Source organism: Streptomyces jumonjinensis (assembly GCF_009600885.1).
GTDB lineage: Bacteria > Actinomycetota > Actinomycetes > Streptomycetales > Streptomycetaceae > Streptomyces > Streptomyces jumonjinensis.
Genome location: NZ_VCLA01000004.1, coordinates 1 through 57,671, shown reverse-complemented (window position 1 = coordinate 57,671; position 57,671 = coordinate 1). Strand labels below are relative to the sequence as shown.

Genomic DNA, 57,671 nt, shown 5'->3' with positions numbered 1-57,671 from the left:
CCGTACCCGCATGTCCTCCCCGAGCCGGCTCAGGGAGAGGGTGAACGCGACGCACACGAGCACGCACCCCGCCGCACCGGCCGCCTTCAGCACCGTGCCGGAGCGCTCACCGCGTCGGAGCGCATGCCCCAGCAGCGCGCCCGCGCCGGCGAGCAGCACCGTGTACAGCAGGAGATAGTCGTTCCACGACCGGGTGACGACCACGATCCCCGGGCCGAAGGCGGGGAACGCCACGACCGTGCAGAGATAGCCGGAGACCAGGAAGACGAGCACTCCGGCGCAGACCAGCAGGGAAGCGCGCGGACGCGGGACCGCGGTGCGCACCGGCCCCCGGACGAGCAGGCTCGCGAGGACCCCGGCGGCGACCGCCCCCAGATACGTCCAGGTGGTCAGAAGGGTCCCCAGGATGCGGGCGAAGGCGTGCAGGGATTCGATCAGCTGCTCCGGCGCGAACATGGAGGTGCCCTCCGCGTCGTACCGCATCCTGCGGTTCCGTGAGCCCGGAGAGGTGAGCAGCACCAGGATCCCGATCCCGGTCCCGGCGATGCCCGCCAGACACCAGGCCCGTACATAGGCCCTCCGGTGCTCGGGGAAGAGCTGGCGGCCGAGCAGAACGGCGGACGAGAGCACGACGAGCGCGACGACGGACGACTCCTCCGACAGTGTGCCGAGGACGATTCCCGCGATGACCGCGGTGACCAGGGCCGCGATCCTCCCCCGCCGCGACCGGGCGCGCAGCAGCACGATCGCCGCCGCCAGGGGGAGCGCCGGGGCCACGGTGTGGGAGACGGCCGACGCGGGCCAGTAGAACGTCTTGTAGGTGTTGGGGGACCCGAGGAGGAAGACCGCCGTCACCATGGCGGCCAGCAGCAGCGGGACTCCGCGCGGCGCGCTCAGCCCGGCCGCGCGCAGCGCCGAGGCGGTGACGGCCCAGAGGACGCCCAGCGTGAGCGCACCGCTGACCACGGGGAACCACTGGTGCCCCGGGATGTCGAACTTCGCGTAGAGGCCGGTCAGCGCGGCGTTCGCGATCCGCCCGTTGTCCACGAAGTAGAACTTGGCGATCAGCCCGGAGATCCCTTCGTCCCGTACGAAGGGCAGAAAGCACCAGTCGTCCGCGCCGGGGCGGACGAAGCGGCCGAACCAGGCCGCCGCACCGAGCAGACCGAGCGGCAGCAGCGCGAGGGCCGCCGCCCAGTGCACGGGCCGGGGCCGGCCCCCTTCCTCCCCTCCCTTCTCCCGGAGCGGCCGGGCGCCGCCGTCCGGCTGCTCCCGGGTTGCCGCCTTCGATCCGTCAGCGACCATGTGCCGCACCGCCTTTCGCTGTCGCCCCGGGCCTTTCGCGCCGGGGACGGTTCGGATGCATGCCGGGGCCGGGGCCGGGGGGCTCAGGCGGTGTCGGACTCGTCCGCGGGCTGTCCGAGCCGGGCCCCGCCCGTCCGGCCGTCCGCCGAGGCGGCGCCGGACCCGGCGCCCGAGGTGATGGCCCACCGGGCGAGCAGAAAGGAGATCGGTGTGACGAGGACTCCCGCGGCCAGGGCGGCGGTGGTCTCGTCCATGCCCAGTCGGCCGACGGCGAGATAGAGCAGACCGCCGGCGGCCACGAGACCGACGACGCTCGACAGGGGATAGCGGAGGAAAGCATGCCAGGTCGGCTTCGTTCTACAGGTGATGTACGAGTTGAGGAGAAACGACCCCACGACGCTGACCGAGTAACCCAGCACATGGGCGATCAGATAAGGGGTCCAGTTGTTCAGCGAAGCGTAGACGGCCAGATAGACGCCGGTGTTGACGAACCCGACCGTCACAAAGAAAGAGAATTCACGCAGCGTCCGGGTGCGTCCGGATCCGATTGCGGCGGGCTCCCCGGTAATCGGCGGCGGCGGCCCCCGGGTCGGAAGCACCGTGCGGGATTCGTCCGTCTCGCGGACCACATAATGCGGGCGGTGTTTCGCTTCGTGGTAGATGCGCCCCACGTACTCGCCGATGACGCCGAGGGTGACCAGCTGGATTCCGCCCAGCGCGACGACGGCGGTCAGCAGGGTGGCGTAACCGGGGACGGCGGCGCCGTTCAGCGCGACGTCGGCCAGGGTCCACAGGGCGTAGCCGAGCGCCGAGAGAAAGATCCAGAGGCCGGTGTGGACGGCCAGTCGGAGGGGACGGCTGTTGAAGGAGAGCACTCCGTCGATGCCGTGGTCGAGGAGCCGTCCGCCGCTCCGTTTCGGCGTTCCGGCCGGCCGCTCGCCGCTCCGGTAGGTGAAGGCGGCCGTCTCGAAGCCGATCCAGGAGAAGATCCCCTGGGAGTAGCGGTTGCTCTCGGGCAGCGACAGCACACTCTCCACCGCCCGGCGCGACAGCAGTCTGAAGTCGTCCGAGCCGCCGATGACGTCGACGTCCATGAAATGACGCATCAGCCGGTGGCGGGCGCGGCCGAGCAGGGCGCGCAGGGCGCCGTCGTCCGTACGGTCGCGCTCCGCCACGACCTGGTCGTAGCCCTGCCGGTGCAGCGCGAGCATACGGGGGACGAGCTCGGGCGGATGCCGCAGCCCGGCGTCCATGACGACCACCGCGAGTCCCCGGGACATACGCAGCCCGGCGAGCAGGGCCGCCTCCTTGCCGAAGGCGCGGCTGAACGCGGTGTAGCGGACGCGCGGATCGGCTCGGGCGAGTCCGCTCAGCAGCGCCCTGGTCCGGTCGCCGCTGCCGTCGTCCACATAACAGACCTCGAATGTCTGGCGAGTGGACTCCAAGGCGGAGAGCAATGCGGAGTGAAAGGCTTCGATCGCCTCGGAATCATTGAAGCACGGCACGACAACCGAGATCTGAAGGGCAGTCATCTCGCTCTCGATTAACAGTAGATCGTCGCTCAGTCCTGCACTTCTCTATCACGGGGCGCAGGCAGGGGAACGTTATTGACCTGGCTGCCCGGGGAGCCTGATCCGGATGTCAAACCCGGTTTCATGCGAATGGCGGAGGATCCGGCTGTGAGGGCGCATCGCGAAAACGCATACCGGAGGCGGGCGCGCGGGCGGACGGCGGGTGCCGGAGGGCGCGGGGTCCGGGCGCCGGTCGCTCTCCACTAGTGCGTACGTCGAGTGTGTACTAGTGGTGCACCCTGCTGGTACGCTTCAGCGGTGACGATCATCATCAAGACCGTGGGCACCCTGTTGGTCACCGCCCTCCTCACCCAGCCGCTCTGGGTGCCCGGCTGGGGCGCGGGCGTCCTCGGCGAAACGGCCGCGTTCGGGATGCCCGGAGCCGTCGTCGCCGTCGCCGGATTCTTCGGGCTCGTCGCGGTCTACTGCCGGGCCCTTCAGCGGACGCTGACGCTCATACGGGACGGTGCCCGCGCCGCCGCGCCCGCCTCCGTATGGTGGATGTTCGCCATCCCGTACAACTTCACCGAGGATTTCTTCATCGTCCGCGCCCTCACCCGCTCCATGACCGCCGACGGCCGCCTGGGGGCCGCCTTCATCCGGCGGTGGGCGGTGGCCGGATACGGCGCCTGTGTGTTCCAGATCGTCTCGCTCGTGCCGGGCCCCGCCGCGTACGTGGGCGGGGCCGTCGCCCTCCCGCTCTGGGCGACGCATTGGATCATGACCGTGCGCGCGAACCGTACGCTGGACACCGAACACCAGGTCACCGCGCCCCTGCCCAGCCCGTAAAGGAATCCATGGCCCTGCCCCGCTTCCACCGGCTCCCCGCCGATACGAAAGCCGCCCTGCTCGCCGTCGCCCGCGCCCACTTCGCACGGGACGGCAAGGACGGCGCGTCCTTCAACCGGATCATCTCCGAGGCCGGCATCTCCAAGACATCCGCCTACCACTACTTCGACGGCAAGGACGATCTCTTCGACGAGGTGGTCGCCGATGCCGCCGCCAGGACGCTCGCCGCGCTCGGACCCTGGAACGAGGCGGCGGCGGAGGACGAGTTGTGGCGGCAGGTGGCCGACGCGCACACCCGGCTCGTCACCCAGCTGCGTGAGCATCCGGAGGACCGGGCCGTCCTCGCCGGGCAGCCGCACGGTCACCGGGACGGGCACGCGTGGGTGCGGCGGCTCGTCGACAACGGGCGGCGCATCGGCATCGTCGGGCCCGAGGTCGACGCCGAGCTGGTCACCGTGGCGACCATCGGAGTCCTCGAAGCCTTCGACGCCTGGGCGCTGGAGCGGCCGGAGGGTCTCGACCGCCCGTCCGCCGAGTCGCTGACCCTGCTGCTGACCCGGCTCTGGAGGTAGGCCGTCCGGCTCGCCGATGCCGTTGACCGGGCTCGGGGGCAGACCGTCCGGTTCACCGATGCCGCTGACCGGGCTCGGGCGATCGGCCGTCCGGCTCGCCGGTCACGGGGCGGCTTCGCCCCTGGCCGCGGGGGCGGCGCCGGAACTCCGCGCGGCGACCGCCGTCACGGCGGCCAGCAGCACCACAGCGGGCGCGAGTGCGGCGGCGCTGCCGTGGTGGATCTGTAGCAGACCGCCGGCCAGCGCCCCGAGGAACATCGCCACGACCGACGCCAGGCGCCGTACGGTCGCGGCTCCGGGCCGGTCGGCGGCGAGCCCGGTGAGGGTGAGGGTGAGGACGGTGGTGGTGAAGTCGGGTACGGCCATCCTGCGGACGACGGTGTTCTGCAAGCCCATGCCGAAGGCCAGCAGCACCACCAGCACATAGGCCGAGGCCCCGGCGAGATCCGCCGCCAGCGCCCCCGCCACCAGCACCGCGTGCGCCCCGACCAGCAGGGCGAAGAGCCGCAAGGGGCGGCCGGCCGGGGAGACCGGCAGCCGCCCCCCGGCCAGAGCGCCCGTCAGAAACGCGCCGACCGCGAGCAGCGAGGCCACAGCCGACAGCTCACGGTCACCGGCGAGCGCGAAGCCCAGGAAGACCACGTTCCCGGTCATATTCGCCACGAACACATGGCCGAGCCCCAGATAGCTGACGGCGTCCACCAGCCCGGTGACGAAGGTCAGCGCCAGCAGCAGCGGAGGCAGTACGCCATGGTCGCCGGGCGCCCCCGGGAACAGCCGGGCGGCCACCCGGCCCAGAAACGCGTCCATACGCTTCCTCCGAGAGGTCCCGGACCCGGCGCGAGCCCGGTGACCTGCCGCCACCGCGATCCGATACAGCGAGTACCCGTCATATCGTGCGGTACGCCGAGCCCTTGCCGCCGACGCGCCGCGAAGGAGTGCGCCGGTCAGCTCACCACTCGACGAGCAGCTCCTTGAGACCGCTGACCAGCCGGTCGCCGCGCCAGGCCAGCGAGGTGATGTCCCCGGCCGGGCGCAGCGAGGGGAAGCGCCGCAGCAGGGTGCCGATCGCCACCTCCAGCTCGATCCGCGCGAGCGCCGCGCCGAGGCAGGCGTGCGGACCGTGTCCGAAGCCGACGTGTCCGCCGGGAGCGCGCCGGATGTCGAAGCGGTCCGGGTCGTCGAACCGCGCCGGGTCCCGGTTGGCGGCGAACGGCAGCGGCATCACCCCCTCGCCCTTGCGTACGGTCGTTCCGCCCAGCTCCAGGTCCTCCCTGGCCACCATGACGAGGAAGAACATGCTCTGCGGCTGATAGCGCAGGATCTCCTCCACCGCGCCGCGCAGCAGCCCGGGATCGTTCCGCACCGCGTCCAGCTGGTCCGGGTGCTGGAACAGCCGCCACATCCCCGCCCCGATGGAGTTCACCGTCGTCTCGTAGCCGCCGATGAGCACGGTCTGCGCCAGCGGCACGATCTCGTCGTCGGTCAGCGGGTTCTCGGCCTCGTCGGCGCAGAGCCAGCCGCTGAGCACATCGTCGCCCGGCTCGGCGCGCCGGGCGGCCACCAGCTCGCCGAGATAGCCGTGGAGCGTGGCCCGTACCGCCGTCATCTCCTCCGCTGTGATCCCGACGACCGTGACGATGCGGTCCGCCCAGCCGGTGAACCGGGCCCGGTCCTCGGGCGGGACCGCGAAGAGCTCCGAGATCACCGTGATCGGCAGCGGATGGGCCAGCCCCTGGACGAGATCGCCCGGCGAGCCGTTCTTCTCCAGTGCGTCGAGGAGTTCGTCGGTGAGTTCCTGTACGCGCTCACGCAGCGCGGCGATTCGGCGGGGGGTGAAGGGTCTCGCGGCCAGCCGGCGTATCTGGGCGTGTATCTCGCCGTCGAGCTGGAGCGTGCGCCGCCCCGGCCGGTAGCCGCCGATCGGACCGCCCGTCCCCACCTGGGGGTCGCCCTCGATGACGGCGCGGGACAGCAGCGGATGGGTGAGCGCGGCGCGGACCTCGTCGTATCCGGTGACCAGCCACACGGGGTTGCCGCTCGGTAAGCGCACCCGGGACACCGGGTCGGGGGGCAGTGGGCCCAGGTCTCCGGTGAAGGGGCGGCCGGGGTAGTCGGGGATGGTGTCGCGCATGGGGGCTCCTCCCTCTCTTCCTCCCGACCCACGGGCGGTGGCCCCCTCCGGTTCAGCGGTACGCCGGGCTCCGGCGCGCGGCGGTGTGCGAACGGCCGGTACGCGGCGGGTCAGGGCAGCTCCGGCGCGGGGAGAGCGAGCAGGGAGAGGGGTCGGTCCGGCGCGGACAGCGAGCGTTCCAGGAGCCGTACGAGGCAGTGGGCGAGACGGCTTGCGGCCGGCTCGTCGAGCAGCTCGGGCCGGTACTCGATCAGGGCGGTCATGCCGCCCGCGCCGTACCGGGCGGGTCCGGCGGGCACGGGAGTCTCGGCGGGCCCGGCAGGCACGGCGGGTTCGGTAGACGTGGCGAGCTCGGAAGGCTCGGAAGGCTCGGCGGGCTCGGCGGGCTCGGCGGGCTCGGCGGGCTCGGCGGTGAAGGAGATCGCCAGAGCGCACCGGATGTCTCTCCGCCTGGTGGGGAGGGCGCGGACGGCGAGGCCCGGCAGCTCCGGCCGCGCCCGCTCGCCGTCGTCCAGCGCGAGCGTCACAGGGAGGAAGGGCGTCCCGGACGGCGCCGCGGGACAGGCGTGGGGGAGGTCCTGACGGTCGTAGGCGGCCAGATTCACCGCACGGACCCGGGCGAGCAGCCGGCGGAAGGAGGGGTCGCCGGAGACATCGGCGCGCAGCGTCAGCGTATGGGCGAAGCGACCGACCAGAAGGTCGAGGGATGCGTCCGGACGCCCGGGGACGTACACATCGACCGGGACGACGGCGCCCGCCCCCAGCGTGGAGAGCGTCGCGGCCACCGCGGTCTGGAGCACCATGAGGACCGTGGCGCCGGCCTCCCGGGCGAGGGCGGCGATCTCCCGGCAGAGCCGCGGACTCAGCCGGAAGACGATGGGCTCGGCGTCGCGTCGCCGCCCGGCGGCGGGCGTACGGGCGGCTCGCGCTCCCGGCCCCGCGCACTGCCCGTCCCGGGCACGCTCCCCGAGGGTGTGACCGGTGTAATCCGGCTGGAGCGGGGCCCAGTCGGGCCGTGCTCCCGTACGGCGGGCGGAGTACGCCTCGGACAGATCGCGCAGGAGGGGGCCGAGCGACCCGTGGTCGGCGGCGAGGGGATGAGCCGCCAGCACCAGCACATGTTCGGCCGGATTCAGCCGGAACAGCGCGGTCCGCAGCGGCCGGTCCGCGCCGGGATCGAAGGCTCGGTCGCAGAACCGGGCGACCCGCGCGGCGAGCGCGCCGGGGGTCGTGTGGACGAGGGAGAGGGCCGAGGAGGCGTCGGGCGGCGGCAGTCGATGCTGATACGGCTGTCCATCGCCATGACGGATGAGGGTACGGAGAGGCGTGTGCCGGGTGATGACGTCGATGACGGCCTGGCGCAGGGCGGGGATGTCGAGTCGGCCGGTGAGGTGATGGGCGAGGGCGATGCCGGCGGACGTGAGCCCCGATCGGTGCCCGGCGCACCAGAGTTGCCGCTGAGCGGCGGAGAGCGGGACGGTCCGGGGGCGGGGGTGCGGGGCGGGATAGGAGAGTCCGGCGGCGGGGGCGGCGCGGGAGGCGAGTCCGGCGACGGTGGGGGTCGCGAAGAGGCCGCTGACGGTGAGTTCGACGCCGAGTTCACGGCGGGCGCGGCCGACGATCCGCAGGGCGTGGAGGGACTGTCCGCCGAGTGCGAAGAAGTCGTCGTCGACGCCTACCCGGGGGAGTCCGAGCACTTCTTCGAAGATTCCGCGGAGAGGTTCTTCGTAAGGTCCTCGCAGAGCGCTTCCGAAGGTGCCGGAGACATTCGCGGGCGGTTTATCGTCCGGTGCCGACGGGCTGGGCTCCGGACCGTCCGCGGCCGTTTCCCGGGCCAGTGCGCCGAAGGGGTCCGGAGAATGCCCCGAGGGGTTGTGGGCGGTGTCGGCGACCAGGATGTCCGGCGCGTGCTCCAGCCGGGATTTCATCGTGCCTTCCCGACCGCGAGCGGAGTCGTCCTGGATTCCCGGAAGGCCGGCGGCACTGACGCGCACGGGATTCCGGGACCGGCCTCCGGTGCGATGAGCGGGCCCTTGAGCCGCTCCGCGAGACGGTTCAGTCGCGGGTATGCCGACGGCTCCGCGACGACGAGTGGGGCGACGGCATCCGGAGCACGCGCGGCCCGTCCCGTGAACAGTTCATGGGTGAAGCGGTCGCCGTTCATGTGCTGACTCCGTCCCCGTCCTCGGTCGTGCAGCCCATCCCGAACAGCTTTTTCAAAGAACATTGATTATTCAGAGGGTGAAGTACGGCTCGCGAACCGGGTCCGACAACCCTCAGGAACGGTCCTGGTCCAGGTCGGAGAACCGGTATGCGAGCCCCACTCGACGCACCATGCTGGAAATCTAGCCTGGTGCGACGGTACGGCGTCAACGGAATTTCACGGAATGGCCGGTTCCTTGGGGAGCGCACTCCGGTCGGTCACCGGGACCGGGCCGCCCGGTGTGTTGACGGAGAACAGCGGCAGGGGCCGTATCGCAGCCATCCGGCAGGGCCCCTGCCGTGTTCTCCTCGAAAACAACCGGGCGGTCAGTCCGCCGCGTACTGGATTCCCTCGTAGGCGAGCCACTGGGCGAAGGTATGCAGACCATGATGGAGATCCATGGCCGGTTTCCAGCCCGCGGGCCGTGCCCAGGCCCCAGCCGCCGACGGACCCGAAACGGAAGCGGAATCCGAGGTGGAATCCGGAGCCGGGCCCGAAGCGGAATCCGAAGCCGAATCCGGAGCCGGAGCCGAATCCGGGCCCGAGACCGAATCCGAAGCCGCGGCGACCCGTCTCACGGTCTCGATCGGTACCGGCCGGACCGCCGAGCAGACCGCCTCCGCCAGCTCCCGCACCCCGATGAGCTCCTCTCCGGGAAGGGTGAGCACAGGCTCGGCGCCAGGGGTCCGCAGCACCTGGGAGACCGCCGCGATCAGGTCCTTCGTATGCAGCGGACGCAGCGCGTCCCCCGGCGGATCGGTGACGGCCACCGGGTGGCTGCGCAGCGCGCTCCACACCATGCGGCCGATCACCGTGTCCCGCGAACAGCCGGGTCCGTACAGGTCACCGGTGTGCAGAGTGCGGGTCGCGGTGGCCGCGCCGGTGGCCCGGTCGAGGAGCCGGACGACGATATGCGCGTCCCGCAGGAGGCCGCCGTCGCGCAGCGGGCGGAGATCGACGAGAGCGTCGAGACCCGCCGGGGAGTCCGTGGCCGCCGGGGTCGTGACCCGGTGCCCCCGGTCGGCCAGGCCCCGGACCAGATGCTCTCCCAGCGGGGTCGCCCCGCCGAGCACTCCGATCCCGCGTCCCGTGCCGCCGCGTCCCGTGCCGCCGCGCGCCGGACGCCCGGCGGAGCGCGAGCGGGCGCCCGCCTCCAGACCCGCCTCGACGCCGGCTTGCGCGATCCGGGCGAGCCCCTCGCGGATCTCGGCGATCCGTTCCTCGCTCCGGGTGTGGCTCACACCGCCCGGTCCGATGGTCGCCAGTGCCTCCGCGGAGGCCGGTGTCCGGGAAAGGCCGGTGCCCCGTCCATCCCGCTGATGGACGAATCCCATGGTGAAAGCGGTCAGCCAGGTGCTTCGAGCGGCCTCGGGATCAGCTACTTCGGACGTTTCGAAATTGGCTGGTTTAAGTCTTTCTACGCGTACGCCGGACCCTTCCAGATAGTCCTCGCACTCCAGGTGGAGCCATCGCTCCGGACCGGGTCCGTCCAGCCGGACCGTGCACTGGGCGACCCCGTGCTTGAAGAACGGAACGACCCGCAGCCCCTCCAGCCGCGCCCCCTCCCCGCCGGGCTGGTCGTCGGGGAGGAAACAGACCGAGCGGCGCGGGCCGCGGAAAGCGTTCCCGGAAATGCTTCCGTGGTCCTCGTGCTCGGCGAGGTTGGGCACCGACACATAGCCCGGGATGCGGTTGGCCCGCAGATACCGGTACATGAGGATGTCGTCGGGCCAGGCGTCCAGCCGCGCTCTGCCGTATTCCACGAACCCCTCGGCGACCGCCCGGGGCAGAATGATGGCGACACACGGGAAGTACTCATTGACCGCGCCCACCCAGCGGGCTCCGGCCATCGCGCCGAAGCGCACGGCGGCGCCGTTGCGGGAATCCCACAGGGCGAACAGGGCGAGCGCCGCGTCCGGCATTTCCTCGACCGCCGCGCGGGCCCGCTCGAAGAACGTGTCGGACAGAATCATGTCGTCCTGGACGACCAGCTGGTGCGTCGCGCCCTCCTCCGTCGACGCCCATGCCGCGAGCGCCGTGCGCAGGACCGACGGCTTTCCGCCGGGATCGGGGTCCATCACCACCCGTAGCGCTCCCGGGGGCGCCGACCGGACCATTTCCTCGGCGGCCGGCAGGCGCTTCGGGTGGGTCATCACCGCGCCGCTGATGCGATAACGCGTCACAGATCCTCCGTGCTCTGGTTCCTGATGGACGGCCGAATTCCGCATCCTGATCTCCTCCGGACGTATTGAATTCGGACAGTACGGTGGCGCTTTCTACGGCTGCGAGGGCGCCGAAAAGGCACCCTGGTTTCCGACGACGATGATCGTCATGCTTGCAGCACGTGAACCACATGCGTATCACCAATAGAGGAGTCCGCATGACCGTGATGGCAGACGCCGAGGGTACCGACACCGGCGATTCAGTCTCTTCCCGCTTGGAGAAGCTCCGCGGCACCCGGGTCGTGGTGACCGGCGGCGGCGGGTTGGTCGGAAGCAGGCTGACCGCTCTCCTGCGGGGAGTGGAGGCGGAAGTCGCCGTACTGGACCGCTTGGACGCCTACCCGGACTCCACCCATGAACTGTTCGGGGCGCAGAAGTCCGCGTCACGTCTGGTCGTCGGCGACATCTGCGACCGGGAGACCGTACGCGAACTGCTCTCCGGAGCCGACTATGTCGTCCATGCCGCGGCCTATGCCGATGTCGCCGCCTGCACCCGCAGGCCCGATATCGCCTTCCGGGCCAATATCGAGGGAACGGAGGTGGTGCTCGAAGAGGCCGCCGCCGCCGCGGATCTGCGCCGGCTCGTCATGGTGTCGTCGGCCGCCGTGTACGGCAACGGCACCGCCCCTCTGGACGGCCCCCAGGTGTTCTCCGAGGACCAGCCCCCGCACCCGCTGTCGGTGTACGGGAACTCCAAGCTCTGGGCGGAGCACCAGACCCGGCTGCTGCTCGGCGCGGCGGGCATCGAATACTCCATCCTCCGCTACTTCTCCGTGTACGGGGACCCCCAGATAGTCAAGCCCGGCAGCCACTCCTGGATGGTCGCCTGGCTGACGCTGCACGCCAAGCTCGGCCGCCCGATGCGGCTCAACGGCGGGGGAGTCCAGGTCAGGGACATGGTCCATGTGGACGACATCGCCATGGCCACCGCTCTGGCGCTGGTCGAGGACGGCGCGGCCGGCGCGACCGTCAACGTCGGCACCGGAGTGCCCACATCGGTCCGCGAGGTGGGCGAGCTCATCCAGCCGCACTACCCCGGATCGGAATTCGTCATCACCCCCCGGCCCGCCGACGATCCGCTCGGCGGCTACGCGGACACCGACCGGCTGCATGAACTGCTGCGCTGGAAGCCGGGCATCACCGTTCGCGAGGGCGTGGACCGCTATGTGCGCTGGCTGGAAGCCACGCCGGAGGCGGTGCCCAACTGGCTCGCGGAGAACGCCACGTGACACTTTGGGCACCACCGGCCGAAGTCCGGCCGGGCACCGAGAAAGGCCGCACACTCGTGGGATACGTCGGTTCCTACCTCTGGTCGCTGCGCCAGCGGGTGGGCAGCAGACCGCTGCTCGTCCCGGGCGCGCAGATACTGCTGCTGGACGGCGACGGACGGGCGCTCTTCCAGCAGCGCGCCGACTCCGGTGTCTGGGAGCTCCCGGCGGGCGCGTGCGAGGAGGGCGACGACTTCGCCGACACCGCCGTACGGGAGCTCGCGGAGGAGACCGGACTCCGGGTGGACCGGGCGGATCTGATCCCCTTCGCCTCCCTGTCGGACCCCGGGGTCCATACGCTCACCTACCCCAACGGCGATGTCACCCACTGCTTCGCCCTCTGCTTCCTGGCGCGCACCTGGTCGGGGGAGCTGGTCCCCGGCCCGGACGAGGTCCTTCAGGCGGAGTTCCGTGATCCGGACGATCCGCCGGCGCCCCTGCACCCGCCGACCGCGGTGGTTCTGGACATGTTCCGCGAGTTCAGCGCGACCGGAAGGTTCCAGGCCCGGTGAGCGGGGAGCGTACGGCACGCGCGGTGGTGCCCTGCCGGGCCTGTCTGTCCGGTGAGGATCTGGACTGGCTCGGCGGGAGATCCGTCAGCCTCGCCCTGGATCTGACCACCGTCGTCGAGACGGTCCCCGGCCCGGCCGCTCCGGCGGCGGCCGGGGGCTGGCCCGGCCAGGTCTGGGGCTTTCTGCGCGGGCGGATACCGGGCCTCGGCCCGAACCCGCCGGTGCTCAACGTCCACAGCGACGCACCGGCCGCGAGCGGCCTGTCGTCGTCGACGGCCCTGATCGTGGCGCTGTTCCAGGCGTACACCGATGCCTTCGCGCCGTCGCCGGGCATCCCGGTCGCCACCCTCGCGCAGTGGGCGTACGAGTTCGAGTTCGCCCACTTCAACGGCGGCGGGATGGACCATCTCGCGGTCATCGAGGGAGACGCCCTGCTGCTGGAGGGCAGACCCACGGGGCTGCCCGCCGTCCTGGAGCGCCGGGCCTTCCCGGACGACTGGGCCGTGGTGGTGGTGGACTCGGCCACCCGCAAGGACACCAGCGACCACATCCGGGTGGTCCGGGCCCAGCTCGCCGGGCGGGATCCCGCGCTCGCCGCCTATCTGAAGGAGGCGGACCAGGCGTCGGCCGATGTCTGGGAGGCCATGGGAGCGGGCGATCTCGACGGTGTCGGCGATGCCATGGACCGCGCCCATAACGCCATGCGGGACCATCAGGGGATGTCCACTCCCGTCCTGGAGGACCTCCGGGAGGCGGCCCTGCGCTCCGCCGGCCTGCGGCTGAAGCTCAGCGGGGCCGGCGGGGGCGGAGCCCTGGTGGGGGTGTGCCGGGCGGCCGACCAGGAGCCGATCGCCACCGCCCTCCGGCAGGCCCTCGGGGAGCTGCGGCCCGCGGCCCGGGTGTTGACCACCCGGGCCGCGGCCGGGGCGGGTGCCCGGAGCGCGAACGGAGAGGCTAGATGAAGGGGTCGTAGTCACTGCCCGGTTCGGGCGTCGCCGTTCCGGCCGCGATCTGATCCAGTTCGAGGTTGGAGCGGTGACGCGCGCAGTGGAAGAGGCAGTCCCGGCTCGGATCGATCACACCGCGGTCCGAGTTCTGCCAGATGTCGGGCAGCCGCTCCGTCACGGCGTCGCCGATCTTGGCCTGGGAGTTGCCCCGGTGGTAGGAGCAGACATAGACCCCGGACGGGGTGATGAGCGTACGCAGCTCCGCCACCTTGCAGTGGTGGTAATCCTTCGGCTGCACCGCGCCCACCCGGCTCCTCAGCGAGGTCAGGGTGGAGGAGTTGATGATCTCGAAGGAGCCGTCCTCCCACTGGGCGGCCTCCCGCAACTGGTCGTCGACCGACGTGAGAATCTCCTCGGCCACCTGGATCACATGGTGGCCGTCGTCGAACATCGCCTTGGTCTCGAAGTAGTCGCAGCCGATGTCACGCGCCAGCCGCGCGGCCTCCAGCACCTCATGATGGTTGCTCACCACCGTGCCGTCCGGCTCCCGCCGGGTCATCACCAGGAACGAATAGCCGAGGGCGCCCTTTTTGACGGAGGCCAGCAGCCGCATGTTGCCGACCACCTTGTCGAACACGCTGCGGCCCTTGCGATCCGGCCGGAACAGGCCGTAGGTCTCGCTGGTTCCGGCGTCCATGGAGACCCGTACCCAGGACGCGTACCGCGCCAGCTCATCCAGATTCTGCGCGATCATGGTCCCGTTGGTGACGACGCCGATGGCGATCCCGGCCTCACCGAGCACCCGCAGCACATTCCGGGTGCCGCGATGGGCCAGCGGCTCGCCGCCGCCGATGAGGACCACACCGCGGACGGACATCTCTATGAGCTCTTCGGCCAGTTCGGCGAGGCGTTCCGGAGTGAAACGCCCCTGGTTGAGCAGCTTGCCGCTGATGCACTCCGGGCAGGCGAGGTCGCAGAAGGTCGTCGGGTCCAGATCCACCACCAGCGGTCCGCTGGAACGCTGCCCCGCAGCCGCTTCGAGCACTCGGGGCCAGCCGGAGGGCTGGTACAGCTTGGATACCAGGTCGAGACGGTCGAACGTCAAAGTGATTCTCCTGCTGGTCAAGAGAACCGGGCACACAGGCCCTGAGTTCTCGGTCGTTCGGCGGGGCGGTGCACTGTGCCCCAGCGCCCGGTCCCCGGGCGCGCACATCTGCTCATGCCGCAACGGAAACGGCGGGCCTCTCGCGTTCATCCCTTGACGGCTCCCGCCGCCAGGCCGGCCGCGACCCGGCGCTGCACGAACAGAAAGAAGACGACGACGGGAAGGGCCGTGAGCGTGGCGCCCGCCATCAGCGCGCCGTAGTCGGTGCCGAAACTCGTCTGGAACGACACCAGCCAGATGCTCACGGTCTGCTTGTCGTTGCTGGAGAGCAGCACATAGGCCAGGACGTACTCGTTCCACGCCTGGACCAGGGAGTAGATGGACGTGGCCACCAGACCGGGCGCGAGCAGCGGCAGCAGCACCCGGCGGAACGCGCCCGCCCGGGTGCAGCCGTCGACCATCGCCGCCTCCTCCAGCTCCACCGGGATGGCCGCGATGAAGCCGCGCAGCAGCCACACCGTGAAGGGCAGCATGAAGACCAGATAGGTCAGCACCACCCCGGTCAGGCTGTCGGTCAGCCCCGCGTCGCTGAGCAGCAGATAGAGCGGGATGATCAGACCGGCCAGCGGGATCATCTGCACGGACAGGATCACCAGGACGAAGGCTCTGCGCCCGGCGAAGGCGAACCGCGCGACCGCGTAGGCGGCCAGCACCCCGATGACCAGCGAGACCACCACGGTCCCCACCCCGACGAGCACGCTCGCCCGGACGCTGGACCAGAAGGTCTCGGACGCGACGGCCCGGCGGAAGTGCTCCAGCGTCAGCTCCGAGGCCCAGAAGTCCGGGGGATTGCGCCGGATCTCGGACGCGGGCCGGAACGCGGTGAGCAGCATCCAGTAGAGAGGGAAGGCCATCACGGCGCAGAACAGCAGTCCCAGGCCGTCGGCCCGCAGCGACCGGCGGCGGCCGGATCCGCGCCGGGCGCGGGAATCGACGCTCACTCTGCCTCTCCCATTCTCACGAGCTGACGGACGTAGACGACGGCGCCGACGAGGAGCAGCAGTACGGTGATCACCGCGATCGCCGCCCCGGTGCTGTAGCGGTTGACGGCGAACGACTCGATGAAGGAGTAGACGCCGAGCAGGTAGTAGTCCTTCTCCGGCTGTCCCGAGCGCATCAGCCATATCTGGTTGAAGACGCCGAAGTTCCAGATCGCCGTCAGCGTCGTCACCATCACGAACGCCGGTTTGATCACGGGAAAGGTGATGTGGCGGAAGATCTGCGACCGCTCCGCGCCGTCCACTCTGGCCGCTTCCTCCAGCTCCGGCGGAACCTGGGTGAGCGCCGCCTGGAGGGTGATGGCCGAGAAGGGCAGCGCGCCCCACACCACGACGGCGACGATGACGGCGAACCCCTGCCAGGGGTCCTCGAACCAGTTGTGCCGGGCGGACTCGACTCCCGGCAGCTGTCCGAGCAGCCAGTTGACGACCCCGAAGTCGGCGTCCACCAGCCACCGGAAGACCGAGGCCGCGACCATCACCGGCATCGCCCACACGGCGACCAGCACCCCGGACATCGTCAGCCGCACCCAGGGGGAGACCCGGCGCATCAGCAGGGCGATCAGCATCGCCCCCGCCATGGTCACGCCGGAGACGACCACCGTGAAGAGCGCCGTCCGTCCCACGACCTCCCAGAAGAACGCGTCGGTGAACACCGTGCGGTACTGACTCACCCCCGCCCAGGGCGGGGACGTCCCGGCGAACAGCTCCCTGCGGGTCATGTCCTGGAACGACAGCACCACCAGATCGACCAGCGGATACCCGAGCACCGCGACGAGCGCCAGCACCGTCGGCGCGATCAGGAGGTACGGGACGGCCCGCCGCGCTCTCGACGCCGTGCCGCCCCGGGCGGGGCGCCGGCCCCGGTGCGGCGCGGGGGAGCCGGGTGGGTGTGAGAGCGCGCCGGTCGGGCGCGGCGGACCTGCGGTCACCATGCGGGCGAGCTCCTCGAATCGTCGTTCGCGGCACGCCCGGCGTGCACGCGGGCCCGCGCAGGCTTGGGTTTCCCCGTGGTCTGCGTCAGTTGTCGTTGATCACTGCGTCGATCTCGCGGTCCGCCTCCCGGGCCGCCTCCCGCACCGATTTCTCGCCGGTCGCGATGGACTGGAGCATCGACGGGAGCACATTGGACTTCTCCACGGCTCCCCAGCCGGGGGCGAGCGGAGTGACCCAGCCGCGTTCGGCGGCGAGCGCGGCGGCTCCGTTGATGCCGTCGGCGGGCACATCGCGCAGCTGGACGGTGTTGTTCGGCAGGGTCTCGGCCTTGATGAGCTGCCGTTGCGAGATGCGGTCCGTGAAGAGCCCGATCCACTCCTTCGCCAGGTCCTGGTTCCTGGACTTCACCGGGACCGCGAGCAGCGAGCCGCCGAGGAAGGGCGGCATCAGCTCGCCGGAGGGGCCGGGGAAGGGGAAGGTGGCGAACTTGCCCTTCAGCGCGGGGTTTCCGCCCGAGCGGCGGTCGGCAGCGGCGAACGCCTCCCAGGTGTTGCCGTAGAACATACCCACATTGCCCTGGCCGACCACGGCCGGCTCATCGCCGTTGTCCTTGGAGCGGTCGCCGACGTAGTACGCGTCGACGAGTCTCTTCCACGTCGTCAGACCCGCGATGGACTCGGGCGAGGAGAGCGCGCCCCGCCAGCGGCCGTCGCGCTGGACGGCCATCTCGCCGCCGGCGTCCTTCACCCACGCCATCGCCGCGTACCAGTAGCGGCCCGGCATGTAGAAGGCGGAGAAGTTCTCGTCCGCGGCCCCGAATCTCGCCTTCAGCCGGTCGAGTACGCCGAGCATCTCGTCGTAGTCGCGGGGGGCCTCGGTGACACCGATCTTCTTGAGCAGATCGGTGCGGTAGATGCCCACCCTGGCGCCGGCGTAGTAGGGAACGCAGTAGGTCTCGCCCTCCCATCGACAGGCGTCGGCCAGTGCCGGAAGCCAATCTTCCGAATGGTCGTAATCGCCTTTGTCGAGGGGCGCGAACGCACCGTTGACGATGTAGTTGGTGGTCTCGCTGTTACCCATCTCCACCACATCCGGAACGTTCTGTCCGGCCAAGGCGGCGTCAATTTTCTGGTTCTTGCTGGTCCACTGCTGGTACTGGACCTTTACCTCGGTCTGCGGATACCGCTTGGCGAAACGTTTGTTCGTGGAGGCAACCAGATCGGGCCAGCTCTCGCGGGCGTCGATGGTCAGCCAGACCGTCAGGGACCCGGAGCGACCGCCCGCGTCGGACGGTCCGCCGGAGTCGCACGCGGTCAGTGCGGCAGCCAGAGCAGCAGCTCCGAGAGCCGAGGTGAAGCGGGATAAGCGCCATGCCATGGTCTCCACCTTTCGAGGACGGGCCGAGCCGGGCTCCTATCTACCCAGCGAAGACCGGCAATCTACCCGGGGGTCAGTTTTTGGCCAGGATTGATCACTGAATTATTGAACGTTCCTGTTGCGGATCGGCCTTCCGTTACACGGGCAGAGGATCGTTGACAAGGGCATACGCCATCACAACGGCCGTTTTGAGTTGACGCAAAATACTACGATGCACCACTTGGGTGCCCTTGACGGTGACGCCCCTCCTGACTCATTTTTCTCGTTGTGTCTCCCGCGTCCCCTATCGAAGGGTGTGGCACGTGATTAAGCACGACACGACGACTGGCGAATCGGCCACGAGGCCCGTACGGGTCAACTCGTGGAACGGTTGGGATCCACTGCGCCATGTCATCGTCGGAAGGGCGGACGCGGCCGTAGTGCAGGCGCCGGAACCAGCGGTGCGACGGGACTTCCCCGATGACGGATTTCCCCTCGGCACCTACGGGCCCATGCCCGCCGATATGACGGCCGAGGCCAATGAACAGCTGGACGGCTTCTCCGAGATGCTCCGCAAGCGCGGCATCCGGGTCGACCGGCCCACCCCCGTCGACTTCAACCAGAAGGTCTCCACGCCCGACTGGGAGCAGGAGACGATGTCCGGCTGCATGCCGCCGCGGGATCTGCTGCTGACCGTCGGCAGCGAGGTTCTCGAAGCGACCATGTCCTACCGGAGCCGCTGGTTCGAGTACCTCTGCTACCGGCCCATTCTTCAAGAGCTCTTCAACTCCGATGAGCGGATGCGCTGGGAGGCCGCCCCCAAGCCGCGGCTGACCGACGCCAGTTACCACACCGGGTTCTGGGACACCTACAACCAGCTGCCCACCGATGTGCAGCTCGCCAAGGTGCGCGACTACGACCTGGTGCTCACCGAGGAGGAGCCCCTCTTCGACGCGGCCGACGTGGCCCGCTTCGGCAAGGACCTCTTCGTCCAGCTGTCCTTCGTCACCAACCGCAGCGGCTTCCAGTGGCTCAAGCGCCACTTCCCCGACCACCGGGTGCACGCCGTGACCTCCACCAACACCCACCCCCTGCACATCGACGCCACCTGGGTGCCGCTGCGGCCGGGGCTGGTGCTGCACTGCGGCGAGCGGCTGGCCGACCCCGAGCTGATGGAGTTCTTCAAGCTCAACGACTGGGAGATCATCGAGGCGGTCCAGCCGGCGAGCTGGGACCACCCGCCCAAGCTCTCCTTCTGTAGCCCCTGGCTCGCCGGGAACATGCTCAACCTCGACCAGAACACCCTGTGCATCGAGGAGAAGGAAGTACACCTCTCCGAGCAGCTGTCGTCGTACGGCTTCGAGATCGTGCCGGTGCCCTTCCGGGCCGTCGGCCCCTTCGGCGGCGGTCTGCACTGCGCGACCGTCGACATCGAGCGCGAGGGCGACTGCGAGGACTACTTCCCCCGCAGGCACGGACGGTACTGACCGGCCATGGGCGCCATACGGCCCGGGCGGCCGTCCGATGTCAGAGCCGTGATCTTCGACTTCTACGGCACGCTCGTCCGTATGGTGCCGCCGCTGCCGGCCAGCCATGAGGCGCTGCTCAGACGGCGGGGCCTGGACGAGGCCGCCGGGAGATGGGGCGATCAGTGGTCGGTCGGGCCCGGGGACGGCGAGGAGCACCTCGCCGCATCCGCCGACCGGGAGACCTATCTGGCCTGGGAGCGCGGGCGGCTGCGCCGGCGGGCGCTGGCCTGCGGTGTTCCCGAGGACCAGGCGGATGATCTCGCCATGGAGCTGGATCTGGCGATCAAGGATCTGCGGCTGGAGCTCTACGCCGACTCGAAGGCCGTGCTCACGCGGGTGCGCGAGCACGGCCTGACGGTCGCCGTCTGCTCCAACTGGTTCTGGGATCTGGACCAGGCGCTCGACGGCGTCGGTCTCGGCCCCCTGGTGGACGTGGCCGTCACCTCAGCCCGGGCGGGGGCGCGCAAACCGCATCCGCTGATCTACCGCGCCGTACTGGACGAGTGCGGCATCGCTCCGGGACAGGCGCTCTTCGTGGGGGACATGTGGGAAGCGGATGTGCTGGGTCCGCTGGCCCAGGGGATACGCGCCGTGCATCTGTGGCGGCCGGACCGGGCCGTGCGGGGCGAGGCCCCGCCGCTGCCCGGGCGGGCGCACCGGATCACCGGCCTGCACGATCTCATCCGGCTGCTGTAGTCCGGTGCGAGAGCCGGTCCAGCACATTGCGGGTCACCCGCACCACACCGGCGTCCTGCTCCCGGCCGCACACCACCGGCCAGTCGGTGGTGCCGCCCGTGAACACCGTGCCGCCCGCCGTATGGATGCCCATGGTCGCCGCCCGGGGCCCCGTCGCGGACGGCTCGCGCTCGGGGCAGTTCCAGTGACCCCACTTCAGATCGTGGAAGCTCTCGTGCACCGGGTCCAGCACATAGACGCCCAGAATCAGAAACGACGCCGGGGTACCGTCCCGGCCGGTCGCGCGGGCGGTTCCGTTCTCGTCGTACGCGAAGGCCGCGCCGTCGCACTCGTATCCGATCAGCGCGCTCCCCGCGCCGAGCGCGTCCGGCTCCCCGCCGTCCGAACCGTCCCGCAGCCCGGTGCCCTCGAAGACCCAGTGGTCCGCGTGCTGCACGGTGTACCCCGCCCGGGGCCGGTCGCCGGGCCACTCGTCGGAGGCCCACATCCCCCCGTTGCGGAAGCTCACCCCGGTCAGGGCGTTCTCCGGGGCGCCGACCCCGTCCGGCGGCGCCGGCCACCACAGATCCGTCGCCGGAAGATGGGGGAAGGCGTCCCCCACCCGGTGGTCGGTGTCCGAGACGAACGCCGTGTTCCCGTCGGTCGGATGGACCCGCCACCAGCAGGTGTTCGCGCTGAAGAACGCGACGTTCCCGCCCCCGCGCACATGGGCGGCCACCTGGTCGCGCATCGCCTGGCTCCAGTACTCGTCGTGCCCCACGCTCAGCAGCAGATCGTACGGCGCGAGCAGCTCCGGATCCTCGTGGAGATCGAGATCGGTGCAGTACTCGACGGCATAGCCCGAGCGCTCCAGCCAGGCGATGAAGGGAGCGTCCCAGTAGGCGAGATCGATGACCCCGCCCGGCCGGTGCAGACTGAGCTTGTGCCCCCGGCGCTCGCCGTCGCCGCCCTCCTGGTAGACGGGGTTGTCGTAGAGGCTGGACGCCCGGGGCAGGCCCTCGTTGTCCGACCGGTTGTAGGCGTGCCGGGTGAAGGTCGACTTCTTGTACAGGATGCGGCCGTGCCGTCCCGGATCGCGCGGTCTGACGACGAAGAACTCCCGCTCGAACCCCTCGATCCCGCTGTCGTCCAGCAGCGGCGCCGCTGCCGCCGTCCGCTCGTCGCCCGCCACGAGATGTGCGAGATAGACGCCCGGCTGCCAGTCGCCGGGGATGCGGAAGGAATAGGGCTCAAGGTCCCAGTCCACGGCGGGCGAGGCAAGCCCGTCACCGCCGTCCGGATGCGGCGGCGGACTCTTCAGCACACCCCGGAACGGCTCGGACTCCAGCAGGAAGGACAGTCCATCGCCCAGCCGGTAGAAGCGCACCCGGAATTCATCGGCATCGGTCGAGACATGGAGTGTGAGAGCCTCGCCGGCCGTCACGCTTTCACGGCCCATATAGCCTTCGATCATTTGCCCTCCCAGTGAGATCCGCGCAGCTCGCGGCCCATGTCCCGGCCTGATGCTAAAAGATGATCTCTCTGGCGGCAAGCGGGGAAGGCAGGTTCGGACTTTCCGTGATGAATTCAGGCCAAGTAGATCATCTGGAGAGTGCGCATACCGTGTTCTGGGTAGCGCGGGTTGAACAGGAATATCTTTCTTCGAGAGGACGGCAATGGGTAATGAATTCCGAGTCAGGGAACTTGTCCTCGGCATTGAGGGGCTCGCGCTTCTGCGGACCGCCATCGATGCGGACGAGACTTTTCTGAACGAACGGGTCGCGGAGATCAGGAAATTCGCGGCGGGCGGCGAAGAGGGGCTGCCCGGCGGCGGAGCCGCGGTGAACGAGCTCGACGCCGCAGCCGGCTACGCGGCCTGGTCGTCCATCTACGACTCCCTGCCCAGCTCCTTCATCGAGGTCGAGGAGCCGGTGGTGCAGCGGCTGCTGGACGAGGGCCCGGTCGGCGCCGCGCTCGACGCCGCCTGCGGCACCGGCCGCACCACCGTGGCCCTGACCTCGCGCGGCTATCGGACCATCGGTGTGGACCAGTCGCCCGAAATGCTGGAAAAGGCCCGGCAGAAGGCGCCGGAAGCCGAATTCCGCCGGGGCAGGCTGGAGAATCTGCCGCTGGACGACGCATCCGTCGACCTCGCGGTCAGCACGCTGGCCATGACGCATCTGTCCGATCTGACGGAGGGCGTCGCCGAACTCGCGCGAGTGGTGCGGCCCGGCGGCCGGGTCATCATCTCGGATCTGCACCCCTTCGTCGTCACCCTGCAGGGGCAGTGCCTCTTTGTACAGGGTGAGGACGAGCTCGCCTTTGTGCGCAACTATGTGCATCTGCCGAGCCATTACATCGCGGCCTTCGCCTCCGCCGGGCTCACCGTACGCGCGTGTTTCGAGCCGGTATTCAATGGGCGGCTCGCCCCCGGCGGCTATGAGGAATTCATCGCGGACGCGGCACGCGCGGCTTGGGACGGCATTCCCATCGTCGTCGTGTGGGAAGCCGTCAAGCCCGCAGCACAGTGAAAGGAAGCAGTATGAGAATCGTGCGCCACTCCGAACGCCCGGAGCTCTGGGACCGCATTCCCGAGGTGTTCGCCGGAGTCGTTCCCGAGTACAACCTCCACGGCGACATCAACGAGACGCACTGGAACCGCCTCTTCGAAGAGTTCAGCGACTACCAGTTCATGCTGTACGACGAGGAGCGGGACGACGTCCTGGGCGCGGGCCGCTCCCTGCCGCGCACCTGGGACGGCACCCCCGGAGACCTCGGCGCCGGGCTGGACGAATCGATCGACGCCGCCTACCGCGCCCATGACGCCGGGGTGAAGCCGACCGCGCTGGTCGCGCTGGGCGTCGAGGTGGCCCCCGCCCATCAGGGCAGAAGCCTCTCCAAGGCGCTGCTGACGCAGATGACGGACATGGCGCGCGCGGACGGACTGCCGCATCTGATCGTGCCGGTGCGGCCCATCTGGAAGCACCGGTACCCGCTCGTCCCCATCGAGCGGTACGCGTCCTGGACCCGGGCGGACGGCGAGCCCTTCGACCCCTGGATCCGTACCCAGGTGCGGCTCGGGGGAAGGGTCGCCGCCAGCGTCGAGAAGTCCTCGCGGATCACCGGAACGGTCGCCGAGTGGGAGAGCTGGACCGGGATGGCCTTCCCGGAGGACGGGGAGTACGTCTTCCCCGAAGGGCTCAGCACCCTGCGGGTGGACCGGGCCGCCGACCGGGCCTCCTACTGGGAGCCGGGCGTATGGATCACCTTCGATCTGCGGGAGCCCGGTCCAGCAGAGCCGCCCCGCTCCTGACGGCGCTCCAGGCGTACGCGGAGAACAGCTCCGTGTACGCCTGGTCCACCTCGGGACGCCGCTCCGGCGACAGCCCGGCGACGCCCACGGTGGAGACCGCCGCCGCCTTCAGCCGCTCCTCCGCGGCCGTGGGAGTCCCGGCCGCGGCTGCGGGAGTCCCGGCGGTGGCCGGTGCGTGCCGGCGGGCCGCGGCCTCGGCCTGCCGGCCCAGCAGCAGACAGTGGATCCACAGCTCGTCGGCGAAGGACTCCCCGAACACCTTCCGCACGGCGGTCGCGGTGTCCTCGGGGCGCTCCCGGCGTGCCGTCTCCTGGATCAGCTCCTCCGTCAGCCCGGTCCGGGGCAGCGCCTCACGCCAGGTGAAGTGGGAGCGGGCGTCGGGTGTGGCGTCCTGGCCGGGCAGCCGGATGAACCCCGCCCCATACCGCATATAGGGCAGCCAGTCGAGCTCCTCCAGCACCCAGCCCCGGGTGAGCGCCGGGCGGGCGTCGTCGGAGCCGGCCGGGCAGACCGCCTTGCGCACCCCCTGCGCCGCATGGCCGTTGATGCTGCTGGTGCCGGTGTGCTCGGTGACCGTCGGCACCGCGAGGAGGGCGCTGCGCCGCCCGTCCTGCCGCAGAAAGGCCGCCATGACCTCGTCGTCATGGCGCTCGCCGGTCTTCCCGGCATACGCGCGGAACGCGTCGGCCAGGGCGACCGGGAGGACGATGGCGAGGGTCGGCGTGAACTCCTCGGGCACGGCGCGCACCCAGCCCGCCCCGGCCAGCGCGGCGAGCCGGGCGGCGGCGCCGTTGCGCGCGTGCCAGTTGGTGTAGTAAGCGAGCGCGTCGTCGGGGAAGCGGTCGGCGCAGTGGGCGACCAGATCGAGCAGGTCCCGGGGCGCGGCCACATCGTCCTGGATCATCAGCTGATGGGTCGCCCCCTCGGCGATCCGGGACCAGGCGACCAATGCCGTGCGCAGCGCGGAGGGGTCGCCGTCCGGGTCGGGGTCCATCGCCAGACCGCCCAGCCCCAGGCGCGCGCACAGCTCCTCCGCCTGGGCTCGGCGGACCGGGTGGGTCATGACGGCCGAACTGACGCGTGCTGCGGGCATCGAGGCCCTCCTTCAGCCTGTGACCAGTGAAGACTTCCATGCTGATCATGTCCGCTGGAGGGGTGGAACCGGCTGGACCCGGGACGTGTACGGCTAAAAACGACGGTATGCTGACTCGATTCAGCTGTCCCGGGGCGTCCGCGCCGCATGGCCGCATGGCCGTAGGGCACCCGCGCCGGCGACGGGCTCAGGCTCTGCCGGACCGCCCGCACTCCCGTGCTCTGGTCTCGCGGTCCGCGTTGAACCGCACGGCCCTGCGCTGGCGGGCGCACTCCGCCGCGAGGCTCTCCTTGTCAGGACATCGGCGGCGGCCGAGGGCCGCCCACAGACACGCGGCGACGACGATCACGACGGCCGCATCCGCCGCCAGCCGCACCGCGGTTCCCGTGTCGAGAAGAAGATGCACGGCTGCCATCTCCAGGCCGGCGAAGGCCAGGGCTAATGCGATGACCGCGTAACGACCGCTGTTCGGATTCATCGTGGAACCTCTCGTCAGAGGCGGGCTGAGGGCCGGAAGACGCCCGCGCGTACGACCTATACCCATCTGTCGGAGACCCACCCGGAGCGCCGTCGCCGGGGGGTGGGCGTGCGCAGGGGCATGGCGATATAGCGGGCGATATGTGCTGATCAGTAGTATTCTGGACAGGAATGGTTATCCGTTCAACCGCCTGATCGGGAGGCCGGTCATGGATGTCCTGGTACTCATCGGACGCATCCTGTTCGTGCTGCTCTTCCTCAATTCCGCCATCGGTCATCTCACCAAGACCAAGGACCTGGCCGGCTACGCGGCCTCGCGGGGCATTCCCGCGCCCGCCGCCGGGACCTTCGCCAGCGGACTGCTGATGCTGGCGGGCGTGGTGAGCGTGGCCCTCGGCATCTGGGCGGATCTCGGGGCCCTGCTGCTGGCCGTCTTCCTCTTCCCCACGGCCCTGCTGATGCACGGCTTCTGGAAGGAGAGCGAAGGGCAGGCCCGGCAGAACGAGATGATCGCCTTCTTCAAGGACATCGCGCTGGGCGGCGCGGCCCTGATGCTGATCGCGTTCTTCTCGTACGTCGGCCACGACCTCGGACTGACGATCACCGGACCGCTCTTCCACATCAGCTGACAGCCGGGCGCCGGGGAACCGCCGACGATCCGACGCACGCTGTCCGATCGGATCTCCGATCAGGGATCTGATCACCGGTCGATGTGATGGACTGTCAAGCGATCATCACCCGAACCTTGTTCATGGATTCGAACGCCGATTACATGGTGGGATGCCTCCACTGTCGCGCAGCGGCTCGCCTCCCCGCCGCTCCCCCCGTCTCGCCGCGCTGCTCGCCCTCGTGCTGCTCGCCGCCCTTCCGGCCCTGCCGCCGGTCACGGCGGCGCCCGCGTCCGCCGCTCCGGCCGGCGCGATCCTGGACCCGGTACCCGGCAAGCCCGTCGAGTCCGGTCTCGGGGTCGTCGTCGAGGAGTACGCCTCCTTCCCCCGCACCGAACCCGTCCCCGGGCCCGTCACCGACGCCCGCCTCAGACGCCATGCCCGCATCAACCATCTGAGCGAACTGCCCGACGGCTCGGGCCGGATGGCCGTCCCCGATCTCAACGGCAGGCTCTATCTCGTCCAGAACGGCCGTCCCGCCGTATACCTCGATCTGGCCGCCGCCGTCGGCCCGGCCTTCTTCGCCAGCAGAGGACTGGGGTCGGGACTCGGCTTCGCCGCCTTCGCCCCCGACTTCCGCCGCACCGGCCGCTTCTACACGGTCCACACCGAGCAGGCCGCCGCGACCGCCGCCCGGCCCGACTTCGTCCAGCGCTCGACCGTCAACTACCACGGCGTCGTCACCGAGTGGACGGCCGCCGACCCCGCCGCCGCCGTCTTCGCGGGCAGCCGCCGCGAGCTGCTCCGCATCGGCTTCACCGGCGGCGGCCACGGCATCCAGCAGATCGACTTCAACCCCACCGCCCGGCCGGGCGAGAGCGACTACGGGCTGCTGTACATCGCCGTCGGCGACGGAGCGCAGGGCCTGAACAACGGCGAACCGCAGGATCTCACGCTGCCGCACGGCAAGCTGCTCCGGATCGATCCGCGCGGCCGGTCCGGCGCCAACGGACGGTACGGCGTACCGCCCGCCAATCCCTTCACCGCCAGACCCGGCGCGCTCGGCGAGATCTACGCCTACGGCATGCGCGATCCGCACCGCTTCAGCTGGGACCGGGCATGGCCGCACCGGCTCCGCCTCGGGCATATCGGCGAGCATGCCGTCGAAGGCGTCTACGAGGTGCGCGCCGGGGACAATCTCGGCTGGAGCGAACGCGAGGGCGCCTTCGTCTACGACAAGAGCGCGGCCGACGCCTGCGAACGGCTGCGCCCGCTGCCCGAGGACGACGCGCGCTACGGGTATGTCTACCCCGTCGCCGCCTACGACCACGACCCGCCCGCGAACTGGAACTGCCGTTCCGATGTGGGCCGTGCCATCGTCGGCGGATTCGCCTACCGGGGACAGCTCGTACCGGCCCTGCGCGGCACATACCTCTACGGCGATCTGGTGGACGGCCGGCTGTTCTACTCCGAGACCGGCGCGATGCGCCGCGGCTCCCAGCGGCTCGCCGCCACCTACTCCCTGATGCTCTTCGACCGCGCCGGACAGCGGGTCACCATGCGCTCGCTCGCCGGGGACACCCGGGTCGACATGCGCTTGGGCCAGGACGCCCAGGGCGAGCTCTATCTGCTCTCGAAGGCCAACGGAAAGATCTGGAAGATCACCGGCAGCCGCGCCTTCGCCGCCTGCGACACCACCGGCACCACGCTCACCCAGCTCACGGCGGAGCGGAACTGGGCCCCGGTGACCCCCGCCAAATGGCGCTTCCCGTCCGGCCGGGTCACCCTCGCCGAGGCGGGCGTCGCACGGCCGGGCCCGCGCAGGCCCTATGAGTACGCGGTGCTCACCGCGGGCCCGCCGCTCGGCAGCGTACGGATCGACGCCGACGTCCGGCTCGACACCCCGGTGGAGATCAGCAACCGCGATGTCGTCATCGTCTTCGGCCATCGGTCCGACACCCGCTTCTCCTATGTCCACCTCTCCTCCGACAACACGATCTACCCGCACAACGGGATCTTCGTGGTCGACGACGCCGACCGGCTGCGGATCGATCACCAGTGGGACGGCCGGACAGGGGCCGAGCCCGCCGTCGTGGACGCCGCCTGGCACTCGGTACGGGTGGTCCACTGCGCGGCCAGCGGCGAGATCGCGGTCTACGTCGACGGCTCCCGGCACCCGCTGATGACGGCCGTGGACCGGCGGGCCGGCACGGGCCGGGTGGGCTTCGGCTCCTTCGACAATGTGGGCAGCCTCCGTGCCCTGACCGTCAGCGGAAAGCCCTCGGCCACCGGCAAAAGCCCCTCGGCCGCCGGCGGAAAGCCCCCGTCCGACCGCTGACAGCGGTGCGGGCGTCCCGGAACAGCGCGATGGGGCCCGTCCACGGACGGGCCCCACTTCCAGCGAAACGCCTGAGCGTCAGACGATCTGGTCCGCCAGCTCGGCCTGCTCACGAGCGGAGCCGTACGCCTGCGGCTGCGGAGTGCCGTACGAACGCCGGGCCACGAACCACCAGATGGTCGCCAGCGTCAGCACCGCGACCAGCGCCACCGACGCGTAGTTCATGGTGTCGACCGTCACCGGGTTCGTCTGCGGCAACAGGAACAGCACGGTCACGAACGCCACCCAGACCACGGCTATCCAGCCGATCGGCTTGCTCCACTTGCCGAGGTTCCACGGCCCCGGCTGGAAGCGGTCCCCGGCGCGCAGCTTCAGATAGATCGGGATCGCGTACGCCGGGGTGATGCCGATGACATTGATGGCGGTCACCGCGCCGTACGCCGTCGAGGAGTACAGCGAGGGCAGGGCCAGCAGACAGGCGCAGCCCACCGACAGCCACACCGCGGGCACCGGGGTCTGCGTCCTGGCGCTGACCTTGCGCCACAGGGACGAGCCGGGCAGCGCGTTGTCACGGCTGAAGGCGAACACCATCCGGCTGGCCGCCGCGACCTCGGCGTTGCCGCAGAACAGCTGGGCCACGATCACGATCAGCAGCAGCGCCGACGCGCCGCCGGTGCCCAGCGCGTCGATCATGATCTGGGCGGGCGGCACACCGGTCGCGGAGTTCTGCGCCCCGGCGTAGTCCTGGATGGCGAAGGCCAGCCCCGCCAGCAGGGCGAATCCGGCGATCCAGGAGACCCAGATGGCGCGGACGATGCCCTGGGCCGCGGTGACCGACGCGTTGGAGGTCTCCTCCGAGAGATGGGCGGAGGCGTCATAGCCGGAGAAGGTGTACTGGGCGAGCAGCAGACCGATCGCCGCGACGTAGATGGGGTTCTCCCAGCCGGTGCCGTTGACGAACTCGGTGAAGACGACCTCGGCGGACTGGTGGTTCTTGGGGACGATCGCCAGCACGCCGACGATCAGCACGACACCGCCGATGTGCCACCACACGCTGATCGAGTTGAGCACGCTGACCAGCTTCACGCCGAACAGGTTCAAGGTGGCGTGCAGCAGCAGAATGATCATGAAGATGACCATGGTCGAGCCGGGGGTGGGGTCGAATCCCCACTGAAGGTGGAGGAAGGCTCCGGTGAACATGGCCGCGCCGTAGTCGATGCCGGCGATCGCGCCGAGCAGACCCAGCAGATTCAGCCAGCCGGTGTACCAGCCCCACTTACGGCCGCCCAGCCGGTCCGCCATGTAGTACAGCGCTCCGGAGGTGGGGTACGAGCTGGTCACCTCGGCGAGCGCCATACCGACACAGAGCACGAACAGGCCGACGCCGAGCCAGCCCCAGAGCATCACCGCGGGGCCGCCGGTGTTCATGCCGAAGCCGTACAGGGTCATGCATCCCGAGAGGATGGAGATGACGGAGAAGCTGATGGCGAAGTTGCCGAAGCCTCCCATGCGGCGGGCCAGAACCGGCTGGTAGCCGAGTTCCCGCAGCCGCTCCTCCTCATCGACGGGCGACTTCTGGTCAGAACCCGACCATCTGGGCGAGGGGATGGACATGGTGGATCAACCTCCGGGGGAAAGGTTTTGCACTGAACGGTTGACGGTGGTGGCACGGCCGCCCGCGCGGGATCGCGCGGACGGACGCCGCTCCCGGCGGAGCGTCCCGGCCCGCCCGGGGGAGCGGACCGGCGCCGCCGGAAGGTGCGGTCAGTGACCGGCACCCCGTGCGGCGGCGAGACACCGGCTGCGGGCGCGGAGGAAGACCTCCTCGGCCAGCACCGGGTCACCGGGGTTCTGCGAGCGGTACAGCCAGGGTGGAGCGGTGAAGTACGGGCCCAGGGACTCGAAGACCCGGGCCGCCTCCACGAACCGGCCCGCGCCCCACAGCGCGTGGGCCAGATGGTTGAGGTCGAGCAGTGAGGCCTCGGCCGGATCGATGTGGTCGAACCAGCCTTCCAGAGCGATCACGGCCTCCCGGGTGGCGTCCTCCGTCACCCAGTGCAGATCCAGCGCTCGCTCATGGCCCCGGTCCCTGCGGTAGCGCTCCACCCTGACATGGAGCGGCAGGGCCAGCAGCGCCGAGCCCGCCGGCGCGGCGGACGCCGCCCACTGGACGAAGTTCACCGCCTCCGACAGATGACCGGCGGACTTGCGCACATACACGAACTGCAGCATCCGGTGGTACGCCTCGCGGTTGTACGGATCCCGCTTGTGCGCCTCCGCCAGCAGCCCCCAGGGACCGGGGAACAGCATCGGCCCCGGCGGGACCTGGCGGTGCTCGTCGAGCCGCTGCTTCTCGTCGAGCTGCGCGAGCGCCAGCAGACACACCCACGGCACCGGGTCGTCGGGCCCCTGATGGGCGGCGATCCGGCAGGCGTCCCATGCCTCGTGCCACAACTCCTGGGTGCGCTGATGCCCCTCGCGGTGCGCCCGCAGAGCCCGTTCGACCGCGATCCGGCAGTGCATCACCGTCGCGGCGAGCGAGCCGGGCTCCTCGGCCCGCCACGCCTGCACCGCGTCCGAACCGGCGGCGATGGCCGCGAGCACCTGGGTGCGCTGGGTCCACATCCCCCAACTGGCGGTGTTGTGCAGCAGGTTCCGCATCGACAGCCAACGGCCGGTCCGTAAATCCTGCAGGGCGGAGCGCAGTTCGTTGTCATGGCCCGCCGGATGGTACACCGGTCGGAACTGATCCTGGGACATCAGTCCGCCGTCGCCCCCGTCGTTCCGCGCAGGGTTGGATGTCGCGAGATGGTCGTCATGGGTCCTCATAGGGACAGGTGGGGGGTCGTCATGGGGTACGGATCAGATTCCGATCCCCGTATGCGCGCCGATCTTACTCAACCAATCGAATACGACAAGAAGTTGACCTGAATAGGCCACATGGTGGACCAAAGAGCGGATCGACCAGGACAATTGCCCCGCCCTTGACGAGAGCCGCGGACTGCTCCACCCTGTCGTCGTCAACGATCATGGTGTGCCCGGCACTTACCCGCTGATCAGCCGGAACTTCCCGAAGAGAGCGTGAGGGTCGATGGCAAGCGCCGTACTGGCCGTGGATCAAGGCACCTCCGGCACCAAGGCCCTGGTCATCTGCCCCGACCGCGGCGTCATCGGCACCGGGACCGCCCCGGTGACGCCCCGCTACGGAGCCGGCGGCACCGTCGAGGTCGACCCGGGGGAACTGCTCTCCTCCGTCGTCGACGCCGGACGGCGGGCGCTGGCCGACGCCGGGGAGCCGGTCGCCGCCGTCGGCCTCGCCAACCAGGGGGAGACCGTCCTCGCCTGGGACCCCGACAGCGGAGCGCCTCTCACCGACGCCATCGTCTGGCAGGACCGGCGGGCCGCGCCCCTGTGCTCCGAGCTCTCCCCGTACGGGGACGAACTGGCGCATCTCACCGGACTGCCCCTCGATCCCTACTTCGCCGCGCCCAAAATGGCATGGATACGTCGGGAACGCACCCGGGAGGGCGTCGTCACCACCAGCGACTCCTGGCTGATCCACCGGCTGACCGGGGCGTTCGTCACCGACGCGGCGACCGCGGGACGCACCCAGCTGCTCGACCTCGACACCGTCGCCTGGTCGCCGAGGGCGCTCGGCGTCTTCGGGCTCGACGGCGAGCGGCTGCCGGAGGTGGTCGACGCCGCCGGACCGGTGGGCACGACCACCGCCTTCGGCGTGCCGATCCCGCTGACCGGCCTCCTGGTCGACCAGCAGGCCGCCCTGCTCGCCCAGAGCGTCACCGAACCCGGCGTCGCCAAGTGCACCTACGGCACCGGCGCGTTCCTCCTCGCCCAGACCGGGCGGACCCCCCGCCGCACCGACAGCGGGCTCGTCAGCTGCGTCGCCTGGCGGCTCGGCGGAGAGACCAGCTACTGCCTCGACGGACAGGTCTATACCGTCGCCTCCGCCGTGCGCTGGCTCACCGACCTGGGGGTGATCTCCGGAGCGGCCGATCTCGACCCGGTCGGCTCCGCGGTGCCGGACAGCGGCGGAGTCACCTTCGTACCGGCGCTCGCGGGACTCGCCGCCCCCTGGTGGCGCGGCGACGTACGGGGCTCCCTCACCGGGCTCGGCCTGGACACCGGGCCCGGGCAACTGGTGCGCGCCCTGTGCGAGGGCATCTCCGCACAGGTCGCCGAACTGACCCGGGCCGTCGCCGCCGACCTCGGCCGGCCGCTGTCGAGCCTGCGGGTCGACGGCGGGCTGACCCGCTCCGCGCTGCTGATGCAGACCCAGGCCGATCTGCTCCAGATCCCGGTGGAGGTCTCCGCGCTGCCCGATGTGACCGCCCTCGGCGTCGGCGCGGTCGCCCGGCTCGGCGTCGACCCGGCCCTGACCACCGAGGAGGCGATCCCCGACTGGCGGCCCTCCGCCGTCTACGAGCCGCGGATCGGGCCCGACGAGGCCGCCGCCCGGCTCGCCGGGTTCCGCTCCCGGGTGGACGCCCTGCTGGACGGTCTCCCCGGAGGCCAGGGCACCTCCTGACCGAGGTACCGGGGGGATCGCTCGTACGGGCGAGGTACCGGGGGATCGCTCGTACGGGCCGGACACCCGGCACACCCGGCACACCCGGGCCACACCGCCGGGAACGCCATGTCCGAATCCCGCCAGCAGAGCCCTCCGGGCCCGGCCCATACTGGTCCCATGACGATCGAGGACAGCCGATACGAGGCGGTGAGCAGCAAGGACGCCCGGTTCGACGGGGTCTTCTTCTTCGCCGTCTCCACGACCGGGATCTACTGCCGGCCCAGTTGCCCCGCGATCACCCCCAAGCGCCGGAACATCGCCTTCTACCGGACGGCGGCAGCCGCGCAGAGCGCCGGCTACCGGGCCTGCCGCCGCTGCCGGCCCGACGCCGTGCCCGGATCCGCGGAGTGGAACGCCCGCGCCGATGTGGTGGGCCGGGCCATGAGGCTCATCGGCGACGGCGTCGTGGACCGCGAAGGCGTCACCGGACTCGCCCACCGGCTCGGCTACAGCACCCGCCAGGTCCAGCGGCAGCTCAACGCCGAGGTCGGCGCGGGCCCCATCGCCCTCGCCCGCGCCCAGCGCGGCCACACCGCCCGCGTACTGCTCCAGACCACCACCCTGCAAGCCGCCGAGATCGCCTTCGCGTCGGGGTTCGCGAGCGTCCGCCAGTTCAACGACACCATGCGCGCCATCTACGCGGCGACCCCCAGCGAACTGCGCTCCGCCCGCACCGGCCGCGACGTCCGCTTCGGCCCGGTCAGCCCCGAGACCGGGCGGACGGGGGTGCCCCTGCGCCTGGCCCACCGGACCCCCTACGCCGCCGCGCAGATCTTCGACCATCTCGCCGAGCGTGCGCTCACCGGCATCGAGGAGATCACCGGCGGGCGCGGCGCGCGCACCTACCGCCGCACCCTGCGGCTGCCCGGCGGCCCCGGCATCGCCGAGGTCCGCGAGCAGCCGGGCGCGGAGGGCTGGCTCGGCTGCCGGCTCCATCTCACCGATCTGCGGGATCTGACGACCGCGACCCAGCGGATCCGCCGGCTCTTCGATCTGGACGCCGACCCGTGCGCCGTCGCCGAGCGCCTCGGCACGGATCCTGCGCTCGCCGCCCCGGTCGCCGCCTGTCCCGGGCTGCGCGTCGCCGGGGCCGCCGACCCGCAGGAGGCGGCCGTGCGCGCGGTACTCGGCGGGCGGCTGTCCACAGCGGCGGCCCGCCGCGCGGGTGACGCGCTGGTCGCGGCGTACGGACAGCCGCTCCGCCGCACCAGCGGCGGGCTGACCCGTCTCTTCCCGGCCGCCGGTGATCTCGCGGAAGCCTCGCTGGACGGGCTGGGCCTGTCCGGGGCCCGGCGTGCCGCCCTCCGCGCGATCGCCGCGGCGATCGCCGACGGGACCCTCTCCCTGGACCCGGGCGCGGACCGGGACGGGACCGAACGTCTGCTGCTCGCGCTGCCGGGAGTCGGCCCCCGGACCGCCGGCCGCATCCGGATGCGCGCGCTCGGCGATCCCGATGTGCTGCTGAGCGAGGACGCCGCCGTACGGGCCGCGATGCGCCGCCTCGGGGTCACGGCGGCTGCCGCCGCACGGTGGCGGCCGTGGAGCTCGTACGCCACGGAGTATCTCCGGTACGCGGTCTGACGCCGCGCGCTCCGTCCCGGGCGGGGAGCACCGGGCGGGGGAGCACCGGCCGGTTCCGTGACCGGGGCGTGCCCCGGTCACGGGGTGTCAGGCGATGGACGCCGAGATGATCGCCGACACCGCGATATTGCAGGACGCCGTGACCCAGACCGCCGGATGCGGCTCCGGCTCCACCAGCGTCGCGCCCAGCCTGCCCGGGGTGACCAGGTCCACCACCAGGAACGCCACGGCCATCATCACCAAGCCGAGCACACCGAACGCCGCCGTCGAGGCGAGGCCCTTGCCGAAGTCGTCGTAGGTGGTCCAGATCGAGGTGAACACGATCCCGCCGATGCCCAGCAGCGCGGAGCTGAGCAGCAGGGCGGCGTTGCGGTTGCGGTCCTCCCAGATCTGCCGTCCGAGCTTGCCCGGGGTGAGCAGGTCGATCAGGACCATGCCGAGGATCAGAAGAACCAGTCCGAGAGCGCCGTACGCGCTCGCGCGGCCGAGTCCGTTGACTATGTCGGTCATTGCGGGGCCAGTCTCCGTATGTGCGAGAGGTGATACCGGTCAAGGGCGCGCAAAATCTACCGCATGAACCGGCGCAGTGGATCACCTCCTCCGTAACTTTCGTATACGTACGCCGGGCGCGTAAGCCTCCGGATCCGGCGTGTGCCATCGACCATACGCCCCTGGAAAGCGCTGTCCGGTCACGGAGGGCGCGATTCCGGGAGATATCCCGGCCGGCCGTGACAACTCCCGCCGGACACAGGGTATTCGCCACCCCCGCAAAGTCAGCGGCGATGGCCGGAAGAACAGTTGGACGCGGCCCCGGACGGTCGACTCCGATGGCCGGGCGCTCCTAGGATGACGAAAACGACAGATGGCCGGATACATGCCGGATCAGTGAATTCTGTGACCGTCGTCGACGGCGGAGGCAAGTGCCCACATCGAGGAGAACTCATGGTCGTGGTAATGGTTCCCGAGGCTACCCAGGAAGAAATAGACGGCGTCGTCGGATTGGTGCGCGCGGCCGGCGGAGAGGCATTTGTCAGCCGTGGAGTATCCCGGACGATCGTCGGTCTGGTCGGGGATGTGAATGATTTCGAAGCGCTGAATCTGGGCAGCCGTAGCGGGGTGCTCCAGGTGATGCGGGTCTCCGCGCCGTACAAGCTCGTCAGCCGGGAGCACCACGCCACCCGGTCCGTCATCCGGGTGGGCGGAGTGCCCATCGGGCCGGACACCCTGAGCGTGATCGCCGGCCCCTGCGCCGTCGAGACACCGGAGCAGACCCTGGCGGCCGTGCTGATGGCGAAGCAGGCCGGCGCCTCCCTGCTGCGCGGCGGCGCCTTCAAACCGCGCACCTCTCCCTACTCCTACCAGGGGCTCGGCGAGCGGGGGCTGAAGATCCTCGCCGATGTGCGGGAGGAGACCGGACTGCCGGTCGTGACCGAGGTCATCGACCCCGGCAGCGTCGACATGGTCGCCTCCTACGCCGACATGCTCCAGGTGGGCGCCCGTAACATGCAGAACTTCGCGCTGCTCCAGGCGGTCGGCCGCGCGGGCAAGCCGGTGCTGCTCAAGAGGGGTTTCAGCGCCACGATCGAGGAATGGCTGAGCGCCGCCGAGTACATCGCGCAGCGCGGCAACCTCGACATCGTGCTCTGCGAGCGGGGGATCCGGACGTTCGAGACCGCCACCCGCAACACCCTCGACATCAGCGCGGTGCCCGTCGTCCAGCGGCTGTCGCATCTGCCCGTGATCGTCGACCCCTCGCACTCGGGAGGCCGCCGCGATCTGGTGGTGCCGCTCACCCGGGCGGCGATCGCCGCGGGGGCGGACGGGGTCATCATCGACATCCACCCCGAGCCCAAGACGGCGCGCTGCGACGGCGATCAGGCGCTGATCGAGTCCGATCTGCGCGAGGTCGCCGACGCGGTGACCATTCTCTCCCCGCTCATGGGCCGCAGCCTCGCCATGCCGGTGCGCGCGGGGGCGCGCGCGTCCCGAAAAGCGCCGGTCCGGGCGCGCTGATTCCGTTTCAGTCGCCGAATATGGTGCCGATGGTACGAGGGGTGCCCCATGGGAACGATGGGGCACCCCTAGGGGGGTAGGGGGCCATAGGGGTCGACAGACAGGGCATACGCAGGGGTTACGACCCGCAAAGGACGAATGTTAATTTCCTTCTCATCTGGCGGAAGTTCAGGCAGCCGTCCGGATGCTCTGCTCGGAATCGTCCATGGGGGTTCGAGGACATTGGCAACGAGCTGGTCTCGGAAATTCGATACACCGTGTCACAGATATGACGGGGGCGAAGCACACGTTCTGGAAGCGAGTACGGGCCGTACCACCGCCCGCCTCTCATCCCCGAGTTCTTGAGGTGATGGGGTGGTGCCCGAAGAAATGAACATCGAAGAACAGTCCGTGGTGGAAGTCGAACTCGATTCACTGAACTCGGCGGGTTCGCCGCGGCTTTCCGGTGAGAGTCCCGAGCATGTGCATGTTCTGGCGGCGGCGCAGAGCCCGCTTCCGCCCATTGTCGTGCACCGGGCCACGATGAAAGTCATCGATGGTTTTCACCGGGTGAAAGCGGCCAGGCTGCGCGGCGCGGAGACGATTGAGGCCCGATTCTTCGACGGCGACGAGGCCGAGGCGTTCGTCCTCGCCGTCCGGCTGAACGTCAGGCACGGTCTGCCGCTCGCTCTGGCCGACCGCAAGCGGGCCGCCGAACGTATCATCGCCTCGCATCCGCAGTGGTCCGACCGGAGGGTGGCCACGGTCACCGGGGTCTCCCCGGGCACCGTGGGCGACATCCGCAAGCGGACCGTCCCGGGCCGGACGCCGGAGTCGCGGCGGGTCGGCCAGGACGGCAGGGTCCGCCCGCTCGACGGGAGCGCGGGCCGGATGCTCGCGGGCGAGCTGCTGGCGGCCAACCCGGGGCTGTCGCTGCGCCAGGTCGCCCGGGCGGCCGGCATCTCGCCCGAGACGGCGCGCGATGTGCGCAACCGCCTGCACAACGGGGACGATCTGGTGCCCCGGCAGTGCCGCAGAAAGACGCCGGCGGTCCTGGTGGCGGCGCGGGAGGACTTCACGGAGGAACTGCTCGCCCGGCGTCCGGAGCTGGTCGCGCAGGGGCCGTCCCAGCGGTCCGGCAGGTCCCGCACCGACATCGCTCCCGACCGGGCGATGCTGGTGAAGCGGCTCAAGGCCGATCCGGCGCTCCGCTTCACCGAGACGGGGCGCAATCTGCTGCGGCTGCTGGCCCTGCACACGCTCCGGAAAGAGGAATGGGACGCGATCATCAACAATGTCCCGCCGCACTGCACCGACATCGTCGCCGATCTCGCCCGGCAGTTCGCGGATCTCTGGTCGGAGTTCGCCGTGCGGATCAAGGACGACGTCGCCCAGATAGGCTGAGAACTCCATAGCGGATGTCCGAGCGTCAAAAGCGGACAGTTGGACATCCCGTGGATTTGCCTTCACGCCATCTCCATAACCCTGGGGTGCGCGGCATATGACGGAGGGTCCTCCCGCCGACCCGGCGGGAGGACCCTCTGCCGTACCGGGACGCACCCGGCCCGTGCGTCGGTCTCGTGTGGATCAGCAGATGAGTCCCGGACCCCCGTGGGGTGGGGCCCAGGACCCTCCCCACGGGATGGGACCGAGGACCTTCCCCGCGAGGTGGGACCCAGGACCCTCCCCATGGGATGGGACCCAGGACCCGGCGCCCACCCCGCGTCACACCTCGGCGCGCGCCCGCGGAGCCCACGCCTCCGGTGACCGCTCCACGGACGAGCCCGCCCGGACCGTACGCAGCCGGGCCGCCGCGGCGACGCCGTCGCACCCCGCCAGCCCCAGCGCGTCGCGCAGCTCCTCGGCCAGCAGCTCCAGCACCCGGGCCGCGCCCGCCTCGCCGTCCGCGGCCAGCCCCCAGAGCAGCGGACGGCCCACCAGGACCCCCGAAGCGCCGAGCGCGAGCGCCCTGAGGACGTCCGGGCCGCTGCGGATCCCGCTGTCGAGCAGCACCTCACAGCTCCCGGAGACGGCACGCGCCACCTCCGGCAGCGCGTCGACGCTGGGGACCGCGCCGTCGAGCTGGCGTCCGCCGTGGTTGGAGACCACGACGGCGTCGACCCCGAACTCCGCCGCCCGCAGCGCGTCCTCGGGCGCCAGCACCCCCTTGAGGACCAGCGGAAGACCGGTCAGCTTCCGCAGCGCCGCCACCGACGACCAGGTCAGCGCCGAGGAGAACGTACGGCTGGTGTGCACGGCCAGCGCGGAGGCGTTCGCGGACCGCTCGTGCGCCGCCGCCCCCGTCTCGACATTGGCCGCGCGGACATGGCCGGGCAGCGTGAACCGGTTGCGGACATCCCGCAGCCGGCGGCCCATCCACGGCACATCGACGGTGAGCACGATCGCCGAGCACCCCGCGTCCTCGGCCCTGCGGACCAGATCCAGGGTGCGTGCGGTGTCGCGCAGCCAGTAGAGCTGGAACCAGACCGTGCCGCCGACCGCGGTGATCTCCTCGATCGGCACGCTGCTCAGCGTGCTCGCGGTGAACGGCGCCCCCGCCGCCCGCGCCGCCCGGGCGGTGGCGATCTCGCCGTCCGGATGCACCAGCCGGTGGTACGCGATCGGCGCGACCGCGATCGGCAGCGCGGCCGGCGTGCCCAGCAGGCGGGTCCGGGTGGAGACCTCGGTGACATCCCGCAGAATCCGGGGGAGCAGAAAGACCCGGTCCAGCGCGGCCCGATTGGCGTCGAGAGTGATCTCGCCGCCGCTGCCCCCGGCGATGAAGTCCCGTACGTCAGGGGGCAGCACGGCGGCGGCGGCGCGCTCGAAGTCGGCCAGACACACCGCCGCCCGGGCGACGCTCCCGCTCCCGGCGTACGGCCCGGCCGGATCCGCTCCCGTGACGGCGGACGGATCCGCCGTCACGGGCGGCTCCGCCGCCGCCCCCGGGGGGACCGCGGCGGCGGCGACCGGATCAGAGACCGAGCCCACGCTTGCCGGCCCTCTCCAGCTCCACGGCCTCGTACAGCGCCTTGATGTTGGAACTGCCGAACGTCGCCGCGCCCTGTCGCTCGATGACCTCGAAGAACAGGGTGTGCCGGGGGTGGCTCGAAGCGGTGAAGATCTGGAAGAGCTGCCCTCCGTGGTCCTCGTCCACGAGCACATGGGTCGCCCGCAGATCCTCCAGCCGCTCCTCCGCCAGCTCGATGCGCTCGCCGAGCAGGTCGTAGTAGGCCGACGGGGTCTTGAGGAAGCCCACACCGCGGCGGCTCAGCGCACGCACCGAGCGCACGGCGTCCGGTGAGGAGAACGCCAGATGCTGGACGCCGGAACCCTGATGACCCTTGAGGAACTCGTCGATCTGCCCGGGATCCGCCGTGGGGTCGGGCTGGATCAGCGTCAGGGTCACGGCCCCGGAGGGGCTCTGGACGACCTTGGACTCCATCGCCTGCCTGCCGACGACGATGCGCTCCTCGAAGATGTTCCGGAACCCGAGAGCGCCCACGTAGTACTCGACCGTCGGCTCCAGATCGCCCACGGAGAGACAGACCGCGACATGGTCGATGTCGACCAGGCCGACGTCGTCCGCCCGGTCGCCGTCCGCCCGCAGCGCCGGGACGAATCCGGCGGGCAGCCCCGGCTCCTCGCCGGGGGCGCGCTGGACCAGCGTGTGCACCAGGTCCCCGAAGCCCTTGAGGGCCGCGGTGACCTCCGGGCCGCCGCCCGCGTGCCGGGTGGGCCGGCGGTGCACCAGCGCGCCGCCGCCGACCGCCGCGCTGAACGCCGCCTCCACATCGGCGGTGCGCAGCGCGATATCGGCGACTCCGTCACCGTGCGAGGAGACGTAGGCCGACGCCGGATGGTGGTCCGAGGTCGCCTCGGTGAGGACCAGGGTGGTCTGTCCATGGCGCAGGGCGATGCTGCGGTGCTCGGCGGAGCCGCCGGTGCCGATCACGGTGAAGGCGTACCGGTCGACCCAGTCGAATGCCGCCGACTCCAGGTCCGCGACGTATATCTCGACGTAGTCGATGGAGAGATCGGCGAGCGGGTCAGTGACTTTTGACAAATCCCTCATGAAAGTCCCCCAACCGGGAAAGAACCGAGTTTCTGGAACTGTAGAGCCCGCTACTTCCGTCTGGCCAATGGACACTTAACCCAATGTCTGCACGGTTAGACAGACAGATGGACGTGAACGGTTAGACGGATAAATCTCTTTGCTGAGCGACCTTAATGAGCGACGCTTTCAGAACGGGGTGAGGAATCTTGATCCGCGCCATTTCAGTGATCGGCACGGGACTGATCGGAACATCGATCGCGCTCGCGGCCTGCCGCCGGGGAGTGACCGTGTTCCTCTCCGACCGGGACCCCGTGGCCGCCCGGACGGCGGCGGCTCTGGGCGCGGGGCGGGCGCGGGCCCCGGCCGTGCCGGTGGATCTGGCGGTGCTCGCCGTGCCGCCGAGCCAGGTCGGACCGGTGCTCGCCGAGCAGCAGCGGCGCGGGCTCGCCCACTGCTATACGGATGTGGCGAGCGTGAAGTCGGGGCCGGAGCGGGCGGCGCTGCGGCTGGCGCCCGATCCGTCGTGCTACATCGGAGGGCATCCGCTGGCGGGGCGGGAGCGCTCGGGCCCGCTGGCGGCCCGGGCCGCTCTGTTCGAGGGCCGCCCCTGGGTGCTGACGCCCTCCCCGCTGACCTCGGACACGGCGCTGCGCCGGGCCCGTGAACTGGTGGCGCTCTGCGGTGCGGTCCCGGTCGTCACCCAGAGCGCGTCCCATGACGAGGCCGTCGCGCTGACCTCGCATGTGCCGCATCTCGTCGCCAGCCTGATGGCGGCACGGCTGTCCGGGGGCCCGGAGGGGGTGGCCCGGTTCGCCGGCCAGGGGCTGCGGGACGTCACCCGGATAGCGGGCGGGGACTCGGGGCTGTGGGGCGACATCCTCCAGTCCAACGCGACGGCCGTGGCGGGGGTGGTGAGGGAGCTGCACGAGGATCTCTCCCGGCTGGTCGCGGCGCTGGACGCGCTCGCCCGGCCGGACGGCCGGGAGCGGGCGCACGGGATGCGCGCGATGGTGGATCTGCTGGACCGGGGCATCGCCGGTCTCACCGAGATCCGGGGCCGGGGCCCCGGCGTGCCGGAGCACGGCGCGCACATCCGGGTGACCCTCGCGGACCGGCCCGGCGAACTGCCCCGGCTGCTGGCCGCCGTCGCGGACCTCGGGGTCGACGCCGCGGACGCGATCGTCGAGGAGTGCGGGCCCGCCGGGCGGGAAGGGCTCGCCGTGCGGTTCGCCGTCGCGCCCCGCGCCGCCGGCCGGACCGTGGCACGACTGGCGGCCGAAGGATGGGACGCTGGATGGGCAAATGGTGCGTATGTTGACCAATATGAAGAAGGCCCGGCACTCCCGACTGTCCGGACCTGAGGCGGAGCTGGCCGAATCTCCATTCCCCTGCCACGGTATTTCGCCTCATCCCACGCGTAACCCATTCGAGTGATGTCTAAAAATCGCCGATGTGTCCTCTCCCGAGTGGCCGAAAAGAGCCCGCATGCGCTGGTTCGGCTCGGTACCCTGTTCTGAGATGTGTTTCTGTCCGGGCGACGTCCAGATCTGCCCCCCACAAGTCCGATCGTTGCAGGTCAGAAGCGCAGAGAGCGCACAGAACGTACGGGGGGATCTGTGAAGTTCAGTGAAAGAGACGAGGAACTGCGACTGCTCGACCGTTTGTACGAAGGGTGCGTCCGCGGCAAAGGCGCGGTAGTCCTCGCGAACGGTTCCGTCGGCTGTGGAAAGACCGCGCTGCTCCAGACATTCGCCAGCCGGGTGAAGGAGAATGGCGGTCTCTTCCTATCGGTGACCGCGTCCGCGAGCGAACGTCTTCATCTCTTCGGCCTGATCGACCAGTTGGTGAGCGCGATTCGCGCCGCGGGAATGACCGCGGACCCGCTCGCCGCGGAAGAGGTCGACGTCACCGTGTCCGCCGACGACCAGCAGGGAGCCCCCCGTATCCCCCTGGGACTCCTCCAGCGCATCAGCCGGTCCATCAGCGAGTTCGCCGACCGCGGCCCTCTCGTCCTCGGCATCGACGATGTGCACTTCGCGGACGAGCCGTCCCTCCAGTGCCTGCGCTATCTGATCCGCAGGATCGACACCTCGGCCGTCCTCATCGTGATGAACGAGAGCTCCTGCCACGAGCGGGAGCTCGCGACCCTGCACGCCGAGACCCTCCATCTGCCCTACTGCCACCGCATCCGGCTGGGCACCCTCACCGTCTCGGGCACCGCCGATCAGCTCACCCGCCGATTCGGCGCCGCCCCCGCCGCCGACCGCGTCCAGCGATGGGCCGAGATCAGCGGAGGCAATCCGCTGCTGCTGAACGCCCTGGTCGAGGACGCTCCCACCGAGGACCGGCGCCCCGGCCGCGATGGCACGGCGCCCGGCGCCCCCGAACCGGGTGAATCCTTCCGCCATGCCTTTCTGCGCTGTCTGCACCGCTGCGAACCCTCGATGCTCGCCACCGCCCGCGTCCTCGCCGTGCTCGGGGAATCCGCCTCACCCGTGCTGATCGGCGACTTCCTCGGCATCGACGCCACCTCCGTACGCCGCGGCCTCGCCGACCTCAACTCCGCGGGCCTCCTCTCCCAGCTGCGGTTCCGCCATGACAGCGCGCGCCAGGCCGTACTCGCCGACATCTCGCCCGACGATCTGCACGCCATGCACGGACGCGCCGCCGGGATACTGCACGCCAGCGGCGCGACCGCGCGCGAAGTCGCCGAACAGCTCATGGCCACCCACGGCCAGACCCAGTCCTCCTGGCATGTCGAGATCCTCCGTGAGGCCGCCCGCGAGGCGCTCGACGCGGGCGACGCCCCCCGGACCGCCGACTATCTGCGCCACGCGTCCGGCATCTGCGACGACCCCGCGAAGGGAGCCCATATCGCGGCGGCGCTCGCCGAGGCCCAGTGGCTCATCGACCCCGTCAAAGCCACCCGCTATCTGCCCTATATGAGCCATCTTGTCAGCTCCGGGGTTCTGACCGGCGCCGACGCCATGGTCCCCGTCAAACACCTCATGTGGCGGGGCGACTTCACCCAGGCCGACGCGCTCCTCAGCATCATCGAGAGCGGAGCGGGACCCGCCCCGGCGCACCCGCCCTGGGTCGCCTCGCCGGTGGACGTCGAGATCGGCCGGCTCTGGCTGTCCTTCATGTACCCCGGACTGGCGCGGGAGAGCCCGGCAGCCGGAGCCGGGGGCGACGCCCCCTTACCGCACACCGCCGCCGCCCGCCCGGTCTCCCTGCTCACCCTGCTGAACGTGTCGGCGACCCTGAGCGGCGGCGGAGACGAGTCCCAGGGAGCCGACCAGGTCCTGCACGGCGCCGACGCCGCAAGCCCGCTCATTCCCACGCTGTTCGCGCTGGTCCTCCTCATCCAGACGCACCGCTTCGACGAGGCGGTCCAGTGGTCCGACCGGCTGCTCGCGGAGCCCTGGACACGGCGCGTCCCGATGCGCCGCGCGATGTTCGAGACGATCAAAGCGGCGGCCTCCCTGCGCAAGGGCGATCCCGTCACCGCCGGGGAGTCCGCGCACACCGCGCTGGACGTCGTCACCGCCGCGGGCTGGGGAGTCGTCGTCGGCCTGCCACTGGCGCTCGCGGTCCGCGCCGCCACCGAACGGCGCGACTTCGACGCCGTCATGCCCTACCTCAACACCGCCGTCCCGCCCGTCATGTTCGACACGCCGTTCGCCCTGCCCTACCTCCAGGCGCTCGGCCGCTACCACCTGGCCATGGGACGCCCGCACACCGCGCTCACCAACTTCCAGTCCTGCGGCGATCTGATGCGGCAGTGGGGAACCGACTCCCCGGAGCTCGCCGACTGGCGCAAGGACGCCGTCGCCGCGCTCGTCGCCATGAGACAGCCCGGCCGGGCACGCACCCTGCTGGAGGAACAGCTCTCCCTCCTCGGCGACGGACGCTCCCGCGCCCGGGGGATCGCCCTTCGCCGGCTCGCCGCGATCAGCTCCGCGCCGGACCGGCAGTCGCTGCTCACCGAGGCGATACGGATCCTCGCCGACTGCGGCGACGAATTCGAACTGGGCCGCGCCCAGGCCGATATGGACGCGACCCTCGACACCCATGACCGCAGCGGCCTCCCGCGCGGAGTACGCGGCGGACCTGGTGGAGCACGCGGCGGACCCGGTGGAGTACGCGGTGGACCCGGCGGATCGAACGGCGCCCCGCGCGGAGCACGCGGCGGACCGGACAGCGGACGGAGCGGGCCGCGCGACGGGCCGGACGGATCGCTCCCCGCGAAGCGCGCGCCCGCGCCGATGGCCTACCCCGGCCGATTCCCGGCGGCCGAACGGCAGCAGGAGCGCGCGACCGTACGGGACACCCCGCCGGCACCGGCCCGCACCGGCCCCCCGTCCCCCTACCGCACCGCCGCCCCCGGCGAGAGCACGGGCGACGACAGCGGAGGCGGACCGGCGCTCGCCGAGCTCACCGACGCCGAACGCCGGGTCGGCGCGCTCGCCGTCGCCGGCTGCACCAATCGCGAGATCGCATTCCAGCTATTCATTACCGTCAGCACGGTCGAGCAGCATCTCACCAAGATTTACCGCAAGCTAAAGGTCAGAAGCCGTTCCGATCTTCCCGCGGAACTCCTCGCCTTCACCGACCTGCCCTGCTTCCCGAATGGCGGCTGACGCGCCCCGAATGGAGGATGACAAGGAAACACGGTGATGTCATCGCCGCCCGGGCATGTCCAAGTGAACGCCCCGCCCGGTTGGACGGCGTTGTAGGCCCCCCGGCACCCATGTGATCCTGGCGTCCGGTAATCCATTAGCAGCAATTCATTGACTGCCGGGGGTAAAATTCATGGCCGCACACAGTCTCGACGACTATGCGCGCCTGGCACGGGAGGGCCGGGACGCCGTGCAGGCCGAATTCCTGGCCGCCGAAGAACGCGCATCGGCCGGCAACCGGGAGATCCTCGAACGGACCGGTCTGCGACAGGGCCCCGCCGAACCCCCCGGGCCGCCCGAGACCGCGACGAAGATCCTCGGCCGCACCTGGTCCGCCCCCCTCGTCGTCGGCCCCCTCGCCGGGCTCTTCCGGCCCGAAGGCGAACTCGCCGTCGTCCGCGCCTCCCGCGCCGCCGGACTCCCCGTCGTCGTCAGCGCGTTCAGCGGACGCACCTTCGCCGAGCTCTCCGCCGCCGCCGAAGGCCCCCTCTGGCTGCACACCCGTCTCTTCCGCGACCGGGGCGCCGCCCGCTGGCTCGTCTCCCGCGCCCAGGACGCCGGATTCGGGGCCGTCGTCCTCACCCTCGGCCCCCAGCAGCACGCCCGGCTCGCACCCGGGGCCGTACCCGTCAACCTCGCCGAGGACGTCCCCATCCGCCCCCCGAGCGGCGGCCCCCTCGCCGACCTTGGCGGATACGGCCCCTTCGCGGACCCCTCGGCACTGCTCGACCACACCGTCGACTGGCCCGGCGTCGAATGGCTGCGCTCCGTCTGCCCGCTGCCCCTGCTCATCGCGGGAGTACGCACCCCCGAGGACGCCTCCCGCGCACTACGGTCGGGCGCGGACGGAATCGTCGCCGAAACCCTCGACACGCTCCCCGCCATCGCCGCGACCGTCGCCGGACGCTGCCCGGTACTCCTGCGCGGCGGCATCGGCCGCGGCGCCGACGTACTGGTCTCCCTCGCCTCCGGCGCGGACGCCGTCCTCCTCGAACGCCCCGTCCTGGACGGCCTCCTGGTCGCCGGACGCGAGGGCGTCGGCGCGGTGCTGGACGAAGTCGTACGCGAACTGCGCGCCGCGCTCGTGTTCACCGGCACCGGCTCCGCCGCCGACGCGGACCCCGGCCTGCTGCGCACCGGCCGCACCCCGGCCCGGGAACCGGACACCGGCCCCCCGGCGCGGGAAGCCGCCCACCCGCCCCGCACCGGCGATCTGCGCAAGAGCGATCTGCACACCAGCGTCGGCGACCCCGTCCTCGACACCATGAACTTCCTCAACGAGGTCACCCAGCGCTACCCCGACGCGATCTCCTTCGCACCCGGCCGCCCCTACGACGGCTTCTTCGACACCGAGCAGATCGTCACCCACATCCGCGCCTACCTCGACCATCTCACCGGGCAGGGCCTCTCCCCGCAGGCCGTACGCACCGCCATGTACCAGTACGGGCCCACCGCCGGCCAGATACGCGAGATCATCGCCGACTCGCTGCGCGCCGACGAGAACACCGATGTGCCCGCGGAGTCGATCGTGGTCACCGTGGGCGCCCAGGAAGCCATGCTGCTGGTGCTCCGCGCCCTCATCACCGGCCCCGACGACGTCTTTCTCGTCTCCAGCCCCTGCTACGTCGGGATCACGGGGGCCGCCCTGCTGCTCGACACCGAGGTGCGCGCCGTCGAAGAGCGGGCGGACGGTGTCTCCTGCGCCGATTTCGAAGCGGCGATCGAGCGCGAGCGGGCACACGGCCGGCGCCCCCGCGCCTTCTATGTCGTACCCGACCACTCCAACCCTTCGGGTACGACCATGAGCATGCGGGCCCGCGTCGAACTGCTCGACCTCGCGGCCCGCCACGACCTCCTCATCGTGGAGGACAGCCCCTACCGGCTGGTCAGCCCCGGCACCCCGCTGCCGTCGCTCAAATCCCTCGACCGGGACCGCCGCGTCATCCAGCTCGGCTCCTTCTCCAAGACCATATTTCCCGGAGCCCGCGTCGGCTTCGTCGTCGCCGACCAGCGAGTCACCGGCGAGAACGGCGCCACCAGCCTCCTCGCCGATGAACTCGCCAAGATCAAGAGCATGGTCACGGTGAACACCTCTTCCCTGAGCCAGGCCGCCGTGGCGGGCGCGCTGCTCTCCGCGCGAGGACGGCTCTCGGAGCTCAACGCCCGCCCCGCCGAGTACTACGGCGACGCCATGCGGGCCACCCTCCGTGAACTGGACCGGAATCTGCCCGCCGAGCGCCGGGCCGAGCTCGGGGTGGGCTGGAACGAGCCCACCGGAGGCTTCTTCCTCACCGTCCATGTCCCCTTCCCGGCCGACAACGAGACGCTGACCCGCTCCGCACAGGAATTCGGCGTCCTGTGGACGCCGATGAAGTACTTCTATCCACAGGCCGGCGGCGACCACGCCATCCGGCTGTCCACGAGCTATCTGACCCCGGCGGAGATCACAGAAGGCACCGCTCGGCTCGCCCGTTTCATCACGGCGCTGAGCACGGAGCCCCAGACCTAGGGCGTTTCTGATGGATCAGGCTGGATCAGGGCGCGGTGCCAGGGCACGCGAGCCCAGCAAGATCCATCAGAAGCGGCCTAGCCGCCCCAGCACCGGCCGCCGTCCCGACCCTTCCCGACCCGATCCGTCATGGCCGGGCGGGACAGGACGGTGGCCGGCCGCACCAGCACACCGACCCTTCGGCTCTCCATGAGAAAGGCGAAGCACGTGACCAGCACCGCGCTACGACCGCGCAGCAGACCGCGCATGTGGGGGTGGACCTTCCGATGACCATCAGCATCGACCGTCCGGCGATACCGGGCGCCGACGACCTCGCCACCGGCCGCCCGGCCGCCGGCACACCGTACGCGTACCGGCCCCTGGTTCCGAGGATCGTCGGAGTGGGCACCTCCGCGACGCCCACGTCCTACACCCAGCGGGAAGTCCTCGACACCTTCCGCATCACCGACCCGAAGATCCGCGGCGTCTTCCTCAACAGCGCCATCGACCGCCGCCATCTCACCCTGCCCCCCGAGGACCCGGACGGCCTACGCCTCTCCGAACCACAGGGCGACCTCCTCGACAAGCACAAGGCCCTCGCGATCGAGATGGGCGCCGAAGCCCTGCGCGCCTGCCTCAAACGCGCCGGAGCCGAGCTCTCCGATCTGCGCCATCTGTGCTGTGTCACCTCCACCGGCTTCCTCACCCCCGGCCTCAGCGCCCTGTTGATCCGGGAGCTCGGCATCGACCGGCACTGCAGCCGCTCCGACATCGTCGGCATGGGCTGCAACGCGGGCCTCAACGCCCTCGGCGTCGTCAGCGGCTGGGCCACCGCCCACCCCGGCGAACTCGCCGTCGTCCTCTGCGCCGAAGCGTGCTCCGCCGCATACGCCATGGACTCCACCATGCGGACCGCGGTCGTCAACAGCCTCTTCGGCGACGGAGCCGGAGCCATCGCCCTCACCGCCGAAGCCGAAACCGCTGATGACGCCGCCGCCGATGGCACCGACGCCGCGCCCGAAGGCCCCGGCGTCCTCAAATTCGCCAGCTGCATCATCCCCGAAGCCCTCGACGCCATGCGCTACGACTGGGACCGCGACCAGGGCCGGTTCAGCTTCTTCCTCGACCCGCAGATCCCCTATGTCGTGGGGGCGCACGCCGAACTCACCGTCGACCGGCTGCTCCAGGGCACCGGACTGCGCCGCAGCGACATCAAACACTGGCTGGTCCACTCCGGCGGCAAGAAAGTCATCGACGCCGTGATCGTCAACCTCGGACTGACCCGGCACGATCTGCGGCACACCGTCGGCGTACTGCGCGACTACGGAAATGTGTCGAGCGGCTCGTTCCTCTTCTCCTACGAACGGCTCCTCGACGAACAGATCACCGCACCCGGCGACTATGGCGTCCTGATGACCATGGGACCGGGGTCGACGATAGAGACAGCACTGGTCCGATGGTGACAGCCGGGGGATTGACAGAAAACATGATCACACTGAAGATCGACGGAACCGCGCCGCTGTCGGCCCAGTCCGTGAAAGCCCTCGCCGCACTCTGCGACGAGACGGAGGACCGGCCCACCCCCGCCGTCGTGGCCGTCCATGTCACCGGCGCACCCGAGGACGGCTGGACCAGCGGGCTCGACGTCGCCCTGGTCACCAAGTGGGAACGTACCCTGCGCCGCCTGGAACGGCTGCCCGCCCCCACCCTCGCCGTGGCCAGAGGAGACTGCGGCGGCGCCGCGCTCGACGCCTTCCTCGCCACCGACTTCCGCATCGCCGCACCCGACACCCGGCTGCTCGTCGTCTCGGACACCGCGGCCACCTGGCCCGGAATGGCCGCGTTCCGCCTCGTCCAGCAGGCCGGAGCCGCCAGGGTCCGCCGCGCCGTGCTCCTCGGCCTGCCCATCGACGCCGCCGAGGCCCTCGCCCTGGGCATCGCCGACGATGTGGCCGACGACCCCGACGCCGTCCTCGCCGCCACGGCGGAACGCGTCACCGGGCTGAACGGAAAAGAGCTCGCCATCAGACGCCAGCTCCTCTTCGACGCGACCTCCACCGGCTTCGAGGACGCCATCGGCCCCCACCTCGCCGCCTGCGACCGAGCGCTGCGCCGGGCGACGGCCGAGGAGCCCTCATGACCACGACCCTGCCCGAACCGACCATCGCACCCGCCGTCTGGCCCAGCCTGATCGCGGCCACCCAGCGGGTCGACGACACCGTGGCCGTACTGCCCAGGCCGAGCGAACGCTCCCCCCAGCAGCGGGCCGCCGCCGCCGGAGCCAAGGACGTGGCCCGCTCGCTGCGCACCCAGTATCTCGACGCACACGCCGACGCGGTGTACGACCAGCTCACCGAGGGCCGCACCCTCGGTCTGCGGCTCGCCGAACTCGTCGAGGCCGCCGCCGTCGCCTTCCCCGGCCTGCTGCCGTCCGCCGAACGCCTCGCGGCCGAACGCGCCCTGCCCCAGGCCGACAAGGAAGGCCACGAGATCGATCAGGGCATCTTTCTCCGGGCGGTCCTCTCATCCCCCCTGGCCGGCCGGCACCTCCTCGACACCATGCTCCGTCCCACCCCCAGGGCCGTACGCCTGCTGCCCGAGTTCATCCGGACCGGCATCGTGGAGATGGAAGCCGTACGCATCGAACGCCACAACGGCGTCGCACGGCTGACGATGTGCCGGGAGGACCGTCTCAACGCCGAGGACGACCAGCAGGTCGACGACATGGAGACCGCCGTCGATCTCGCCCTCCTCGACCCCGCCGTACACGCCGGGCTGCTCCGCGGCGGGGAGATGAGCCACCCCCGCTACCGGGGCCGGCGGGTGTTCAGCGCCGGCATCAACCTCAAGAATCTCAGCTCGGGCGACATCTCCCTGGTCGACTTTCTGCTCCGGCGCGAACTGGGCTATATCCACAAGCTGATCAGAGGGATCCTCGTCGACCAGCCCGGCCGCTGGCACTCGCCGCACATCGAGAAACCATGGGTCGCCGCCGTGGACGGATTCGCCATCGGCGGCGGCGCTCAACTGCTGCTCGTCTTCGACCATGTGCTCGCCTCGGCCGACGCGTTCCTCAGCCTGCCCGCCGCGAAGGAGGGCATCATCCCCGGAGTCGCCAACTTCCGCCTCAGCCGGTTCACCGGACCGCGCCTCTCCCGGCAGATCATTCTCGAAGGCCGCCGCATCCGGGCCAGCGAGCCCGACGCCCGGATCCTCGTCGACGAAGTCGTCGAACCCGACGGCATGGACGACGCCATCGAACGCGCCCTCGCCCGCCTCGACGGCGAAGCGGTCATCGCCAACCGGCGCATGCTGAACCTCGCCGAGGAGCCCCCCGAGGCATTCCGCGCCTATATGGCCGAGTTCGCCCTCCAACAGGCCCTGCGGATCTACGGCGAGGACGTGATCCAGAAGGTCGGCCGGTTCGGAGCCCGCCTCACATGACCGCCGCACACACCCGGGTGCGCTACGCGAAGAAGGACCACGTCGCGCACATCACCCTCGACCGTCCCGAAGTCCTCAACGCGATGGATCTGCGGATGCACGAGGAACTCGCCGATGTCTGGGACGACGTCGAAGCCGACGACGAGATACGCGTCGCCGTGCTCACCGGGGCGGGCGACCGGGCCTTCTCCGTAGGACAGGACCTCAAGGAACGCGCCCGGCTCGATGAGCGGGGCGCGCCCCTGACCACCTTCGGCAGCCGGGGCCAGCCCGGCTGGCCCCGGCTCACCGACCGCTTCACCCTCTCCAAACCGGTGCTGGCACGGGTCCATGGCTACGCCCTGGGCGGCGGCTTCGAACTCGCCCTCGCCTGCGACCTGATCATCGCGTCGGAACAGGCGGTCTTCGGTCTGCCCGAGGCCAGGCTCGGACTCGTCCCCGGCGCGGGAGGCGCGTTCCGGCTCGCCCGGCAGCTGCCGCTGAAGACCGCCATGGGCCATCTGCTCACCGGCCGCCGGCTCGACGCCGCCACAGCCCTGCGCCATGGCCTGGTCAACGAGGTCGTACCGGCGGCCCGGCTGGACGCCTGTGTCGGGGAATGGACCGACGACCTGGTGCGCAGCGCACCGCTCTCCGTCCGCGCCATCAAAGAAGCCGTGCTGGCCTCGGTGGACATGCCGCTGGAACAGGCGTTCACCGCCCGTTACGCATGGGAGGAACGCCGCCGTCTCAGCAGCGACGCGGCGGAAGGAGTACGGGCGTTCACCGAGCGCCGCGACCCGCGATGGACGGGACGCTGAGCCCGACAGCCTGGTGTCCAAGCGAGGGGACCGGACGGTTGGACGACATACGAAGACGACATACGAAAGGGACATCACGATGCCGGTCGCCCAGATCAACGGGATCAACCTCGGCTACGACGTCTACGGCTCCGGCGAACCCGTCGTCATGGTCACCGGAACCGGCGCCCCCGGACGCGTCTGGCGCACCCACCAGGTCCCCGCGCTGCGCAGAGCCGGCTATCAGGTCATCACCGTCGACAACCGGGGCATCCCGCCGACCGACCTCTGCCCGGAGGGGTTCACCCTCGATGACATGGCCGCCGACCTCGCCGCCCTCATCGAACACCTCGGCCAGGGCCCCTGCCGCGTCATCGGCACCTCACTGGGCGGGATCATCCTCCAGGAGCTGCTGCTCGCCCGCCCCGAGCTCATCAGCCAGGCCGTGCTGATGGCCAGCGGCGGACGGGCCGACGCGCTCATCACCGCCATGTCGGCCGGCGACATCGAACTCAGCGAGAGCGGCTCGAAGATCCCGCCGCGGTACGCCGCGTACACACACGCGCTCCAGAACCTGTCCCCGCGGACCCTCAACGACGAGGAGAAGCTCCAGGACTGGCTCACCGTCTTCGAGATGTCCCCCCTCGACCCCGCGGCCGTCCGCAACCAGCTCGGCCTGGAGCTGATCCCCGACCGGCTCCCCGCATACCGGCGGATCGACCGCCCCTGCCTGGTCATCGGCTTCGCGGACGATCTCGTCGTACGGCCGTATCTGTCGCGCGAGGTCGCGGAGGCCATCCCCGGCGCCGCCTACACCGAGATCCCCGGCTGCGGCCACTACGGCTATCTGGAGCGCCCCACCGCGGTGAACTCGGCGATCATCGACTTCTTCGCCCGTTGACCCGCTCCGGCACACCCGGCGACGGCGTCACCCGCTCCGGCACCACTCGTTCCGGCACACCCGGCGACGGTGCCACCCGCTCCGGCACAGCCCGCGGCGGCACCGGCCGTTCGCTCACCGAAGGGAACGCCACCGCGATCGTCAGCCCGCCCTCGGGCCGGGCCCGGGTGGTCACGGTCGCGTCATGCGCATAGGCGATCGCCTGCACGATGGAGAGCCCCAGCCCCAGACCCTCGGTGCGCGCCGCACGCGTGGCGTCCAGCCGCTGGAACGGCTGGAAGAGCCGGGCGACCTGATCAGGCGGGACCACCGGGCCCGTGTTGGCGACCGTGATCGTCGCCCGGCCGTCCACCGTCCCCACGGTCACATCCACCCGGCCGCCGCGGGCATTGTGCCGCAGCGCGTTGTCGACCAGATTCGTGATCAGGCGCTCGGTGAGATTGCGATGGCCGGCCGCCGTCGCCGCTGAGACCGCCGGAAGGAACACCACGGCCCGCTGCTCCGCGTCGACCTCCCGGGAGTCGATGACCTCCTGGGTCAGCCGCGCCAGATCGAACGGCTCACGGACGTCGATGCCGCCCTGACTCCGCGCCAGGGTCAGCAGCGCCTCGATCAGCCGCTCCTGCTGAGCGCCCGCCGCCAGAATCCGTTCATGCGCCGCCCGCAGCGACTCCACGGTCGCGTCCGGATCGGCCAGCACGACCTGCCCCAGCGTCCGCTGACGGGCCAGCGGCGTCCGCAGCTCATGCGAGGCGTTGGCGACGAACCGCCGCTGCGCCTCGAAGGACGATTCAAGACGGCTCAGCAGACTGTCGAAGGTGTCGCCCAGCTCCTTGAGCTCATCGGCCGGGCCGTCGAGATCCAGCCGCTGATGCAGACTGGTCGCGGAGATCTCCTGAGCGGCGGCGGTGATGGTCTGAAGCGGCCGCAATATACGGCCCGCGACGATCCAGCCCAGCGCGATCGAGACCACGACCATGACCGCCAGAGTGATTCCGAATCTGTTCAGCAGATCGTCGAGGAGCGCGGCCTTGTCGTCGACCAGCGCCCGCCGTGTGTTCCCGGGCGTCGGCTCCAGGGCCTCGGCCGGGTCCTTGCCGCCCGCCACGGCCGGCGCCTCGTGGAAGTCCACCGCGGCGGCGCTTCTGATCTTGATGGCCACCTGCCAGTACGTGAGTGCCAGCAGCGCCGCCCCGGAGGCCAGGAACAGCCCCCCGTACAGCAGAGTCAGCCGCAGCCGCACACTGCCGCGGGGCCGCCCCGAACGCAGCAGCCTCCGGGAGAGCCGGGCGAACACAGACATGACCGTTCTCCTCTAGATCCGGTAGCCGCGCTTGGGCACGGTCTCGATCACCGGAGGCTCCCCGAGCTTGGCGCGCAGCCGGCTGATGGTGATCTTCACCGCGCTGGTGAAGGGATCGGCCGCCTCGTCCCACACCCGCTCCAGCAGCTCCTCGGCGGACACCGCCCGCCCCCTGGACGCCAGCAGCAACTCCAGAACCCCGAACTCCTTGGGCGCGAGATCCAGCTGTCTGCCGCCCCGGTTCGCGGTGCGCCGGGCCGTGTCGACCACGAGATCCTCATGGCGGACCACCGGAGGCACCAGCGGATGCGCACGGCGTGCCAGCGCGCCGATCCGCGCGACCAGCACCGGAAAATCGAACGGCTTCGCGAGATAGTCGTCGGCCCCCAGGCTCAGCCCGTCGACCAGATCCTCCGCCGTCGCCGCCGCCGTCAGCATCAGCACCCGGCTGCGACACCCGGCCGAGATCAGCCGGGCGCACACATCGTCGCCGTGCATCCCCGGCAGATCCCGGTCCAGGACGATGACGTCGTAATCGCTGAACAGCGCGTGCTCCAGCCCCTCCTCGCCGTCGAACGTCACATCGACGGCCATCTGCGCACGGCGCAGACCGACGGCGACCGTCTGCGCCATCTCCTCGTCGTCCTCCACTACGAGCACCCGCACCTGCGCCCCCTCGCTCCACCGCGTACCACTGGCGTCTCCCCGGACTCCGGCCGGCCGGCCCGCCCCTCGGAGCGGGACCGCGCACTCTGGACACGAAACACCTTGACAAGCTCGTCCATGATCTACCACCCCGGGTTTCCTCAGGGTTTCATCCGGAGGACCCATGTCCGGATCCAGCGCCCCAGAACCGGCCACGGCGAGTTCACGTCGAACTGCTATTCCGGATAATCGCCAAACCAATCTGTCAATTGCCGTCCAAGTGTCGGAATTCATGGTTGGACAGGGATATGGATGACGAGCGTTGCCCGCCCCCATACGCCCCGCTACCGTGAGGTGCGATCCGGCAAGGGAAATTGATGGGAGTTGTGATGGCGAACCCGTTCGACGACGAAAACGGCACCTTCCTCGTACTTGTGCACGAAGAAAACCAGCATTCGCTCTGGCCCGCCTTCGCGGACGTTCCGGCCGGCTGGCGGGTCGCCTTCGGGGAGGACACCCGCAAGGCATGCCTGGAGTACGTCGAGGAGAACTGGACCGACATGCGTCCCCAGAGCCTCATCGACGAGATGAACAAGGCCAAGGCCGCCGGCTAGCCGACCCCGCCCGACAGCGACGACGAAGCAAGGAGGCAACTGTGGCCATGATCGGTGGCCCGGGGCCGATGATGCGCGGGCCGGGGCCTGACGCGCCCACGGGCAAGCAAGAAGTCACCCCCGGCACAACAAAACGAATAATCCCCTATACCAAGCCCTACCGGCTGAGCATAGGGATTCTCCTGGTCATCGCCGCGCTCAACGCCGCAATCACGGTCGCGACGCCTGTGCTCTTCAAGTACCTCATCGACGACGGTATCGCCGTACGCAATACCGAAGTCGTGGTATGGATCTCCATTGCCGTCGCCGGACTGGCACTCGTCGGCGCCTATCTCGGCTTCGCCGAGGCATGGTTCTCCGGCCGTGTTGGTGAAGGGCTCATCTACGAACTCCGCACCAAGGTATTCGACCATGTGCAGCGCCAGCCCCTGGCCTTCTTCACCCGGGCCCAGACCGGCGCCCTGGTCAGCAGGCTCAACAACGATGTGATCGGCGCTCAGCAGGCCGTCACCTCGCTGCTGTCCACCGTGGTCTCCTCCGCGCTGACCGTGCTCTTCGTCCTCATCGCGATGTTCTATCTGTCCTGGGCGGTCACCCTGATCTCCCTGGTACTGCTCCCGTTCTTCATCCTGCCCGGCAAGATCGTCGGCCGCCGTCTCCAGCGCGTCATGCGACAGCACATGGGGATCAACGCCGAGCTGGGCTCCCTGATGAACGAGCGCTTCAACGTCACCGGAGCGCTGCTCGCCAAGCTGTACGGGCGACCGGAGCACGAGAACCGCCTCTTCTCCCGGCTGGCGGGCAGAGGCCGCGACCTGGGCGTACAGACCGCGGTCTATGTGAAGATGCTGCCCATCTCCATGCTGCTCCTCAGCTCCCTGGCCACCGCGACGGTGTACGGGCTCGGCGGCGGACTCGTCATCGAGAACGCCTTCCAGATCGGCACACTCGTCGCGCTGGCCACGCTGATGACCCGGCTGCTGACCCCGATCAATCTGCTCTCCAGCGCACAGGCCGATGTCATGTCCGCGCTGGTCAGCTTCGACCGGCTCTTCGAGGTGCTCGACCTCAAGCCGCTGATCGCGGAGAAGCCCGGCGCCGTCCCGCTGGCCCTCGATACCGCTGGCGGCGGGTCCCCCGACATCGAATTCAGCGGGGTGTCCTTCCGCTATCCGAAGGCCGCGGACATCTCCCTGGCCTCTCTCGAATCCATCGCCGTGCCGATGCAGGAACGCGTCGGAGACGAGTGGACCCTGCGTGATCTGAGTTTCACCGTGCCCGCCGGGAAGCTCACCGCTCTCGTCGGCCCGTCCGGAGCCGGCAAGACGACGATCACCCAGCTCGTTCCCCGGCTCTACGACCCGGTCGAGGGAACCGTCCGCATCGGCGGCCACGATCTGCGCGATCTGACCCTGGAATCGCTGCGCGACACCGTCGGCATGGTGACCCAGGACGCACATCTGTTCCACAGCACGATCCGGGAGAACCTCACCTACGCCCGCCCTGGCGCCACCGAGCAGGATCTCGTGGCCGCCTGTAAGGCGGCACAGATCTGGAAGCTCATCGAATCGCTCCCCGATGGATTCGACACCCTGGTCGGAGACCGTGGATACCGGCTCTCCGGCGGGGAGAAGCAGCGCATCGCCATGGCGCGACTACTGCTCAAAGCCCCGCCGATCGTCGTTCTGGACGAAGCCACCGCGCATCTCGACTCGGAGTCGGAGGCAGCGCTTCAGCGCGCGCTCAAGACGGCGCTCGAAGGGCGCACCTCACTGGTGATCGCGCACCGGCTCTCCACCATCCGGGACGCCGACCAGATCCTCGTCATCGACAAGGGCCGGGTCCAGGAGCGCGGAACCCATGAGGAGCTGATGGCACTCGAAGGGCTGTACGCGGAACTGCACCGCACCCAGTTCGCCGGGCAGGGCCGGGCCTCGGTCAACGGCAACGGGCAGCACTCCGCCACCGCTCCCGAGTCCTCGGAACGCATACCCGAACCGGTGGGCCCTCCTGGCGCGTTTCCCGGCGGTCCGGGCCCCGGCCCGGGCCCTGGTCCCGGCGGCCCCTTTCCCGGCGGCCCCGGCGGGATGCCCTTCGCGGGCGGCCCGGGCGGTCCTCCCGGCCCTGGGCCGTATCCGGGCGGGCCGGGACCCTACCCCGGTGCTCAGGGCCCGGGGCCTCTGCACGGCGGGCCGCCGCCCCGGGGCTGACGCCGGCCGAGCCGGGGAGAGAAGAACGGCGGGCATGAGGCCCGCAGCGCACCTGCACAGCGAAAGCTCACCATCGCATCGAGTCAGTGGGGAACTCCGCAATGCCTGATTCTCGCCGCTCACCTCTGTCTGACGCCCACCCGGGCTCGATTCTCGATCTCCTCTCGGCCCGGGTGGAGCGCGCACCCGGGATCGTGGCGGTGCGGTGTGGTGCCGATGTTCTCTCGTACGGGGAGTTGGACGAGCGTTCGAATCGGTTGGCCCGGTATCTGACGGGTGTGGGTGTGGGTCGGGAGAGTGTGGTGGGGCTGTGTCTGCCGCGTGGGGTGGACATGGTGGTGGCGGAGTTGGCGGTGTGGAAGGCGGGGGCGGCGTT

At 70.4% G+C, this 57,671-nt stretch carries 46 protein-coding genes (1 of these 46 running past the window's edge); 26 read left to right on the top strand and 20 right to left on the bottom strand.

Features of this window, described 5'->3' with window-relative positions; genetic code table 11:
- Together FF041_RS00640 and FF041_RS00635 are read right to left on the bottom strand one after the other, a co-directional pair.
- Positions 1-1,305, bottom strand: the 5' portion of a protein-coding gene (locus tag FF041_RS00640) for a DUF6056 family protein (RefSeq protein ID WP_153520528.1). Its footprint begins 192 nt before the window's first position; 1,305 of the gene's 1,497 nt are visible here — the first part of the coding sequence; its start codon is at positions 1,303-1,305; its stop codon lies beyond the left edge, outside the window.
- Positions 1,306-1,388: 83 nt separating this feature from the next.
- Positions 1,389-2,837: a glycosyltransferase gene (locus FF041_RS00635; RefSeq protein WP_153520527.1), complete on the bottom strand. Its 1,449-nt coding sequence runs from the start codon at positions 2,835-2,837 to the stop codon at positions 1,389-1,391.
- Positions 2,838-3,134: 297 nt separating this feature from the next.
- Between FF041_RS00635 and FF041_RS00630 the strand changes: the two genes are divergently transcribed.
- Together FF041_RS00630 and FF041_RS00625 are read left to right on the top strand one after the other, a co-directional pair.
- The gene (locus FF041_RS00630; protein ID WP_228387941.1) at positions 3,135-3,665 is read left to right on the top strand and encodes a hypothetical protein; all 531 of its coding nucleotides are present in this window, start codon (positions 3,135-3,137) and stop codon (positions 3,663-3,665) included.
- Positions 3,666-3,673: 8 nt separating this feature from the next.
- The gene (locus tag FF041_RS00625; RefSeq protein ID WP_153520526.1) at positions 3,674-4,237 is read left to right on the top strand and encodes a TetR/AcrR family transcriptional regulator; all 564 of its coding nucleotides are present in this window, start codon (positions 3,674-3,676) and stop codon (positions 4,235-4,237) included.
- Between the two features lie 102 nt (positions 4,238-4,339).
- Here FF041_RS00625 and FF041_RS00620 read toward each other — a convergent pair whose 3' ends face one another.
- From FF041_RS00620 to FF041_RS00605, 4 genes are all read right to left on the bottom strand, one after another.
- Positions 4,340-5,047 (bottom strand): YoaK family protein, encoded by a 708-nt coding sequence (locus tag FF041_RS00620; RefSeq protein ID WP_153520525.1) that lies wholly within the window; start codon positions 5,045-5,047, stop codon positions 4,340-4,342.
- Between the two features lie 142 nt (positions 5,048-5,189).
- Positions 5,190-6,371 (bottom strand): cytochrome P450, encoded by a 1,182-nt coding sequence (locus FF041_RS00615; RefSeq protein ID WP_153520524.1) that lies wholly within the window; start codon positions 6,369-6,371, stop codon positions 5,190-5,192.
- Between the two features lie 110 nt (positions 6,372-6,481).
- Complete coding sequence (locus FF041_RS00610) at positions 6,482-8,299, bottom strand: condensation domain-containing protein (protein ID WP_153520523.1); 1,818 nt, start codon at positions 8,297-8,299, stop codon at positions 6,482-6,484.
- Positions 8,300-8,900: 601 nt separating this feature from the next.
- A complete protein-coding gene (locus FF041_RS00605; protein WP_153520522.1) occupies positions 8,901-10,757 on the bottom strand; it encodes an NAD(P)-dependent oxidoreductase in 1,857 nt (618 codons plus the stop codon).
- Positions 10,758-10,954: 197 nt separating this feature from the next.
- On the opposite strand from FF041_RS00605, the gene FF041_RS00600 reads away from it, so the two are divergent.
- The 3 genes from FF041_RS00600 to FF041_RS00590 are packed head-to-tail and all read left to right on the top strand — an operon-like array spanning position 10,955 to position 13,538.
- Positions 10,955-12,025, top strand: coding sequence for an NAD-dependent epimerase/dehydratase family protein (locus FF041_RS00600; RefSeq protein ID WP_323390861.1), 1,071 nt, complete (start codon positions 10,955-10,957; stop codon positions 12,023-12,025).
- On the top strand, positions 12,022-12,576 hold the full coding sequence (locus FF041_RS00595; protein WP_323390859.1) for an NUDIX domain-containing protein: 555 nt from the start codon (positions 12,022-12,024) through the stop codon (positions 12,574-12,576). The genes FF041_RS00600 and FF041_RS00595 overlap by 4 nt, the downstream gene beginning before the upstream one ends.
- Positions 12,573-13,538, top strand: coding sequence for a mevalonate kinase family protein (locus tag FF041_RS00590; protein WP_323390857.1), 966 nt, complete (start codon positions 12,573-12,575; stop codon positions 13,536-13,538). Before FF041_RS00595 ends, FF041_RS00590 begins: the two co-directional genes overlap by 4 nt.
- Here FF041_RS00590 and FF041_RS00585 read toward each other — a convergent pair.
- The 4 genes from FF041_RS00585 to FF041_RS00570 form a co-directional block, all read right to left on the bottom strand.
- Positions 13,531-14,628 carry a radical SAM protein gene (locus FF041_RS00585; RefSeq protein ID WP_153520520.1) on the bottom strand — a complete coding sequence of 366 codons (1,098 nt, stop codon included), beginning with the start codon at positions 14,626-14,628 and terminating at the stop codon, positions 13,531-13,533. The two genes, FF041_RS00590 and FF041_RS00585, sit on opposite strands and share 8 nt — an antisense overlap.
- A 146-nt stretch (positions 14,629-14,774) precedes the next feature.
- Complete coding sequence (locus tag FF041_RS00580; RefSeq protein ID WP_323372495.1) at positions 14,775-15,629, bottom strand: carbohydrate ABC transporter permease; 855 nt, start codon at positions 15,627-15,629, stop codon at positions 14,775-14,777.
- Positions 15,626-16,621, bottom strand: a complete 996-nt coding sequence (locus FF041_RS00575; protein ID WP_153520519.1) for a carbohydrate ABC transporter permease — start codon at positions 16,619-16,621, stop codon at positions 15,626-15,628. The genes FF041_RS00580 and FF041_RS00575 overlap by 4 nt, the downstream gene beginning before the upstream one ends.
- Positions 16,622-16,706: 85 nt before the next feature.
- Complete coding sequence (locus tag FF041_RS00570; RefSeq protein WP_153520518.1) at positions 16,707-17,999, bottom strand: extracellular solute-binding protein; 1,293 nt, start codon at positions 17,997-17,999, stop codon at positions 16,707-16,709.
- Between the two features lie 440 nt (positions 18,000-18,439).
- Between FF041_RS00570 and FF041_RS00565 the strand changes: the two genes are divergently transcribed.
- Positions 18,440-19,465: a serine/threonine protein kinase gene (locus FF041_RS00565; RefSeq protein WP_323390856.1), complete on the top strand. Its 1,026-nt coding sequence runs from the start codon at positions 18,440-18,442 to the stop codon at positions 19,463-19,465.
- Positions 19,466-19,471: 6 nt separating this feature from the next.
- Positions 19,472-20,203 carry an HAD family hydrolase gene (locus FF041_RS00560; protein ID WP_153520517.1) on the top strand — a complete coding sequence of 244 codons (732 nt, stop codon included), beginning with the start codon at positions 19,472-19,474 and terminating at the stop codon, positions 20,201-20,203.
- On the opposite strand, the gene FF041_RS00555 is transcribed toward FF041_RS00560, so the two are convergent.
- The gene (locus FF041_RS00555; protein WP_194291883.1) at positions 20,187-21,656 is read right to left on the bottom strand and encodes a N,N-dimethylformamidase beta subunit family domain-containing protein; all 1,470 of its coding nucleotides are present in this window, start codon (positions 21,654-21,656) and stop codon (positions 20,187-20,189) included. The two genes, FF041_RS00560 and FF041_RS00555, sit on opposite strands and share 17 nt — an antisense overlap.
- A gap of 202 nt (positions 21,657-21,858) precedes the next feature.
- Here FF041_RS00555 and FF041_RS00550 point away from each other — a divergent pair, with 202 nt between their 5' ends.
- Both FF041_RS00550 and FF041_RS00545 read left to right on the top strand, forming a co-directional pair.
- A complete protein-coding gene (locus tag FF041_RS00550) occupies positions 21,859-22,713 on the top strand; it encodes a class I SAM-dependent methyltransferase (RefSeq protein ID WP_153520516.1) in 855 nt (284 codons plus the stop codon).
- Between the two features lie 11 nt (positions 22,714-22,724).
- On the top strand, positions 22,725-23,495 hold the full coding sequence (locus FF041_RS00545) for a GNAT family N-acetyltransferase (protein ID WP_153520515.1): 771 nt from the start codon (positions 22,725-22,727) through the stop codon (positions 23,493-23,495).
- Here the strand turns inward: FF041_RS00545 and FF041_RS00540 are convergent.
- Together FF041_RS00540 and FF041_RS00535 are read right to left on the bottom strand one after the other, a co-directional pair.
- Positions 23,446-24,588: a hypothetical protein gene (locus FF041_RS00540; protein ID WP_153520514.1), complete on the bottom strand. Its 1,143-nt coding sequence runs from the start codon at positions 24,586-24,588 to the stop codon at positions 23,446-23,448. The two genes, FF041_RS00545 and FF041_RS00540, sit on opposite strands and share 50 nt — an antisense overlap.
- 187 nt (positions 24,589-24,775) lie before the next feature.
- Positions 24,776-25,066 (bottom strand): hypothetical protein, encoded by a 291-nt coding sequence (locus FF041_RS00535; protein ID WP_153487478.1) that lies wholly within the window; start codon positions 25,064-25,066, stop codon positions 24,776-24,778.
- A gap of 208 nt (positions 25,067-25,274) precedes the next feature.
- On the opposite strand from FF041_RS00535, the gene FF041_RS00530 reads away from it, so the two are divergent.
- Positions 25,275-25,694, top strand: a complete 420-nt coding sequence (locus FF041_RS00530; RefSeq protein WP_153520513.1) for a DoxX family protein — start codon at positions 25,275-25,277, stop codon at positions 25,692-25,694.
- Positions 25,695-25,845: 151 nt separating this feature from the next.
- The gene (locus FF041_RS00525) at positions 25,846-28,011 is read left to right on the top strand and encodes a PQQ-dependent sugar dehydrogenase (protein WP_153520512.1); all 2,166 of its coding nucleotides are present in this window, start codon (positions 25,846-25,848) and stop codon (positions 28,009-28,011) included.
- 78 nt (positions 28,012-28,089) lie between these two features.
- On the opposite strand, the gene FF041_RS00520 is transcribed toward FF041_RS00525, so the two are convergent.
- Positions 28,090-29,625 (bottom strand): amino acid permease, encoded by a 1,536-nt coding sequence (locus FF041_RS00520; RefSeq protein WP_153520511.1) that lies wholly within the window; start codon positions 29,623-29,625, stop codon positions 28,090-28,092.
- Between the two features lie 150 nt (positions 29,626-29,775).
- Positions 29,776-30,771 carry a hypothetical protein gene (locus FF041_RS00515; protein ID WP_153520556.1) on the bottom strand — a complete coding sequence of 332 codons (996 nt, stop codon included), beginning with the start codon at positions 30,769-30,771 and terminating at the stop codon, positions 29,776-29,778.
- A 331-nt stretch (positions 30,772-31,102) separates the two neighbouring features.
- Between FF041_RS00515 and FF041_RS00510 the strand changes: the two genes are divergently transcribed.
- Both FF041_RS00510 and FF041_RS00505 read left to right on the top strand, forming a co-directional pair.
- Positions 31,103-32,557, top strand: coding sequence for an FGGY family carbohydrate kinase (locus FF041_RS00510; RefSeq protein ID WP_153520510.1), 1,455 nt, complete (start codon positions 31,103-31,105; stop codon positions 32,555-32,557).
- Positions 32,558-32,716: 159 nt separating this feature from the next.
- Positions 32,717-34,180, top strand: coding sequence for an AlkA N-terminal domain-containing protein (locus FF041_RS00505; protein WP_153520509.1), 1,464 nt, complete (start codon positions 32,717-32,719; stop codon positions 34,178-34,180).
- A gap of 87 nt (positions 34,181-34,267) precedes the next feature.
- Here FF041_RS00505 and FF041_RS00500 read toward each other — a convergent pair whose 3' ends face one another.
- Positions 34,268-34,690, bottom strand: a complete 423-nt coding sequence (locus tag FF041_RS00500; protein WP_153520508.1) for a DUF350 domain-containing protein — start codon at positions 34,688-34,690, stop codon at positions 34,268-34,270.
- A 432-nt stretch (positions 34,691-35,122) separates the two neighbouring features.
- On the opposite strand from FF041_RS00500, the gene aroF reads away from it, so the two are divergent.
- Positions 35,123-36,193 carry a 3-deoxy-7-phosphoheptulonate synthase gene (aroF, locus tag FF041_RS00495; RefSeq protein ID WP_153520507.1) on the top strand — a complete coding sequence of 357 codons (1,071 nt, stop codon included), beginning with the start codon at positions 35,123-35,125 and terminating at the stop codon, positions 36,191-36,193.
- 357 nt (positions 36,194-36,550) lie between these two features.
- Positions 36,551-37,576 (top strand): ParB N-terminal domain-containing protein, encoded by a 1,026-nt coding sequence (locus FF041_RS00490; RefSeq protein ID WP_323390852.1) that lies wholly within the window; start codon positions 36,551-36,553, stop codon positions 37,574-37,576.
- 321 nt (positions 37,577-37,897) lie between these two features.
- On the opposite strand, the gene FF041_RS00485 is transcribed toward FF041_RS00490, so the two are convergent.
- Positions 37,898-39,016, bottom strand: a complete 1,119-nt coding sequence (locus tag FF041_RS00485; RefSeq protein WP_323390878.1) for an alpha-hydroxy acid oxidase — start codon at positions 39,014-39,016, stop codon at positions 37,898-37,900.
- Positions 39,017-39,146: 130 nt separating this feature from the next.
- Positions 39,147-40,238 (bottom strand): 4-hydroxyphenylpyruvate dioxygenase, encoded by a 1,092-nt coding sequence (gene hppD, locus FF041_RS00480; protein ID WP_228387940.1) that lies wholly within the window; start codon positions 40,236-40,238, stop codon positions 39,147-39,149.
- Between the two features lie 200 nt (positions 40,239-40,438).
- Between hppD and FF041_RS00475 the strand changes: the two genes are divergently transcribed.
- The 8 genes from FF041_RS00475 (at position 40,439) to FF041_RS00440 (ending at position 52,523) form a co-directional block, all read left to right on the top strand.
- Positions 40,439-41,590 (top strand): prephenate dehydrogenase, encoded by a 1,152-nt coding sequence (locus tag FF041_RS00475; RefSeq protein ID WP_407698091.1) that lies wholly within the window; start codon positions 40,439-40,441, stop codon positions 41,588-41,590.
- 255 nt (positions 41,591-41,845) lie between these two features.
- The gene (locus tag FF041_RS00470) at positions 41,846-44,872 is read left to right on the top strand and encodes a helix-turn-helix transcriptional regulator (protein WP_194291882.1); all 3,027 of its coding nucleotides are present in this window, start codon (positions 41,846-41,848) and stop codon (positions 44,870-44,872) included.
- 172 nt (positions 44,873-45,044) lie between these two features.
- Positions 45,045-47,420, top strand: a complete 2,376-nt coding sequence (locus tag FF041_RS00465) for an aminotransferase class I/II-fold pyridoxal phosphate-dependent enzyme (RefSeq protein WP_153520504.1) — start codon at positions 45,045-45,047, stop codon at positions 47,418-47,420.
- A gap of 266 nt (positions 47,421-47,686) precedes the next feature.
- On the top strand, positions 47,687-48,862 hold the full coding sequence (gene dpgA / locus FF041_RS00460; protein WP_153520503.1) for a 3,5-dihydroxyphenylacetyl-CoA synthase DpgA: 1,176 nt from the start codon (positions 47,687-47,689) through the stop codon (positions 48,860-48,862).
- A gap of 23 nt (positions 48,863-48,885) precedes the next feature.
- The gene (gene dpgB / locus FF041_RS00455; protein WP_228387939.1) at positions 48,886-49,539 is read left to right on the top strand and encodes an enoyl-CoA-hydratase DpgB; all 654 of its coding nucleotides are present in this window, start codon (positions 48,886-48,888) and stop codon (positions 49,537-49,539) included.
- A complete protein-coding gene (dpgC, locus tag FF041_RS00450; protein WP_153520501.1) occupies positions 49,536-50,843 on the top strand; it encodes a (3,5-dihydroxyphenyl)acetyl-CoA 1,2-dioxygenase DpgC in 1,308 nt (435 codons plus the stop codon). Before dpgB ends, dpgC begins: the two co-directional genes overlap by 4 nt.
- Positions 50,840-51,643 carry an enoyl-CoA-hydratase DpgD gene (gene dpgD, locus FF041_RS00445; RefSeq protein WP_153520500.1) on the top strand — a complete coding sequence of 268 codons (804 nt, stop codon included), beginning with the start codon at positions 50,840-50,842 and terminating at the stop codon, positions 51,641-51,643. The genes dpgC and dpgD overlap by 4 nt, the downstream gene beginning before the upstream one ends.
- 79 nt (positions 51,644-51,722) lie before the next feature.
- Positions 51,723-52,523, top strand: a complete 801-nt coding sequence (locus tag FF041_RS00440; protein ID WP_153520499.1) for an alpha/beta fold hydrolase — start codon at positions 51,723-51,725, stop codon at positions 52,521-52,523.
- Here the strand turns inward: FF041_RS00440 and FF041_RS00435 are convergent.
- Positions 52,501-53,826 carry a sensor histidine kinase gene (locus FF041_RS00435; protein ID WP_228387938.1) on the bottom strand — a complete coding sequence of 442 codons (1,326 nt, stop codon included), beginning with the start codon at positions 53,824-53,826 and terminating at the stop codon, positions 52,501-52,503. The two genes, FF041_RS00440 and FF041_RS00435, sit on opposite strands and share 23 nt — an antisense overlap.
- A gap of 12 nt (positions 53,827-53,838) precedes the next feature.
- Positions 53,839-54,492, bottom strand: coding sequence for a response regulator transcription factor (locus FF041_RS00430; RefSeq protein ID WP_323390849.1), 654 nt, complete (start codon positions 54,490-54,492; stop codon positions 53,839-53,841).
- A gap of 368 nt (positions 54,493-54,860) precedes the next feature.
- On the opposite strand from FF041_RS00430, the gene FF041_RS00425 reads away from it, so the two are divergent.
- The 3 genes from FF041_RS00425 to FF041_RS00415 all read left to right on the top strand — a co-directional run.
- Positions 54,861-55,085 (top strand): MbtH family protein, encoded by a 225-nt coding sequence (locus FF041_RS00425; protein ID WP_153520497.1) that lies wholly within the window; start codon positions 54,861-54,863, stop codon positions 55,083-55,085.
- A 47-nt stretch (positions 55,086-55,132) separates the two neighbouring features.
- On the top strand, positions 55,133-57,295 hold the full coding sequence (locus tag FF041_RS00420; RefSeq protein WP_153520553.1) for an ABC transporter ATP-binding protein: 2,163 nt from the start codon (positions 55,133-55,135) through the stop codon (positions 57,293-57,295).
- Positions 57,296-57,396: 101 nt separating this feature from the next.
- Positions 57,397-57,671, top strand: a 275-nt coding sequence (locus FF041_RS00415; protein ID WP_153520496.1) for an AMP-binding protein, incomplete at its 3' end; no start/stop codon positions are given.

Bases quoted from the DNA above. Each gene is read 5' to 3' on its own strand.
- dpgB (WP_228387939.1), top strand. From the start codon at position 48,886: ATGATCACACTGAAGATCGACGGAACCGCGCCGCTGTCGGCCCAGTCC.
- FF041_RS00610 (WP_153520523.1), bottom strand. From the start codon at position 8,299: ATGAAATCCCGGCTGGAGCACGCGCCGGACATCCTGGTCGCCGACACC.
- FF041_RS00520 (WP_153520511.1), bottom strand. From the start codon at position 29,625: ATGTCCATCCCCTCGCCCAGATGGTCGGGTTCTGACCAGAAGTCGCCC.
- FF041_RS00530 (WP_153520513.1), top strand. From the start codon at position 25,275: ATGGATGTCCTGGTACTCATCGGACGCATCCTGTTCGTGCTGCTCTTC.
- FF041_RS00550 (WP_153520516.1), top strand. From the start codon at position 21,859: ATGGGTAATGAATTCCGAGTCAGGGAACTTGTCCTCGGCATTGAGGGG.
- FF041_RS00625 (WP_153520526.1), top strand. From the start codon at position 3,674: ATGGCCCTGCCCCGCTTCCACCGGCTCCCCGCCGATACGAAAGCCGCC.
- aroF (WP_153520507.1), top strand. From the start codon at position 35,123: ATGGTCGTGGTAATGGTTCCCGAGGCTACCCAGGAAGAAATAGACGGC.
- FF041_RS00435 (WP_228387938.1), bottom strand. From the start codon at position 53,826: ATGTCTGTGTTCGCCCGGCTCTCCCGGAGGCTGCTGCGTTCGGGGCGG.
- FF041_RS00545 (WP_153520515.1), top strand. From the start codon at position 22,725: ATGAGAATCGTGCGCCACTCCGAACGCCCGGAGCTCTGGGACCGCATT.
- FF041_RS00600 (WP_323390861.1), top strand. From the start codon at position 10,955: ATGACCGTGATGGCAGACGCCGAGGGTACCGACACCGGCGATTCAGTC.
- dpgC (WP_153520501.1), top strand. From the start codon at position 49,536: ATGACCACGACCCTGCCCGAACCGACCATCGCACCCGCCGTCTGGCCC.
- FF041_RS00620 (WP_153520525.1), bottom strand. From the start codon at position 5,047: ATGGACGCGTTTCTGGGCCGGGTGGCCGCCCGGCTGTTCCCGGGGGCG.
- FF041_RS00465 (WP_153520504.1), top strand. From the start codon at position 45,045: ATGGCCGCACACAGTCTCGACGACTATGCGCGCCTGGCACGGGAGGGC.
- FF041_RS00555 (WP_194291883.1), bottom strand. From the start codon at position 21,656: ATGATCGAAGGCTATATGGGCCGTGAAAGCGTGACGGCCGGCGAGGCT.
- FF041_RS00635 (WP_153520527.1), bottom strand. From the start codon at position 2,837: ATGACTGCCCTTCAGATCTCGGTTGTCGTGCCGTGCTTCAATGATTCC.
- FF041_RS00440 (WP_153520499.1), top strand. From the start codon at position 51,723: ATGCCGGTCGCCCAGATCAACGGGATCAACCTCGGCTACGACGTCTAC.
- FF041_RS00540 (WP_153520514.1), bottom strand. From the start codon at position 24,588: ATGCCCGCAGCACGCGTCAGTTCGGCCGTCATGACCCACCCGGTCCGC.
- FF041_RS00560 (WP_153520517.1), top strand. From the start codon at position 19,472: ATGGGCGCCATACGGCCCGGGCGGCCGTCCGATGTCAGAGCCGTGATC.
- FF041_RS00505 (WP_153520509.1), top strand. From the start codon at position 32,717: ATGACGATCGAGGACAGCCGATACGAGGCGGTGAGCAGCAAGGACGCC.
- FF041_RS00515 (WP_153520556.1), bottom strand. From the start codon at position 30,771: ATGTCCCAGGATCAGTTCCGACCGGTGTACCATCCGGCGGGCCATGAC.
- FF041_RS00575 (WP_153520519.1), bottom strand. From the start codon at position 16,621: ATGGTGACCGCAGGTCCGCCGCGCCCGACCGGCGCGCTCTCACACCCA.
- FF041_RS00525 (WP_153520512.1), top strand. From the start codon at position 25,846: ATGCCTCCACTGTCGCGCAGCGGCTCGCCTCCCCGCCGCTCCCCCCGT.
- FF041_RS00425 (WP_153520497.1), top strand. From the start codon at position 54,861: ATGGCGAACCCGTTCGACGACGAAAACGGCACCTTCCTCGTACTTGTG.
- FF041_RS00510 (WP_153520510.1), top strand. From the start codon at position 31,103: ATGGCAAGCGCCGTACTGGCCGTGGATCAAGGCACCTCCGGCACCAAG.
- FF041_RS00500 (WP_153520508.1), bottom strand. From the start codon at position 34,690: ATGACCGACATAGTCAACGGACTCGGCCGCGCGAGCGCGTACGGCGCT.
- dpgA (WP_153520503.1), top strand. From the start codon at position 47,687: ATGACCATCAGCATCGACCGTCCGGCGATACCGGGCGCCGACGACCTC.
- dpgD (WP_153520500.1), top strand. From the start codon at position 50,840: ATGACCGCCGCACACACCCGGGTGCGCTACGCGAAGAAGGACCACGTC.
- FF041_RS00570 (WP_153520518.1), bottom strand. From the start codon at position 17,999: ATGGCATGGCGCTTATCCCGCTTCACCTCGGCTCTCGGAGCTGCTGCT.
- FF041_RS00535 (WP_153487478.1), bottom strand. From the start codon at position 25,066: ATGAATCCGAACAGCGGTCGTTACGCGGTCATCGCATTAGCCCTGGCC.
- FF041_RS00420 (WP_153520553.1), top strand. From the start codon at position 55,133: ATGATCGGTGGCCCGGGGCCGATGATGCGCGGGCCGGGGCCTGACGCG.
- FF041_RS00615 (WP_153520524.1), bottom strand. From the start codon at position 6,371: ATGCGCGACACCATCCCCGACTACCCCGGCCGCCCCTTCACCGGAGAC.